This window comes from Mesorhizobium sp. M0778, from assembly GCF_040320105.1.
In the GTDB taxonomy this organism is placed as follows: Bacteria; Pseudomonadota; Alphaproteobacteria; order Rhizobiales; family Rhizobiaceae; genus Mesorhizobium.
In genome coordinates this window covers 54591-112261 of sequence record NZ_JAMYPA010000004.1, presented here as the reverse complement: position 1 = coordinate 112261, position 57671 = coordinate 54591, and the positions used below count along the sequence as shown (strand labels likewise).

Annotated in this window: 51 protein-coding genes and 2 pseudogenes (1 of these 53 only partly in view); 31 read left to right on the top strand and 22 right to left on the bottom strand. The window is 61.6% G+C overall.

Going from position 1 to position 57671, the window contains the following annotated elements:
* Both oiaX and NKI22_RS07960 read left to right on the top strand, forming a co-directional pair.
* Positions 1–456: the end of a 3-oxo-isoapionate-4-phosphate decarboxylase OiaX gene (gene oiaX, locus NKI22_RS07965; RefSeq protein ID WP_352815629.1), read on the top strand. The gene continues 807 nt to the left of window position 1, outside the view; 456 of the gene's 1263 nt are visible here — the last part of the coding sequence; its start codon lies off the left edge, out of view; its stop codon occupies positions 454–456.
* Between the two features lie 4 nt (positions 457–460).
* Positions 461–1795 (top strand): four-carbon acid sugar kinase family protein, encoded by a 1335-nt coding sequence (locus NKI22_RS07960; RefSeq protein WP_352482002.1) that lies wholly within the window; start codon positions 461–463, stop codon positions 1793–1795.
* Between the two features lie 92 nt (positions 1796–1887).
* On the opposite strand, the gene NKI22_RS07955 is transcribed toward NKI22_RS07960, so the two are convergent.
* Positions 1888–2391: a hypothetical protein gene (locus NKI22_RS07955; RefSeq protein WP_023720270.1), complete on the bottom strand. Its 504-nt coding sequence runs from the start codon at positions 2389–2391 to the stop codon at positions 1888–1890.
* A 245-nt stretch (positions 2392–2636) separates the two neighbouring features.
* On the opposite strand from NKI22_RS07955, the gene NKI22_RS07950 reads away from it, so the two are divergent.
* From NKI22_RS07950 to NKI22_RS07940, 3 genes are all read left to right on the top strand, one after another.
* Entirely contained in the window at positions 2637–4154 is a 1518-nt protein-coding gene (locus NKI22_RS07950) for a S10 family peptidase (protein ID WP_352482006.1), read from the top strand.
* Between the two features lie 147 nt (positions 4155–4301).
* On the top strand, positions 4302–5744 hold the full coding sequence (locus NKI22_RS07945) for a sensor histidine kinase (protein ID WP_352482096.1): 1443 nt from the start codon (positions 4302–4304) through the stop codon (positions 5742–5744).
* On the top strand, positions 5741–6415 hold the full coding sequence (locus tag NKI22_RS07940; RefSeq protein ID WP_023720273.1) for a LuxR C-terminal-related transcriptional regulator: 675 nt from the start codon (positions 5741–5743) through the stop codon (positions 6413–6415). The genes NKI22_RS07945 and NKI22_RS07940 overlap by 4 nt, the downstream gene beginning before the upstream one ends.
* Before the next feature lie 39 nt (positions 6416–6454).
* Here the strand turns inward: NKI22_RS07940 and NKI22_RS07935 are convergent, their stop codons facing one another.
* Positions 6455–6907: a hypothetical protein gene (locus NKI22_RS07935; protein ID WP_051409701.1), complete on the bottom strand. Its 453-nt coding sequence runs from the start codon at positions 6905–6907 to the stop codon at positions 6455–6457.
* Between the two features lie 909 nt (positions 6908–7816).
* On the opposite strand from NKI22_RS07935, the gene NKI22_RS07930 reads away from it, so the two are divergent.
* The 5 genes from NKI22_RS07930 (at position 7817) to NKI22_RS07910 (ending at position 13238) form a co-directional block, all read left to right on the top strand.
* On the top strand, positions 7817–8821 hold the full coding sequence (locus NKI22_RS07930; protein WP_352494753.1) for a LacI family DNA-binding transcriptional regulator: 1005 nt from the start codon (positions 7817–7819) through the stop codon (positions 8819–8821).
* Between the two features lie 71 nt (positions 8822–8892).
* Positions 8893–10227 carry an ABC transporter substrate-binding protein gene (locus NKI22_RS07925; RefSeq protein ID WP_352958349.1) on the top strand — a complete coding sequence of 445 codons (1335 nt, stop codon included), beginning with the start codon at positions 8893–8895 and terminating at the stop codon, positions 10225–10227.
* A gap of 28 nt (positions 10228–10255) precedes the next feature.
* The gene (locus tag NKI22_RS07920; protein WP_352958347.1) at positions 10256–11182 is read left to right on the top strand and encodes a carbohydrate ABC transporter permease; all 927 of its coding nucleotides are present in this window, start codon (positions 10256–10258) and stop codon (positions 11180–11182) included.
* Positions 11175–12017, top strand: coding sequence for a carbohydrate ABC transporter permease (locus tag NKI22_RS07915; RefSeq protein WP_023720278.1), 843 nt, complete (start codon positions 11175–11177; stop codon positions 12015–12017). Before NKI22_RS07920 ends, NKI22_RS07915 begins: the two co-directional genes overlap by 8 nt.
* A gap of 24 nt (positions 12018–12041) precedes the next feature.
* A complete protein-coding gene (locus NKI22_RS07910; RefSeq protein ID WP_023720279.1) occupies positions 12042–13238 on the top strand; it encodes a glycoside hydrolase family 172 protein in 1197 nt (398 codons plus the stop codon).
* Positions 13239–13314: 76 nt separating this feature from the next.
* Here NKI22_RS07910 and NKI22_RS07905 read toward each other — a convergent pair whose 3' ends face one another.
* On the bottom strand, positions 13315–13686 hold the full coding sequence (locus NKI22_RS07905) for a VOC family protein (RefSeq protein ID WP_352494756.1): 372 nt from the start codon (positions 13684–13686) through the stop codon (positions 13315–13317).
* A gap of 514 nt (positions 13687–14200) precedes the next feature.
* Here NKI22_RS07905 and NKI22_RS07900 point away from each other — a divergent pair.
* Positions 14201–14641 (top strand): DUF2267 domain-containing protein, encoded by a 441-nt coding sequence (locus NKI22_RS07900; RefSeq protein ID WP_023720283.1) that lies wholly within the window; start codon positions 14201–14203, stop codon positions 14639–14641.
* Between the two features lie 12 nt (positions 14642–14653).
* On the opposite strand, the gene NKI22_RS07895 is transcribed toward NKI22_RS07900, so the two are convergent.
* The 9 genes from NKI22_RS07895 to NKI22_RS07855 form a co-directional block, all read right to left on the bottom strand.
* Positions 14654–15145 carry a substrate-binding domain-containing protein gene (locus NKI22_RS07895; RefSeq protein ID WP_198030514.1) on the bottom strand — a complete coding sequence of 164 codons (492 nt, stop codon included), beginning with the start codon at positions 15143–15145 and terminating at the stop codon, positions 14654–14656.
* A complete protein-coding gene (locus tag NKI22_RS07890; protein WP_352482017.1) occupies positions 15117–16361 on the bottom strand; it encodes a flavin-containing monooxygenase in 1245 nt (414 codons plus the stop codon). Before NKI22_RS07890 ends, NKI22_RS07895 begins: the two co-directional genes overlap by 29 nt.
* Before the next feature lie 223 nt (positions 16362–16584).
* A complete protein-coding gene (locus NKI22_RS07885) occupies positions 16585–17397 on the bottom strand; it encodes an SDR family NAD(P)-dependent oxidoreductase (protein WP_023720285.1) in 813 nt (270 codons plus the stop codon).
* Entirely contained in the window at positions 17394–18395 is a 1002-nt protein-coding gene (locus NKI22_RS07880) for a sugar phosphate isomerase/epimerase family protein (protein WP_352640242.1), read from the bottom strand. Before NKI22_RS07880 ends, NKI22_RS07885 begins: the two co-directional genes overlap by 4 nt.
* A 37-nt stretch (positions 18396–18432) precedes the next feature.
* Entirely contained in the window at positions 18433–19206 is a 774-nt protein-coding gene (locus NKI22_RS07875) for an SDR family NAD(P)-dependent oxidoreductase (protein WP_352494758.1), read from the bottom strand.
* Between the two features lie 4 nt (positions 19207–19210).
* A complete protein-coding gene (locus NKI22_RS07870; protein WP_023720288.1) occupies positions 19211–20308 on the bottom strand; it encodes an ABC transporter ATP-binding protein in 1098 nt (365 codons plus the stop codon).
* A gap of 10 nt (positions 20309–20318) precedes the next feature.
* A complete protein-coding gene (locus NKI22_RS07865; protein WP_023720289.1) occupies positions 20319–21251 on the bottom strand; it encodes a carbohydrate ABC transporter permease in 933 nt (310 codons plus the stop codon).
* Positions 21244–22182 carry a carbohydrate ABC transporter permease gene (locus NKI22_RS07860; protein ID WP_352515695.1) on the bottom strand — a complete coding sequence of 313 codons (939 nt, stop codon included), beginning with the start codon at positions 22180–22182 and terminating at the stop codon, positions 21244–21246. Before NKI22_RS07860 ends, NKI22_RS07865 begins: the two co-directional genes overlap by 8 nt.
* A gap of 57 nt (positions 22183–22239) precedes the next feature.
* Positions 22240–23505, bottom strand: a complete 1266-nt coding sequence (locus tag NKI22_RS07855; protein WP_352640243.1) for an ABC transporter substrate-binding protein — start codon at positions 23503–23505, stop codon at positions 22240–22242.
* A gap of 143 nt (positions 23506–23648) precedes the next feature.
* Here NKI22_RS07855 and NKI22_RS07850 point away from each other — a divergent pair, with 143 nt between their 5' ends.
* Positions 23649–24845 (top strand): ROK family transcriptional regulator, encoded by a 1197-nt coding sequence (locus NKI22_RS07850; RefSeq protein WP_352851009.1) that lies wholly within the window; start codon positions 23649–23651, stop codon positions 24843–24845.
* Between the two features lie 294 nt (positions 24846–25139).
* Here NKI22_RS07850 and NKI22_RS07845 read toward each other — a convergent pair whose 3' ends face one another.
* On the bottom strand, positions 25140–26060 hold the full coding sequence (locus NKI22_RS07845) for a LysR substrate-binding domain-containing protein (protein ID WP_352715384.1): 921 nt from the start codon (positions 26058–26060) through the stop codon (positions 25140–25142).
* Between the two features lie 139 nt (positions 26061–26199).
* On the opposite strand from NKI22_RS07845, the gene NKI22_RS07840 reads away from it, so the two are divergent.
* Positions 26200–27078 carry an NAD(P)-dependent oxidoreductase gene (locus NKI22_RS07840; protein ID WP_352642728.1) on the top strand — a complete coding sequence of 293 codons (879 nt, stop codon included), beginning with the start codon at positions 26200–26202 and terminating at the stop codon, positions 27076–27078.
* Between the two features lie 214 nt (positions 27079–27292).
* On the opposite strand, the gene NKI22_RS07835 is transcribed toward NKI22_RS07840, so the two are convergent.
* Together NKI22_RS07835 and NKI22_RS07830 are read right to left on the bottom strand one after the other, a co-directional pair.
* Positions 27293–27625 carry an antibiotic biosynthesis monooxygenase family protein gene (locus tag NKI22_RS07835; protein WP_352482021.1) on the bottom strand — a complete coding sequence of 111 codons (333 nt, stop codon included), beginning with the start codon at positions 27623–27625 and terminating at the stop codon, positions 27293–27295.
* A 353-nt stretch (positions 27626–27978) separates the two neighbouring features.
* Positions 27979–29415: an MFS transporter gene (locus NKI22_RS07830; RefSeq protein ID WP_352494764.1), complete on the bottom strand. Its 1437-nt coding sequence runs from the start codon at positions 29413–29415 to the stop codon at positions 27979–27981.
* Positions 29416–29535: 120 nt separating this feature from the next.
* On the opposite strand from NKI22_RS07830, the gene NKI22_RS07825 reads away from it, so the two are divergent.
* From NKI22_RS07825 to NKI22_RS07785, 9 genes are all read left to right on the top strand, one after another.
* On the top strand, positions 29536–29889 hold the full coding sequence (locus tag NKI22_RS07825; RefSeq protein ID WP_023720297.1) for a winged helix-turn-helix transcriptional regulator: 354 nt from the start codon (positions 29536–29538) through the stop codon (positions 29887–29889).
* A gap of 45 nt (positions 29890–29934) precedes the next feature.
* A complete protein-coding gene (locus tag NKI22_RS07820; protein WP_352958345.1) occupies positions 29935–30096 on the top strand; it encodes a hypothetical protein in 162 nt (53 codons plus the stop codon).
* Positions 30093–30443 (top strand): ROK family protein, encoded by a 351-nt coding sequence (locus NKI22_RS07815; RefSeq protein ID WP_352715395.1) that lies wholly within the window; start codon positions 30093–30095, stop codon positions 30441–30443. Before NKI22_RS07820 ends, NKI22_RS07815 begins: the two co-directional genes overlap by 4 nt.
* Positions 30346–30579 carry a hypothetical protein gene (locus tag NKI22_RS07810; RefSeq protein WP_352642732.1) on the top strand — a complete coding sequence of 78 codons (234 nt, stop codon included), beginning with the start codon at positions 30346–30348 and terminating at the stop codon, positions 30577–30579. The genes NKI22_RS07815 and NKI22_RS07810 overlap by 98 nt, the downstream gene beginning before the upstream one ends.
* A gap of 257 nt (positions 30580–30836) precedes the next feature.
* Positions 30837–31574, top strand: coding sequence for a 4'-phosphopantetheinyl transferase family protein (locus tag NKI22_RS07805; RefSeq protein WP_352642734.1), 738 nt, complete (start codon positions 30837–30839; stop codon positions 31572–31574).
* 221 nt (positions 31575–31795) lie between these two features.
* Complete coding sequence (locus NKI22_RS07800; protein WP_352958343.1) at positions 31796–41014, top strand: SDR family NAD(P)-dependent oxidoreductase; 9219 nt, start codon at positions 31796–31798, stop codon at positions 41012–41014.
* A 56-nt stretch (positions 41015–41070) separates the two neighbouring features.
* Positions 41071–42207: an efflux RND transporter periplasmic adaptor subunit gene (locus NKI22_RS07795; protein WP_352642738.1), complete on the top strand. Its 1137-nt coding sequence runs from the start codon at positions 41071–41073 to the stop codon at positions 42205–42207.
* Entirely contained in the window at positions 42204–43352 is a 1149-nt protein-coding gene (locus NKI22_RS07790; protein ID WP_352642740.1) for an ABC transporter permease, read from the top strand. The genes NKI22_RS07795 and NKI22_RS07790 overlap by 4 nt, the downstream gene beginning before the upstream one ends.
* 101 nt (positions 43353–43453) lie before the next feature.
* Positions 43454–44077: an ABC transporter ATP-binding protein gene (locus NKI22_RS07785; RefSeq protein ID WP_352958341.1), complete on the top strand. Its 624-nt coding sequence runs from the start codon at positions 43454–43456 to the stop codon at positions 44075–44077.
* A 116-nt stretch (positions 44078–44193) separates the two neighbouring features.
* Here the strand turns inward: NKI22_RS07785 and NKI22_RS07780 are convergent, their stop codons facing one another.
* Complete coding sequence (locus tag NKI22_RS07780; protein ID WP_352515704.1) at positions 44194–45153, bottom strand: DMT family transporter; 960 nt, start codon at positions 45151–45153, stop codon at positions 44194–44196.
* A gap of 401 nt (positions 45154–45554) precedes the next feature.
* On the opposite strand from NKI22_RS07780, the gene NKI22_RS07775 reads away from it, so the two are divergent.
* The 5 genes and pseudogenes from NKI22_RS07775 (at position 45555) to NKI22_RS07760 (ending at position 48771) form a co-directional block, all read left to right on the top strand.
* The gene (locus NKI22_RS07775; RefSeq protein WP_352918991.1) at positions 45555–46886 is read left to right on the top strand and encodes a PQQ-dependent sugar dehydrogenase; all 1332 of its coding nucleotides are present in this window, start codon (positions 45555–45557) and stop codon (positions 46884–46886) included.
* Between the two features lie 168 nt (positions 46887–47054).
* Positions 47055–47168, top strand: a pseudogene (locus tag NKI22_RS31445) (transposase); the annotation flags it as partial.
* 826 nt (positions 47169–47994) lie between these two features.
* Positions 47995–48180, top strand: a complete 186-nt coding sequence (locus NKI22_RS07770; protein WP_023720306.1) for a hypothetical protein — start codon at positions 47995–47997, stop codon at positions 48178–48180.
* Between the two features lie 49 nt (positions 48181–48229).
* On the top strand, positions 48230–48481 hold the full coding sequence (locus tag NKI22_RS07765) for a hypothetical protein (RefSeq protein WP_352482027.1): 252 nt from the start codon (positions 48230–48232) through the stop codon (positions 48479–48481).
* Positions 48478–48771 (top strand): hypothetical protein, encoded by a 294-nt coding sequence (locus NKI22_RS07760; protein WP_352482028.1) that lies wholly within the window; start codon positions 48478–48480, stop codon positions 48769–48771. The genes NKI22_RS07765 and NKI22_RS07760 overlap by 4 nt, the downstream gene beginning before the upstream one ends.
* Positions 48772–48848: 77 nt before the next feature.
* On the opposite strand, the gene NKI22_RS07755 is transcribed toward NKI22_RS07760, so the two are convergent.
* Positions 48849–49316 carry a DUF995 domain-containing protein gene (locus NKI22_RS07755; RefSeq protein WP_156948081.1) on the bottom strand — a complete coding sequence of 156 codons (468 nt, stop codon included), beginning with the start codon at positions 49314–49316 and terminating at the stop codon, positions 48849–48851.
* A gap of 79 nt (positions 49317–49395) precedes the next feature.
* On the opposite strand from NKI22_RS07755, the pseudogene NKI22_RS07750 reads away from it, so the two are divergent.
* Positions 49396–49569, top strand: a pseudogene (locus NKI22_RS07750) (recombinase zinc ribbon domain-containing protein); the annotation flags it as partial.
* A 61-nt stretch (positions 49570–49630) separates the two neighbouring features.
* A complete protein-coding gene (locus NKI22_RS07745; RefSeq protein ID WP_023719289.1) occupies positions 49631–50092 on the top strand; it encodes a hypothetical protein in 462 nt (153 codons plus the stop codon).
* Between the two features lie 45 nt (positions 50093–50137).
* On the opposite strand, the gene NKI22_RS07740 is transcribed toward NKI22_RS07745, so the two are convergent.
* The 4 genes from NKI22_RS07740 to NKI22_RS07725 all read right to left on the bottom strand — a co-directional run bounded on the left by NKI22_RS07740 (position 50138) and on the right by NKI22_RS07725 (position 55358).
* Positions 50138–50296 (bottom strand): hypothetical protein, encoded by a 159-nt coding sequence (locus tag NKI22_RS07740; RefSeq protein WP_352482029.1) that lies wholly within the window; start codon positions 50294–50296, stop codon positions 50138–50140.
* 143 nt (positions 50297–50439) lie between these two features.
* Positions 50440–53643 carry an efflux RND transporter permease subunit gene (locus NKI22_RS07735; protein ID WP_352591652.1) on the bottom strand — a complete coding sequence of 1068 codons (3204 nt, stop codon included), beginning with the start codon at positions 53641–53643 and terminating at the stop codon, positions 50440–50442.
* Complete coding sequence (locus tag NKI22_RS07730) at positions 53640–54770, bottom strand: efflux RND transporter periplasmic adaptor subunit (protein WP_352482102.1); 1131 nt, start codon at positions 54768–54770, stop codon at positions 53640–53642. The genes NKI22_RS07735 and NKI22_RS07730 overlap by 4 nt, the downstream gene beginning before the upstream one ends.
* 324 nt (positions 54771–55094) lie before the next feature.
* A complete protein-coding gene (locus NKI22_RS07725) occupies positions 55095–55358 on the bottom strand; it encodes a DUF1194 domain-containing protein (RefSeq protein ID WP_352482031.1) in 264 nt (87 codons plus the stop codon).
* Between the two features lie 672 nt (positions 55359–56030).
* Here NKI22_RS07725 and NKI22_RS07720 point away from each other — a divergent pair.
* Positions 56031–56195, top strand: coding sequence for a hypothetical protein (locus NKI22_RS07720; RefSeq protein WP_023719283.1), 165 nt, complete (start codon positions 56031–56033; stop codon positions 56193–56195).
* A 79-nt stretch (positions 56196–56274) separates the two neighbouring features.
* On the top strand, positions 56275–56463 hold the full coding sequence (locus tag NKI22_RS07715) for a hypothetical protein (RefSeq protein WP_352482032.1): 189 nt from the start codon (positions 56275–56277) through the stop codon (positions 56461–56463).
* Positions 56464–56862: 399 nt separating this feature from the next.
* Here the strand turns inward: NKI22_RS07715 and NKI22_RS07710 are convergent, their stop codons facing one another.
* Positions 56863–57378, bottom strand: coding sequence for a hypothetical protein (locus NKI22_RS07710; protein ID WP_023719281.1), 516 nt, complete (start codon positions 57376–57378; stop codon positions 56863–56865).
* Positions 57379–57671: the final 293 nt, after the last annotated feature.

The following is a 57671-nucleotide window of genomic DNA, read 5'->3' as shown; positions in this document are numbered from 1 at the left end:
CACCGCAATGGCTGGGACATTCTCACCCGTCATCCTGGCCTCGGCATGGACTTCAAGGTCTGGCAGCAGTTCTGGCGGCTGCTCGGCGTCGACCAATTCCAGATCAATGGCATCGCCTCGAAATACTGGGAACCCGACTGGTCCTTCGTCGAATCCTTCAAGGCGGTGACCACGCCGATCTTTTCGCCGGCCGATTGCGCATTGCCGGTCGCCGGCTCCGGCCAGTGGGGCGGGCAGGCGCCTGAAACCTTCCAGCGAACCGGCCGGACGGTCGATCTTCTCTATCTCTGCGGCGGCGGCATCGTCAGCCACCCGGACGGGCCGGGCGCCGGCGTGCGCGCCGTGCAGCAGGCCTGGAAGGCGGCGGTCCAAGACATCCCGTTGGCGGATTATGCCTTGAGCCATGTCGATCTGGCGCGGTCGATCGAGAAGTTCGGCGACGGCAAGGCGGCCTGACGCCATGCAAAACCTGCTTCTGAGTTATTATGGCGACGACCTGACCGGCTCGACCGATGTGATGGAGGCGCTCGAGCTCGGCGGCGTGCCGACCGTGCTGTTCATGCGGCAGCCGGACGAGGCGCTGCTTTCGCAATTTGCGCATTGCCGCGCCATCGGGCTGGCCGGCACCAGCAGAAGCGAGACGCCGCAGTGGATGGACACGCATCTGCGAGATGCCTTCGCCTGGCTGAAGACCCTCAACGCCGAGATCTGCCACTACAAGGTCTGCTCGACCTTCGATTCCAGCCCGGCAATCGGCAGCATCGGCCGGGCGATCGAGATCGGCCGCTCGGTTTTCCGGCAAGGCGGCGTGCCGCTGGTGGTCGGCGCGCCGCAGCTGAAGCGCTACACCGCCTTCGGTCATCTCTTCGCGGCCTACCGCGACAAATATTTCCGTATCGATCGCCATCCCGTGATGAGCCGCCATCCGACCACGCCGATGGACGAATCCGACCTGCTGATCCATCTGTCGCGCCAGACAGACCTCAGCTCGGGGCTGGTCGACCTGGCGACGCTGCAATCGGCGTCGCGGTCGGAAGCATTCGACCGGCTTGTGGAGAATGGCACAGACATCGTGCTCTTCGATGCCGACAGCCTGGAAACCCAGGCGCTTGCCGGCAAGGAGATATGGCGCGCTCGCAGGCCGGGCGGTTATTTCGTCGTCGGCTCTTCAGGCATCGAATATGCCTTGCTGGCCGAATGGGCATCGAACCGGATCGTGGATGCCAAACTCGCGTTTTCGCCGCCGGGAGCTGCCGACAGGATCGCCGTGGTCTCGGGGAGCTGCTCGCCGACGACGGAACGGCAGATCCGGCATGCTCTAGCCGATGGCTTCGACGGGATCGAGATCGACCCGGTCGAACTGGTTTCTGAGGCTTCGAACGACGCTATTGCGCGCGCGGTTGCAACCGGCCGCTCCAGCCTGAAGGCCGGGCGCAGCGTCATCCTCTACACCGCGCTCGGACCGGCGGCCGACCGCGGTGCTGAAATCGATCTCCAGGAAGGCGCCCGCCATAAGCTTGGCCGCGGCCTTGGCGAGCTTCTCCGCGAATTGACGCTTCAAGAGAAGCTACTGCGCGTGGTCATCGCCGGCGGCGATACGTCGAGCCACGCACTTGGCCAGATAGGCGTCGATGCGCTGACGGTGCGAATGCCGCTGCCGGCATCGCCGGGCTCGCCGCTTTGTCTCGCGCATTCGCGCATCGAGGCGATTGACGGGCTGGAAATTGCCCTCAAGGGCGGACAGGTCGGAACCGACCGCTATTTCTGCGCCATTCGTGATGGGATCGGCGGTTGAGAGCAGAAATTTAGGTAAGTCGTTGGTGCTCAAATCGAGATCCGGCAGCATCCATTAGCCGGCAAATCAATCAGAGGCGCGTCTGATCCCGGTTACCGCGTGCGACCCATCGCCTTGACTGGATGGCGCTGACGGGCATAGGCGACACAGGCGTCCACCGTGCTGACACAGAGTCCGTCGCGGTTGTTCGGCAGGTTGTTGTCGCCGGCGTAGGCGACCTCGGCAACATGGCCGTCAACCATTCGAATTTGCGTATTGCAATAGCCGCCGGGGGCGACGTTGACGGAACCTCCGAGCGCCGGGACGGGGCCAATGGCCACGGTCGGAACCACAATGTTGAGATTGCCGCGTTGAACGACGCGCTGATAGGTCCAGATCTGGCCGGATCTGCCAACATCGGCGGTGGCTGTCGGAAAGCCGGCACACATTCGAACATCCGCTTCGCTAAGGCCGACCATCTCCTTGCGGGCTGCTGCCGCCGTGGCGTCCTCCTTCGCAGTGCTCGACGTGTCGTCGGGCATGACGCAGGAGGACAGGATGGCGGCGCTTACGGATAGAACGAGAAGGGCAAGCTTTCGTGTGTGGAAAGATGTCATACCAACTTCGGATTGCATGGGAGCCCCGAATGCCAACCTAGGAAGTGAGCCAGTCGAGTCAACCGGCAGAAATTCACGAAGTCGTTTGGTGCGCCACCGCCGCGCATCTGCTGCAAGGGGTTGACGCTGCTGCCATGACCCTCGCACCCTGTCTTCCGCCTGGACGCCGAGTACTGGCGCACGGTGCTGTGACTTTGGTTCGGCCGACGGTGTGCTAGTTTCCAGCCAATTGCTCCGGAGACGTCATGCTTATCAAGCTGCAAGAAATCGCCCTCGCTCTTCTGCTGTTGGCCGCCGGCGCTGGGGCCAGTCATGCGGAGGCGGCCCAGCGGCCGCCGCCCACAGGCGGGGTTCTCTCGCTCCTGCCGCCGCCGCAGACTTCCGATCATTCGATCGTCATCGCCGGACGCACGCTCGATTACGAGGCCAAGGCCGGCACGCTGTCATTGCCGTCCGGCAAAGGCGATATCACCGCCGAGATTTTCTATGTCGCCTATGCACTGCATCCCGGAAAAGAAACGGGACCGGATCCGCGGCGTCCGATCACCTTCGTGTTTAATGGCGGTCCGGGAGCAGCTTCCGCCTATCTGCACCTCGGCGCGCTCGGTCCGCGGGTCCTGGCGACGGCGGCCGATGGAAGTTTCCTGCCGCCGCCACAGAGGCTGTTCGATAACCCCGACACTTGGCTCGACATGACCGACTTGGTCTTTGTGGACCCTGTCGGAACCGGTTACAGCCGTGAAGCGCCCGGCACGGAGGCACACAGCTTCTGGGGCGTCAGTCAGGACGCCGCGTCGATAGGCGCGTTCATCCGGCTCTATCTGGCGCAGACCAACCGCACGGCATCGCCGGTGTTTCTTGCCGGCGAAAGCTATGGCGGGTTTCGGGCGGCATTGCTCGCCAGGAAGCTTCAGGAAGACATCGGCATCAGCCCGAGCGGCGTCGTGCTGATTTCGCCGGCGCTCGAATTCACGCTGGTGCGCCCGGACGAGTTCCAGCCGCTCCACTGGGCGCTGGAACTGCCGTCGCTGGCGGCAGTGCGCCTGCACAGCGAAGGCGTTTCCGGCCCGGCTCTGCAGGAGCGGCTGGCGGAAGTCGAACGCTATGCGCTCGGCGATTATCTGGCCGCGCTAGCCGGTGGACTGGAGCAAGGTGGACGGCTGGCGAGCCAGCGTGTCGCCGAAATCACCGGTCTGCCGCTCAACCTTGTCCAGCGGCACTTTGCACGCATTCCCATAGGGCTCTTTGCCAAGGAGTTTGCACGGGCAAAGGGCAATGTTCTCAGCGCCTATGACGGCAACATCGCGACGGCGGACGTGGCGCCAGAGAGCCTTGGAGTCGAGGGTCCCGATCCGGTGCTCGACCGAAGCGTGCCGGCGCTCACCTCTGCTTTCGTCGGCTACGTGCGTGATGAATTGAACTTCCGTACGGATATCAGCTATCGGCTTCTCAACCGCGAAGTTAGCGGCAATTGGGACTATGGAACGAGCCCGACGCGTCAGGGCTATGCGGGTGTCATGGACGACCTTCAGCAGGCGCGCACGCTGAACCCCAATCTCGGCGTGCTGATCGTCAACGGCTACAGCGACCTGGTGACGCCGTACATGGGCTCGCGCTACCTGCTTGGTCAAATTCCTTCACTTGCCGGCGCAAAGCCCATTCGCGCCGAGGTGCTGGAAGGCGGGCACATGATGTATCTGAGGCCGGATGGACGGGCGGCACTGAAGCAGGCCGCGTCCGAGCTTTACCGAACGACGCAATGAGACAGTTGCGCAAAAAAGCGCCGGATGCGCTGTTCGCCCTCTCATCAGGCCCTAGTTCCATCGCAATTGATCGGTTACACACCAAGGATGGCGTCTTTTAGCGACGTTCGACAGCAAATTAGCCGGTTCTCCAGAATCGCGCCACTGATGCGGCGTGTTGCCGAGCGGGCCACTCGGAACACTAGGCCACACTGGGTGACAAGCCTTGTCGGCCGCTGGAACGCGTTGTCGCTGGCCACGCAGTTCCTGCTCGCGGGTGGTCTATTCTCCCTGTCGGCCATGGTGGTGGTGGGGATTTCAGTCACGAGCCACATAGAAGCCGTGGTCACGCAGAATTCGGCATCCGCTACGGCTCTTTACGTGGACAGCGTTATCGCGCCGCTGCTTCCGGATATGCGCAAGAGCGAAGTCCTCGACGAGAGCGTCGCCCACGCGCTCGATGAAACGCTGGGACAAGGGGCACTCGGCACAAGGCTCGAATCCTTCAAGCTCTGGCGTCGCGACGGAACCATCCTGTATTCGACCGACAAGACATTGATCGGCAAGCGCTTTGAACCCAGCGGCAATCTCCGCGCGGCGTTTGCAGGCCAAATGGTTTCGGAGTTCGACAAGCTCGACGATCCGGACAGCGAGGCCGAAAGAGCCAGCGGCTTGCATCTCCTCGAGATCTACAACCCGGTGCTGCAGCCATGGTCGGGGGAAGTGGTGGCCGTTTCGGAATTCTACGAGGTCGCCACTGATTTCGAAAGAAACCTGCATCAGGCACTTATTCGAACCTGGCTGGACGTTGCCGCCGTCACAACGGCCTTCTTTCTCGGGCTGTCGGCAATCGTGTTCCGTGGCAGCCGCACGATCAGTTCGCAGAGCCGCTCGTTGAAGCAGCGCATTGCTGAACTCTCCGACCTGCTTGCTCAAAACAGACTGTTGAGGCTGAAGGTGCAGCGTGCCTCGCAGCGCGCCACCGCACTCAACGAACGCTATCTCAGGCGCATCGGTGCGGACTTGCACGATGGGCCCGCGCAACTGGTTGCTCTCGCAGCGCTGGGGATCGACAGCCCCGTCATTGCCGATCCCGCTACGCCGTCAGCCGAACGTGCACAGGAATTGCTAGCCGTCAAAGCACATCTGGACGAAGCCATGCGCGAGATCAGGAGTATCAGCAAGGGCCTTGTCCTGCCGCATATCGAGCATGCCGAGTTGGCCGAAATTCTCGAGCTTGCCGTGCAAGCGCACGAAGAACGAACCGGAGCCAAAGTGGCGCTATCGATGACCGGCGGCCATGCGACGTTGTCGCCGGCGGCCAAGATCTGCATCTTCCGCTTCGTCCAGGAGGCGCTGAACAATGGATTTCGCCATGCCGGAGGTGAAGGTCAGTCGGTCGAGAAACATTTCGACGGCGAGCGCGTTTGTATCGAAGTGTCCGACGCCGGCCCTGGCTTTGACCCACAAATCGTGCGTCCCGAGAGGCTGGGGCTCGTTGGGCTGCGCGAGCGGGTGGAAAGCCTCGGGGGCCAGTTTACCGTGACTTCCTCACAAAGTGGCACGATCGTGAAAATGGCTCTCAACATCGTTGAAATGGGGCAGACATGACCGCAGCCATCAAGCTTGCCATCGTCGACGACCACCCTCTGTTCAGGGAAGGCGTTGTGCGCACGCTCGATCAGATCGGCGGATTCGAGATAGTCGGTGAAGGAAGCAGCAGAGATGACGCCCTGCGGATAATCGAAGACCAGCGGCCCGACATTCTGCTGATGGACATCTCGGTTCCCGGAGGTGGCCTTGGTGTGATCGGACCGGCCCTGGAGCGGCAGCCGGCATTGAAAATCGTGATGCTGACCGTTTCGGAAGAAAACCAGCACGTGATGACCGCGTTGCAGAGCGGGGCAAGGGGCTATGTTTTGAAGGGGGTCGGGTCGAGGACGTTGGCTGCGATCCTGCGCACGGTAGCGTCGGGCGAACGATATGTCTGTCCACAATTATCGGCGCGCCTGTTGGCCGATCTGTCGGCTCAATCAAAAGAGCCGGCGAAAGCTGACGGACTTGCCGAACTCACCAGCCGCGAAAGGGAGATCCTGACGCTGGTTGCCGCGGGACTGAGCAACAAGCGGATCGGGCTTCGGCTGAACCTGCATGAGAAAACGATAAAGCACCACATGACGCGAATCCTGGCCAAGCTCAACGTCAGCAACAGGACCGAAGCCGCAATGACGTTGCGCGACGCGACTGAGCGCCGGCATCCGACTGTTCGCGATCATGCTTGAGCCAAAATTGCCGCACAGCGCAGCTATGTGAACTGGCCCTCAGTTGATCATTTCAAGCAATCTGTCCCGATCGGAACGCGTCGCCAGGCGCCGAATGATGGTGCGGCCCTTGGCATCCCGCATTTCATATTGGCCGCTGTCGATGCGTTCGCTGAGGCCGTTCGAATGCACCACGCCAATGCTCGGCCCACGCACCTCGACCCGGTCTCCTGTGGTCGCGTTGACAAAGAGTTTTGGCTTGCTGTCGGGGTTTACCGCAGGGGCGGGATCAGGGGGATTGTCGTCCTGCGACTTTGCTTTGCCCTTGCCGGCTCCAGCGTTCGAGTTTGAATTGCCGGAGTTTCCACCCGAATTGCCTGAATTCCCGTTCCCGTTTCCGCCATTGCCGTTGCCGTTCCCGCCGTCTTTGGCACAGGCGGCCTGCGGGCCGAGCGTCGGCGACGGTCCGTCGAACATGACGCGATACGGGCCTACGACGAGAATGAAGGTCAACACGATTACGGAAATACCGACACGACGTCCTCGTGAAGATCTGGTCCTTCGTCTCCGGGTCGTCATCAATGAACTTGCCAGTCGCATGTCGTAAATCCCCTTAATCATACGGACCTGTCGTGCTGCCTCCTGTTCGACTTCGTGTCATGCTTAAAACAATGGTTTGTATCCGGGACGTCAAGACCCACCAGTCCCACGATGGTAACTGGTGGGTCTCGCTGGCGCAGGAAGGGACTATTTACTGCGCAAGTCTTTTGCCTTCCGTTGGTTGCGTCTCTCGGTGATAGCGCCGACTTCCCACCGTCAGCCAACAATAAATCCAATGGCCGCGATCCCGAAACACAGGCCAAACAACGGAAAAAGCAGCCAACGTGCCTGATGAATGCTCGGGTCCATAGCGGCCTCCTGTACCAGTCGGCATCGCAACGGGGTTCTTTGGAACTCAGTTCCTGAAACTCTCGCATTTCGGGCTTTTGCGATAGCAGCCTCGGACCAAAGTTTGGCCGTGCAGGTCCTTGGTCGACAGTCTTACAGACTGAAGTCCCTATGCCAGGAGCAATGGACCCCGCCTTGCATTCGGCAACCTTTGTATCCGACTGGCAGCTGCGATCCACCGCTCCCTTTGAATGCTTTGCGTTCCTGGCACTATGGCAACAGCGACGTTGGTCCACTGCCATGTCGTTGAAACGTCACCAATACAGACCCATATCTAAGTTGCGTCGGATGTCTCCTCCCATTGCGTCCGGCGCGTTCCCCTCTGGAGGTTATAGACCTTCACGCTTGGCCGGACTTAACAGTCCGGCCTTTTTCTTTTGGTCATTTGTGCAGCAATCCGCCGGACAACTCGAATCTGCGAGGCGTCGGTAAAATCGATTTGCAAATGCATTCATGTGCTCATAACCTGTCACCATGAGCACGATTTCCAAGGTTGCCACGCGAGCGGGCGTGTCGCGCACGACCGTGTCGCATGTCATCAACCATGCCGACCGGGTGTCGAAATCGCTGCGTGAACGCGTGCAAGCGGCGATCGACGAACTCGGCTACACGCCGAACCCGCAGGCGCAAAGTCTGCGCACCGGCCGCACCAACATCATCGCGATGCTGATCCCCGACATCCGCAACCCGTTCTACCCGGAGCTGGTGAAGACGGCGCAGTCGACGCTCGAAGTGGTCGGCCTCGACATGCTGATCTTCAACACCGACGTACCGGGCGGACATTCACAGGATCACGGCCGCGAGTATTTGCGCCAGATCGGGCGCAAGCGGGTCGACGGCGTCATCGTTGCCGACTTCGCGCTGCACGGCATGCACAGCGAGCTGCTCAACCTCGATCTGCCCGCCGTCTTCATCGGCAATCTCCCCAATCAAGCCGTCGACAGCGTCCAGCTGGACGATTTCGGCGGCGGCTATCTGATGGGCGAGTATCTGGCGAAGAGGGGCCATCGCCGCGTCGCCCATGTCACCGGGCCATCCTTTTTCAAGGAGGCGATGGCGCGTGCCGCGGGCTTCGAGAAAGGGCTTGCCGACAATGGCGTGCCAATCGCCGCCGATCTTCGGTTCGAGGGAAGCTATCTTGCCCCGTCAGGACGGGAGGCGGTCGCTTGGCTCCTGGACAAGCACGGCGGAAACCTGCCGTCGGCGATGTTCTTCGCCAATTATCTGATGGCCTCCGGTGCGCTGACTGAATTCTACGACCATGCGATTAATATCCCTCAGGATATCGCCATCGCGGTCTTCGATGACCTGCCTCAACTGGAATATGTCAGGCCGAAGCTGACCCGTGTCGGCAACAGCCCGACAATGCTCGCCAAGCGCGCCACGGAAATGCTGCTCGAGCGCCTGGGCGGCAAAGTCGAGGGCGCGCCGCGCACCGAAGTGATCCCATGCGCGTTGAGCCCATCCGACAGCGCATGACGCCAAATGCCGGCAGAGGGAACGGAGGTCCTTCGCCAACGTTCGACCGAACAACACCCAGGGAGGAAATGATGACTGACAAAACGACCCTCAACCGCCGTCGGCTGATCCAGGGCGGCGCCACTTTCGCCGCCGCCGGCCTTACAGGCTTCCCGTTCATCAATAGGATGGCCTTGCGCGCTCAGGAAGCGCCGCTGAAATTCTGGCAGTTCTATGCGCCGGGCGGAGACGTGAAGCCACAGGTCCAGTGGTTCGAAAAGCTGGTGGCCGACTGGAACGACGGCCACGACCAGAAGGTCGAGCTCGAATATGTCGTCAACAGCGAATACATCTCCGGCTCCAAGCTGGCGACGGCCTTCGCGTCGGGCGAGGGCCCCGACATCTTCCTCATCAGCCCCGGCGATTTCCTGCGTTATTACAATGGCGGCGTACTGGCCGACCTGACGCCGCATATCGAGGATGCCGCCAAAGCCGATTTCCCGGAAAGCGTCATCGCCAACCGCATGGTCGACGGCAAGATCTACGGCGTGCCGATGGAGGTCGAGCCGATGGCCTTCTATTATTCGGTCAAAGCGTTCGAGGAAGCAAAGCTCAACGAAAACGACGTGCCGAAGACCTGGGACGAGTTGTTGGCGGTTGCCAAGAAGCTGACGACGCCCAACCGTTATGGCGTGCTGTTCGAAACGACGCCTGGCTATTACCAGAACTTCACCTGGTATCCGTTTCTGTGGCAGGGCGGCGGCGAATTCCAGGGTAAGGACGGCAAGAGCGCCTTCGATTCGGCGGCCACGGTCCAGGCGCTTAAACTCTGGGAGGATGCTATCAATACCGGTGTGGCGCCGCGTCAGGTGGTCGGCGGCGGCTTCGACATCGTCGCCAATCTCGGGGCAGGGCTGTGCGCCATGCAGAACTGCGGCATCTGGGGCATTTCGGCGATGGACAACAACGCCAAGGACGTGCCCTACGGCATCTTCAAATTGCCGACACCTGCCAATGGCAAATATGTCACCGTCGGCGGTGGCTGGGCCTTCGTCGCCAATGCCGGGGGCAAGAACCCGGATGCTTCCGCCCAGTTCTGCGCCTGGGCGCTGGCCTCGATGGATCAGGGATCGATCGACCGGGTCGTCAACTGGTGCACGGTCGCCAAAAGCGACATGCCGCCGCGCAACAGCGCACTGAAGGCCGGCGCCGATGTCTTCGGCACGGGTAAGTTCGGCACCTTCGCCAAGGAAATCCACCCGGGAACGCGTGCCGAACCGCGGGTTCCGCCTGAAGCCTACAAGATCATCTCGGATGCCATCCAGTCGGCACAGCTTGGCGGGGTCGATGCCCAGCAGGCCGCGACGGCAGCCAGTCAGCAACTCGACGCGTTCCTCGCTTCCTATTCCGGCGCGCCGATCCTTTAGGTCCCCTTCCAGCATGCACGCAGACGAGATGAAATCGCCGGCCGCGGGCGCCAAATCCGCTCGCTGCCTTACCGCCAAGCAAAGGGAACGCTACGCCGCATGGCTGTTCGTCCTGCCCGATGCGCTCGGACTGCTGGTGTTCGTCGGCGTGCCGATGCTGCTGTCGCTCGCCGTCGGGTTTTTCGAGGTCAACGGCTTCGGCGGCTATAGATTCGTCGGGCTCGGCAATTATCGGCGCATGTGGAGCGATCCGCTGTTCTGGTCGTCGGTGAAGGTGACCGTGGCCTATGCCTTCATGCTGGTGCCGGCGCTCTACGCCGCCGGGCTGGGGCTGGCGCTTCTGGTGCAGAAGACCAACCGCTTCAACGCGGTCATGCGCTCGATGTTCTTTGCGCCGCAGATGGTCAGCCTGGTCGTCGTGGCGCTCGTCTGGCAACTCATGCTGGTCGAGAAGGTCGGCATCGTCAGCCGGCTGGCGCCGCTCGTCGGCCTCAGCGGAATTTCGCTGCTCGGCGATCCAAATCTGGCGCTGTTCACGCTGGTGCTGGTCAGCGTCTGGTTCCTGATGGGCTTTTACATGCTGATCTTCCTCGGCGGGCTCCAGGACATCCCGGCAGAGTATTACGAGGCCGCAAAGATCGACGGCGCCGGGCCGGTGACAAGCTTCTGGTACATTACCTTGCCCTTGCTCAAACCGACCAGCTTCTTCGTCCTCCTGGTCTCGCTGGTCGCGGCTGTCGCCGGCGGCCAGGTCTTCGACCTGATCTATGTGATGACCAAGGGCGGGCCCGTCAATTCGACCTCGGTGCTGATCATCTACATCTACAAGCAGGCGTTCCAGTTCGGCGCCTTCGGCTATGCATCGGCAATGGCATCGCTGCTGGTGCTGGCGCTGATGCTGGTCACGGTGTTCTTCTTCCTGCTGACGCGCGGCGGACGTTTCGAGCATGACTGACAGCCGAACTCCTTCCACGCGTTCGCAGATACGAGCGGCGAGGCTTGCCTGGATGCTGGCGACCGCGGCGCTTGGCCTGATGACGGTGTTCCCGCTTGTCTGGATGCTGGTCATCTCGCTCAAGCCGGCGAGCGACGTCTTCACGCCGAGCCTCATTCCGGAACAGCCGACGCTCGGCAATTTCCTCTATGTGCTGACCGAGGTGCCGTTCCTGCGCTACCTTTTCAACTCGTTCTTCGTGTCGGCGACGGTGACCGTCGCTGCGCTGTTCTTCCATTCGATGGCCGGCTATTCGCTCGCACGGCTGCGTTTTCCGGGCCGCGACATCCTGTTCCTCGCCATGTTCTCGACGTTCCTGGTGTCGCTACCGGTGATCATCGTGCCGCTGTTCATTTTGACGCGGACGCTGCACATGCTGGACAGCTATGCCGGGCTGATCATTCCGGCGATCTTCAACGCATTCGGCATCTTCCTGCTCAGGCAATACTACCTGTCGCTGCCGAGGGAGCTGGAAGAAGCGGCGATCATGGATGGCGCCAGCTATTGGCGCATCTATTGGAGCATCATCCTGCCGCTCAGCCGGCCGATCCTGTCGGCGTTGGCGATCCTGTTCTTTCTCGCCAACTGGAACGCTTTCCTGTGGCCGTTGACGATCACATCGGACCTCAACCTCTGGGTGGTGCAGGTTGCCATCGCAAACTTCAAGAGCCAGTACGCCGCCGCCTGGAATTATGTCATGGCCGCCTCGACCATCGTCGCCGTGCCGATGCTGGTCCTCTTCGTGATCTTCCAGCGCCAGATCATGGAATCCATCAAGACAAGCGGCCTGAAATAACCGCTGAAGCAAGAGGAGAACCACATGGATAATGCCGGCCTGTCGCCGCTTCGCGGGCTCGCCAAATTGCGCGATGCCAAAACCCGCCGGTTCTCAAGCTACGACCGCACCGGCGGCAATGACGACCGGCTGCATATTGAACCTGGCCAGACGCTGGTGATTGCCGAGCATTATGGTGCCGGCATCATCACGCATATCTGGGCGACGCTCGCCTGCAAGAGCGAGGACTTCCTGCGCAAGATCGTATTGCGCGCCTATTGGGATGGTGAAGAACATCCGAGCATCGAAACACCGATCGGCGATTTCTTCGGCATGGGCCATGCCCGCACCCGCAATTTTGCCAGCCTGCCGGTGCAGGCAAGTCCAGAGGATGGCAAGGCCTTCAACTGCTATTTTCCGATGCCGTTTGCCAGCCATATGCGCTTCACCGTCACCAATGAAGCTGAGGACGACCTGCTTTTCTATTACTATGTCGATCTCGAACTGCATGAGGAACTCGAGGAAGGCCTGGGCCGCTTCCACGCCCAATACAGGCAGCAGCGACCCGATGGCATCGACGAGACGGGGCTGGCCAACGAGCAGGTCCTGTTTGGCGGGGAAAATACCGACGGGAACGGCAACTACACCATCCTGGAGGCGGAGGGTCACGGCCACTATGTCGGCCTGCTCTATTCGGTCTATTCGCGGCGCCGTTCCCCTCTATGGGACTGGTATGGCGAGGGCGACGACATGATCTTCGTCGATGGCGAGCCGGGCATTTCCGTGCCGGATGCGGTGCGCAAGCCCGATCCGCGTATCGGCCCGAAGGCCGAACTGGTCGGCGATCGTGGCGAGACCAGCCCCGGCGCCAACGACGCATGGCCGCCGACGCTGCACGGCACCGGCACGGAAGATTATTTCAATACGGCATGGTGCCCGACACAGGACTACAGTGCGTCCTATCACGGCATCATCGCCGCCGGCGGGCCGAACTGGACCGAGCCGGTTACGCTCTATCGCTGGCACATAGAAGACCCGGTCATCTTTCACAAACGCATCCGGGTGACCATCGAGCACGGTCACGCCAATCGCCGCTCTGACGACATCTCGTCGGTCGCTTTCTGGTATCAGGCGGAACCGCACAAGCCGTTCGAAGAGCTTGCCGATGTCGAGAACCGCATCCCCACCTTTCGCGCGCCTTATCACAATTGGAACGCCGCCTTCGACGAGAAGAGGCGTTAGGCCGGGATGCGTTCGAGTTGAAGCGTGCATCCCGCGCTATCTGCGTCGGGGCGCGACCCTGCCGTAGCGCGCCGCCTCAGCTGCGAGGTGGAAGTTGCTGGACAGACCAGGTGTTGCCGTCGGGATCCTCAAAGAAGACAAATCTGCCCCAGGGAAAATCCTTGATATCGCTGACCACGATACCTTGAGCTGCCAGGTGCCGGTGTGCCTCATCAATATCGGGCACGACCAGTTGCAGGCCTCTTATGGATCCCGGGGGGCTGTCGACGAGGCCCTTGCCCATGGCAATCGAACAGGCCGAACCGGGCGGCGTCAATTGCACGAAACGTATCTCGTCGCTTACGGTGTGGTCGTGATCGAGATGAAAGCCGACCTTGCCGACATAAAAGGCGATTGCTCTATCGACATCCGATACGGGGACCGGGACCAGTTCCAGCTTCCAATCCATGACAGGCCTTTCGCAGCTTGATCGGCAAGTGGTGCCGAACACCGTGGACGACATCCCGCCATCTTCCCAATGCCATTGTCGGCGCGGGCCGCTCATTCAGTCAAGAGATGTCCGGCAAGAGATATCCGGTTCGGGCAACGTGAGGACTGGTCTCATTGCCGGCCTAGACGGCGAGGCGTTCGGAACCGATGAGCGCAAGCCCAGTTAGGGGGACAAAGACGCATTTCGGATCAGCAGAGACGGCTTTCATGATCGGAACGCAGATGGCCGGATACGACCATGGGAAGGTTGCGCGCGCCGTTGACGTTCGAAGAGCTGCGCGCCTCGAGACGGCGCTCACCGAAGCTGGCGAAGCTCGTCGGCAGCGAAGCCGAAGCGCCAAGAGCAGACCTGACGCAAAGAGGCTCTCCGACCTAAACCGGCTTCCATCGCTTTGCCAGGCTATTTTCACAGGACCACGAAACAATTGTCTCCGGTCGCCGTTTCGCCCGCAGAACCTTTCGAGGAGGCGACGATGAGCACAACCGGCTTGGACGTTTTTGACAAAACGCTGCAACTAACAAACATCTGGCTCGACGAGATCATGGCGGATCTTGGTCCAGATCGCCACGTCGCCTGGCACACATTGGGCGCCGTTCTGCGAACCCTGCGGGACAGGCTACAGATCGGACTGGCGGCCAAATTGGGAGCCGAACTGCCGCTGCTCGTGCGCGGCGCCTACTATGATCGCTATCGGCCCGCCGACATGCCCGACAAGACACGCTCGCTCGAGGAGTTCCTGCAACACATCGCCGATGAATTGAAATCGACCCGTCCTGTCGATCCCGAGGATGCAGTACGCTCGGTATTTCGCGTGCTTGCACGGCATATCGACCTTGGCCAGTCGGCAAAGGTGCGAGATGCGCTGCCAAAGGAAATCCAGGCGCTCTGGCCTGAAAGCGTAGGCGTCAAATAGCGGCGATCCTGCTCATGCGGACGTGCGACGGACCAACTGCCACGAAACGCTGAAAAGGGTAGGTATTGCGCCCGGTGTTGCCGAAATCAATGAGATCAGATGATCGGCAAAATGGTCGTAGTGGGCCGTTTCAGGACCGATCGTCGTCAATGCCGTATGACTGAATTCGCCCTCGTCGATATTGCCACACCCGATGACCGCTATGTCGCCCGGCACGGAGAGCCCGGCCTCCTCGAATGCGTGCAGGGCGGTCACGGCGGCAAGATCGGATTCGACGAAAAGCGCGGTCGGCCGGTCCATGCGGGCGGCCAGCGCCGTGACATTGGCAAACGCAGCCTTGCGCGCCTCTGCACCGCCGATCACAAGGTCATCTCGCAGCGGAAGGCCGCGTGCTTGCAGGAAGCTGTGATAGGCGGCGTGACGGCTTCCGTTCACCGCTTGGGGGTTTAGAAACCTGCCGACGGTGTCCAGGTCGTCACGAACGCCGCACGATGTGTTCCGCAAGGCGATGGGCCTCCTCGGCAATCGCCAATATTATGCCTGATTTGCGCGTGGAGGCGAAATCCAACCCGGCGAAGTAGATGCCTGGCAGGGCGGCCACGCCATCCTCGTGAACAGGCTGTCCTTCCGGGTCGAGCAGACCGGAAAGCCTCACCCAACTGAAATCGCCCTTGAATCCGGTGCACCACACCACGGTCGTGATGCCGGACTCGGCAGCATCAAGAGAACGGACAGCCGGATTCGGCAGCTGCGCTGCGACAGTCTCCGCTGGGTCGGGTTCCGAAACGGGGGCATCGATTCCGGAGCGGCTGATGTATTCGTCGATATAGCGTTTGACGTTGGCGGAGGCCTCATCCGCAAAACGAACATGCTCTTCGAGATCGTCGGCGAATGACAGACGGCCGTCATCTTCGACGCCTGCGAACCGCCCCAGCAGCACGACACCTTGGGCGCCGAGCCCTTGCAGGCTTATCGTGTGTTCTACCCCAAGCAGACCACGAGGTGGAATGCGCCCCGCAAGTCGAATGATCTCGTCTCGACGCACGTCGAGAAATCCGCTTTCGACGAGCCAGAGCATGATGTCGCGACCTCGGTAGTGCCGCGAGAGCCGCCCGACCCGGCTGGTGGCAAGGAAGACTGTTCGGCCTGCTTCCGCCAGTTCTTCCGCGATCTGGGCACCGGACTGGCCGCTTCCGACCACCAGCACCGCTCCAGCCGGGAGATCAGCGGCGCTGCGATAATCAGAAGCATCGATCTGGCGCAGGCCCGGCGGCAACGCAGCGGCCCAAACTGGGCGCACCGGACAATTCAAGTTGCCGCTGGCGATCACCACGTTGCGTGCCAAAAGTGTTCCGCGCGAGGTGATCAGCCGATAGCCGCCATTCTCGTGCCCGCCGGCGAGCTCGGTCACCACAGTGTCCGGTTCGACCGGCAATTCGTTTCGCCTGGCGAAATCCTCAAGCAGGGCGACGAACTGGTTGCGCGTCAGGGCACCGAACGGATCCGAACCGTCATAGCAGTCGCCGGGCATGACGGTCTGCACGTTGGGCGTATTCATCCGGAAGGAATCCCACCGCTGGGTGCGCCAGGTCTCTCCGATGCGGCCGCGCTCCAATACGGCATGGCGCAAGCCTTGCCGAGCCAGCGAATAGCTGACGCCCAGACCGGCCCAGCCGGCCCCGACTACTACTGCATCAAGGACGTTGGCATTATCCGTCATTTGCCGCGGATCCGGAGGCTAGCGCCGTTGCAGCGCTGTGAGGCGGCACTGGCGCCATCAGCGTAACGCCTCTGCCAACGGACAACCGCCAAACAGCGGCCGATGCTGCCCGAACCCATCCCCTCGATCTGCATGGTTTCGCCCCCGACGCGAGGGCACGATAACAGTTTTATCGGGTCACGGCACGATCAAATACTCATCCGAAACCGGCAATGGTTGCGGCTTAACCTGGAAAGATTGTGAAACCGCCATCGACACGGATTACCTGCCCGTTGATGAAGCGCGCGCGCGGACCGGCGAGGAAGGCCACCGCTTCGGCGATCTCTTCAGGCTCCGCATACCGGTTCAGCGATTTCTTGCTCGAATCCATGCGCTGCGGATCGACCACGCGACTCGCCTGGAACCGTGCCGTCTTGGTGGCGCCAGGGCTTACCGCATTGACGCGTACGCCATCGTCGATCAATTCCTTGGCGAGGCAGCGCGTATAATGGACGACGGCCGCCTTAAGCGTTGAGTAGACCACCTCGGGTGAGCAGCCGATATGCGCTGCCGCCGAGGCGATGTTGATCACCGAGCCCGAGCCCCGCTTGACCATCGGCGGAACGAACGCCTGGCAAACCAACATCGTGCCGATGAGATTGTTCTCGGTTAGAACCTTGATGTCGTCGTAGTCGATGTCGAGTGCGTTGTTGGGACTGGGCTTTACGCCCTTGGCGCCGATGTCGCCGCCGGCGCAGTTGACCAGAATGTGCACGTCGCCGAGGTCCGCCTCGATCTTCCTCTTCATTTCGGCGACAGCTTGCTTGTCGCCTATATTGCCGGTGACCGCGGTCACCCGTGTCCCATGCTTCTCCAAGCCCCGGGCAGAGTCGCCGAGGTCCGCGAATTCACCATATTGAGATGGCCGGGCCCAATCGAGGTCGTGGACCGCGACGTTTGCGCCAAGTTCGGCCAAGCGGTCGGCCATCACGCGGCCGAGGCCGCGTCCCGAGCCGGTGACGAAGGCGGTCAGGCCGCTGAGGTCTCGGGTGGTCATGCTGATCTCTCCATTGCAATGAAACCGAACTTCTTCATATTGGCGGCGCTGCGGCGGATCATGTCGAGCTCATACGAAACGAGCGCGCCGTCATCGTCGCGCTCCCATGGCGTGCGGTAGTCGGCGTCGTCCGCAAGACGGTTCGCGCGCGCAGCACTCAGGCAGGCCGCGAACTCGCGTGCGGTCTTCGGCGCATATCCGTTCCACCAGTCGTCCGTGAGACAGCGAACGTGACGGGCCTCCAGCGCGCCCGGTTCGAGCACCGCCGTCAGCGTGTCGTGGTGCTCGCCAAGGATGGCTGCCAGTTCGCCAAAAGGCACGGCGCCGTCGCCGATCGCGCAGCGGACCAGACGGTAGCCCTCATCCGTGAACTGCACGCGATAGTCCTTGAGGTGAACGTGGCGGACATAGGGTGCGATCCGCTGCGTGAAGGCAAGCGGCGCCTCGCCGACAGGAAAAGTGTTGCCGGTGTCGTAGGTGATGCCGACGCCCGGTCCGCCGAGCTCGCAGAACGCGACCAGTTCGTCGCTGCCGAAGTCCTGATGGTTCTCGATGCCGAGTACCCGGCCCTCGGCCGCCGCACGCGGTCCCCAATCTGTCAACGCAGCGCGGATCGTCGTATTGAACTCACTCCATTTCCGGCCCCAGGCGTTGCGGTCGCCGCACAGGACAGGCGTCAGTGCGATACGGATCGTCGTCGCCTCGAGCAGGCGCGCAGCCCGAAATGCGTTGTCCAGCGGACCTGCCACCAGCAGCCCGCCGCTCACCACGGGGACAATATCGAGCGCACTCATACGCTTGCGCAGCGCGACGATTTCGGCATCCGGCAAGTCGGTCAACCAGGGTTCGTAGATCTCGAGCGTGCGTGCGCCCAGTTCCTGCGCCAGCGCGATGAAGCCTTCCAGTCCCACGCCGTCCGGATTGTGCCGCGGCGTGCCACGGCCCTGCAGTCCGAGATAGTAGGTCAGTCCGTAGGGGTTGAGGCCGAGACGAAGCATCAGCTTGGCGGTTCCAATGGAGGGCGGAGAGGGGTCACTAGCGCAGGCCGGCATCGACGGTGATGGACTGCTTCGTGATCATGCGGCTGTCATCCGCTGCCAGGAAGAGCACGGTCCGTGCAATCTCCTCGCCCAGGAGGACGCGACGGATCAATTGCCGCTGCACCGTCTGGTCGACTGCCTCCTGCGTCTTGAACCACAGCTCGCGCTGCCGCTCGGTCATGACGGCGCCGGGTTCGACTGCATTGACGCGGATGTTGTCGGGTCCGAACGACCGCGCCAACGCACGCGTCAGCGCCACCACAGCCCCTTTGGCGGTGGCGTAGGCCACCATCTGGTCCGCTCCGAAACGCCAGGCAATGGAGGAGAAGTTTATGATCGAGCCGAAGCCGAGTTCCTGCATATGCGGATGCACAGCTTGAGCGGCGAAGAAGTGATGCCGGAGATTGATGTCGAAGCTGCGGTCCCAATATTCGGCCGTCACTGCGTCGATGGGATGGCGCTGATCATTGGCAGCGTTATTCACCAGGACGGCGACCGGACCAAGCCGCGCGCGCACGCCTTCTACCGACGCCTTTAACGCATCGACGTCGGTCACGTCGCAATGGAGATATAAGGGAGCCCGCCCGGCGGTACCGCCGAGCTCGCGCAGCAACGCCTCCGCTGGTTCGTCCTGCACATCGAGAAAGGCTACCCGGGCGCCATTCGAGGCGAAGGCGCAGACCATATCGGCGCCGATGCCGGAGGCGCCGCCGGAGATCAGCACGACCCGATCGGCCAAGCTCGGATAGGTTGCGAATTGTACGGACATCAAATTACAGAAGCGCCTTGGTTGTTGGATCGAACAGGCAGGCGCGCGACATATCGATGCCCAGCGTTATCGTCTCGCCCATGACGGGAGCGTCGTCCGGCTCGAAGCGGCCGGTGATCTCCAGGTCACCCAGCCTGAGCACGGCAAGCGTCTCGGCCCCGGTCGGCTCGACCAGCTCGACCGGCGCCTGCATGGACGCCACAGCAGGTTTGCGCGACTTCAGGTCGGTCGTGAAACGGTAGATGTGTTCCGGCCGGATACCGAGCACGACGTCCTTTGGCGCACCGGCGGGCATCGGCGCAGCAAGGGCAAGGCTGGCGTCGCTGCCGTCAGCGGCGCGTACCGAGATGCTGGTCGAGCCGGTAAGCCGCGCCGGGATGAAATTCATCGCCGGCGATCCCATGAAACCGGCAACGAACATGTTTGTCGGCCGGTCGTAGATCCGCTTCGGCGTGTCGAACTGCTGTACCGAGCCCTGGTTCATCACCGCAATGCGGGATGCAAGCGTCATCGCCTCGACCTGATCGTGGGTGACATACACCGTGGTCTTGCCGACGCGATGGTGGAGCTTCTTGATTTCGGTACGCATGTCGACGCGCAGCTTGGCGTCGAGATTGGACAGGGGCTCGTCGAACAAAAACAGCTTCGGGTCGCGGACGAGGGCACGCCCCATCGCAACGCGCTGCCGCTGGCCGCCCGAGAGCTGGCCAGGCTTGCGTTTAAGCAGCTGTTCGATCTGCAGGAGTGCGGCAACGCGCTGGACAGCTTCCGCTTGCACCGCTTTGGGCACGCCGCGGCTTTCCATGCCGAAGGTGATGTTCTGGCGCACCGTCATCGTGGGATAGAGGGCGTATGACTGGAACACCATCGCAATGTCGCGGTCCTTGGGTTGCACCGAGTTCACCAGCCGGTCGCCGATCCAAATCTCTCCCGACGTGACGGTTTCCAGGCCGGCAATCATGGCGAGCAAGGTTGACTTGCCGCAACCCGACGGACCGACAAGCGCGACGAATTCTCCGGTCTTAGCCTCGAGATTGATGCCGGAAAGTATCTCGAGCGAGCCGTAGCTCTTGTGAAGGTTGCGGATCATCAACGCGGACATGGGCGACGCCTCATTTGATGGCGCCCTGCGTGAGGCCGCGCACGAAGTATTTGCCACCGAACAGATAGATCAGCAGCGGTGGCAACGCGCCGATCAGCACGGCTGCGCTCATCACATCGTAAGCACGTGCGGTCGTGCCGCCGGCCGTGAGCGCGACCAACGCCGCCGTAATCGGCTGCTGCTGGCCCGACGTGAAGACGACGCCGAACAGATACTCGTTCCAGATGCCGGTGAACTGCCAGATGACGGTGACAATCAGAATGGGCGGCGACAGGGGCAGGATGATCTTGCGGAAGATTCGCCAGAAGCCGGCGCCGTCAATGCGCGCCGCCTTGATAAGGTCGTCCGGTATGCTGACGTAGAAATTGCGGCAGAACAGGGTGGTGAACGAGATGCCCTGGACGACGTGGATCAACACCAGCCCATATGTGGAATTGGTCAGGCCGAGCTTGCCGAGCAGGAACGCCCACGGCATCAGCGAAATCTGGCCGGGCATGAATACGCCGAGCAGCATCAGATTGAAGATCAGTTCGGAACCCCTGAAGCGCCATTTGGAGAGGATGTAGCCGTTCATGGCGCCGAGAATGGTCGAGATGATTGTGGCGGGGATCGTCATCGCCAGCGAGTTGAAGAAATTGCGCTTCATGCCCTCGCAGGTACCGCTGACACAGTAGGATCCCCAGGCCTGCGCCCACGCATCGAACCGGAAGCTGCGAGGTACGGAGATGAGGCCGTTGCGGGCAATCTCCGACTGCTCGCGCAATGAGTTGAAGATCACCACCAGCAACGGCACGAGATAGACCATCGCGAAAAGCGCCAGCACGGCATAAACAAGGAAGCGGCTCCAGAAATGCCGGCGCGTGGCTGCGGCAGCTTCCGGATCAAAGCCGGTCGGATTGGGGCGGGCCGGGTCAAAGCTGGCATTGGGGGCAATTTCAGCCATTGCGGCCCTCCGCCCGCCGGCGCCAGACGATCCACAACGAGTACGGCACCAGCACCACCGCGACTGCCGCGAGCATCATCATCGCCGCGGCGGCACCCTCGCCGATTTGCCCGCGCTGGAACATCAGGTCGTAGACATAGATGGCGGGGAAGGTGGTGGACACGCCTGGCCCACCCCGCGTCAACGCCGCCACCAGGTCGAAGGTCTTGATGGCGAATTGTATCTGAATGACCGCCACCGCCAGGAATATCGGAGCGATGGTGGGCAGGATGACCCTGCGATAGGTCCGGAAAACCGACGCGCCGTCGATTTGCGCGGCTTTGACGAGATCCGGATCGACCGACCGCAGACCGGCCAGGAAAAGTGCCATCGCGAAGCCGGACGACTGCCAGATACCGGTTATGATCACCGCATAGATCGCCGTGTTGCGGTTGGCCGTCAGGGCGAAGCTGAAGTCGGTCCAGCCAAGCCCGCGAACGAAGGCCTGGATACCGTCGACAGGGTTATAGAGCCAGCTCCACACCGTACCGGTGACGATGAAGGACACCGCCAACGGATAGAGGAAGATAGTGCGCCAAACCGCCTCGCCGCGGACGCGTTGGTCGATGGCGATCGCGAGCAGCAGGCCAACCGCCATCGAGCCAACGATATAGAAGCCGCTGAACAGGAAGAGATTCGTATAGGCGATGTTCCAGCGCCGGTTTGCCCAGAGTGAAGCGTAATTGTCCAGGCCGACGAACCCATAGGTCGGCAACAGTGACGAATTGGACAGCGAGATGTAGAGCGTCCAGAGCGTGAAGACGAAAACATAGACGAAGCTCGCCGCTATCGACGGCGCCAGCACCAGAATGGGCACCATCGTGCCGAGGCGCTCGCGCCATGGCCGGGTCGTAGCGGCTGCTCCTGGCACAATCAGGTCATGGGTGGACATCGGGCTGCTCCGGCGAAGTCAGGCCGGGCGCTTCGCCCCCGGCCATCATCGGCAGCTTCACTTCTGCGCTTCGGCCGCATCCGCCATCGCATTGGCCGCGTCCTGCGCACTCATATCCGGCGTTGCTACAAACTCGGTGATTGTATCCATGATTGCGCCGCGGACTTTTTGCGGCACCGTCATGTTGTGCGCCATCGAACGCACGAGCGTGCCGGCGGCGATCGAGGCTTGCAGATCCTTTTGCGAGAGTTGCTGGCAGGGATTGAAGCCGTTCGAAAGATCGACGTCGAGGCGGGCCGGGATGGAGCCTTTGGTCTGATTGAAAATGGTCTGGAACTCGGGCGACAGGATAGTGCTGGCAAGCAGCTTCTGTCCTTCGATGTAGTCCGGATCCTTCTGCTTGAAGAACACGACCGAGTCCGAATTCAGGATGAAGCCCGGCTTGCCCCAATCGGTCGGCGCCTGGGCGCAGACATAGTCGGTGCCCTCCTTGAAGCCGCCGGCCGTTAGCAGGCCGAGCGTCCAGTCGCCCATGATGTGGAAGGCGGCCTCGCCACGGCCGACCAGGTGCGACATGGTATCCCAGTCGCGCCCGTTCATGCCGGGGTCCATGTACTTCGAGGTCATGGTGCGGAACTGCTCGAAGGCCTTGACCATGCCGTCGCTGCGCATGGCATCGACGTCGCCCTCGACGAAAGCTTTCTTGTAGAGATCGAGATCCTGACCGTACACGACCACTTCGAAAACCGTCGAGTCGGTCCAGTCGGCGGTCGAGTGCGAAATGCAGATCTTGCCGCTGGCCACGATCTTGTCGCAGGCGGCGTTGAACTCCGCCCATGTCTTCGGCATCTCGGTGACGCCCGCATCCTTCATGACCTTCGGCGATGCCCACAGCCAGTTGATGCGGTGGATGTTCATCGGCGCCGCCACCCAATTCCCCGTCGGCTTCATCACCGGCAGCAATTCGGGAGCGACGACCTTCTCCCAATTTTCCGCCTTCGCCAGGTCGTCGAGATTGGCTGTCATGCCCGTCTCGTTCCATTCGGCGATCTCGGGGCCTTTGAGCTGCACAGCGGGAGGTGCGTTGCCGGCGATCACATCGGCACGCAGTTTGGCCAATGTGTTGGCCGTATGGCCTGCGATGGAGGTCTGCTGCCAGGTGCCACCCTTGGCGGTAAACATCTCGCCGAGCTTGGCGATAGCCTGGGCGTCCGAACCGGTTGCCCATTGATGCAAGAGGTTAGTCTTAGGCTCCGCGAGCGCTGTTCCGGTAACCAAGGTGAAGGCGGTAGCGGCTGCAAAGGCCGTCCTCAGATATTTCATCGTTTCACTCCCATATGTGATGCACGGTTCGTATCGACCGCTTGTGGCCCGCGATTTGAGGTCGTGGCCGGTGAGATGCAGTAATCTCCGTTCTTTCCAAGATGACATATTTGGGCTATCAGTCAACGTGCTTTGTGCTCATCATGAACAAACCTTCGCTTAGAAATTGGCTGATCGACAGGCCGTCCGCGTCGCCGGAGAGCCTGATCGTCCGATGCCTGCGCGAGCGCGGCGTGCTTTCTGCGTCGCAAATTACCCGCATTACCGGTTTGGCGCGGTCGACGGTTTCAACCGCGCTCAATGGCTTGAGAAAGTCGGGGATGGTGATCGAATCCTCGGTCCATCATGACGCGGCCAGGGGTATCGGCAGGCCTGCCACGACATTGACGCTCAATCCCGCTGCGGGCACCTGCGTCGGCATCCATCTGGGCCTCGACGAGATGCGCTGCGTCGTCGCCGACGTCTCGCATTCTTTCGTTGCCGAACAAACTATCCCCATGGGTCTGGACTACCAGCCGCAACAGGCGGCCCAGCTCGCCAAGTCAGTAATTGCCCGATGCTACGAAGAGAACGGTCTGCCGATGGCGGGGCTCCTGGGGGTTGGGGTCTCCGTCTCGGGCCCAGTCAGCCGCGAAGGAGTGGTGCTGCGCGCGAGTATCGTTCCGACCTGGGCCGGGGTCAACATCCGCGATGTGTTCGGGCCGGTCCTCGAACAGCCGATCTTCGCCGACAATGAGAGCAACTGCTCGGCCATTGCGGAGCTGATGTGGGGGGCTGCCGTAGGCCAGGACGATTTCGTGCTGTTCAAGGTCGATCTGGGGGTCGGCGGGGCCATTGTCCAGCATGGCCGGCTGGTGAGCGGCATCGCCGGCGGCGCCGGCGAATTCGGGCATATCAGCATCGATCCCGGCGGTGACCTTTGCCGGTGCGGCAATCGCGGATGCCTGGAGCTCTATGCCAGCTTTGCCCGGCCGCTCGAGCAGATTTCGCGCATCGTGCGGCGGCCGGTCACGATGGACGACGTGATCATGATGGCCGAGCAGGGCGACGTAAGGGCGCTGCGGATGATCGAGGACACCGCCGAGTTCGCCGGCCGTGGGCTCGGCTTGATCGGTTCGGTGCTCAATCCGCCGCTCATTATCATCGGCGGCCGCATGGCCTTGGCGGGTGACATTCTCCTGGCGCCACTGATCGCGTCATATGAACGCCACACGCTCATCAAGTCCCGCGATGTGGCGCCCGCGCTGCGCACGCGGATAATCGTTGGCAAGCACACGGAGAACGATGCATTGCTCGGCGCGGTCGGCCTCGTGCTGCGCCACAATAGCCGACTGCGATGATATGGCTACGTTCCAGGTAAACCTTGCCGTCCGAAGGCAGAGGTCATGAGTTCGAATCCCTTCGGGTGCACCAAACACCGCCATTTGCCGCCGCCTACGGCGCACGCGCCGGCCAGAGCACGCCAGCCTAGCAGCGGCGGCGACTGATTGAGTTCGAATCCGTTGAGGCGATGACGGCTCAGCCCTCATTTTGCGACATTTGGGGTCTGGTCGCACGTAAGCGGACATCACACTTCGGCGCCCACGACACCCCAGCGATCGGCCCAGGATTCCAACGTGCCCGCCCAACGACTATCAGCCTGCATTGATTAGGTCTGCACCTTGTGGCCGTTGCGAGAGTTCAGCGATCAGATGGTCGGCAACGACCCTAACGGAGGGAAGCTGCCCGCGACGATGCGGCATCAGCAGAGTCGTCGCCACGCCACGCGCTGTCCAGTCCGGTAAGATGCGGACAAGCGCGCCGGACTCGATCAGCGGCGCACAGAAGCTACCTGCCAGGCAAGCCACGCCGAGCCCGGCCCTTGCGGCTTCCCGCAAGGAGACGGTTTCGTTGGCGATATAGCGCGGAGATGGCGTGACCTCCGCAACGACGCCTTGCCCATCGTGAAGCGTCCAGACCCTCTCCGACGACGATGCCATAACCCCATCGAGCCCGTTCGCTTCCTCGGGTCGAGAAGGCATGCCGTTCTTCCGAATATAGTCGAGCGAGGCGACGAGCCAGGCGGGGTCGTAATCGATGCGACGTTGCACGAGTTCGGTATCCGGCAACGGGGCGAAGTGGTTGCGGATGGCGATGTCGAAACCTTCCTGCACGATGTCCACGAACCTGTCGGAGACGTCGAGCATGATGCGGACCTTCGGATAGCTCGCCGCGAGACGCGGAAGGATCGGCGCTAGACGGAACTGGGCGATCGGCAGCGATGCCGTGATCCGCACCGTTCCGCTCGGTTCCGCAAGGCGACCCTTGATCACATGCTCGGCCGCCTCCGCTTCGATCAGCATGGCGGCGGCATGACGATGAAAATCTCGGCCGATCTCGGTCACGGTGAAGCTGCGCGAGGTCCGCTGGACCAGACGCACGCCGATCGCCTTTTCCAGCTCGGAGAGCCGCTTGCTGAGAGTGGACTTGGGGATGCCCAGGGCACGCCCCGCCGCAGCGAAGCCGCCATGATCAACTACTTGAACGAAAACGAGGAGGTCGTTGAGATTCAGCATCCGGAGCTCTCATCGTTCCTAAATGTGGATGATAGGTCTACAGATAACCCACTACTGCTTCTGCGTCCAATATTGCATCTCTTTGTAGCCGCCGCCGTGGGGCGGGGCTGCAATTCGGAACGTAGAAGGACGCACGTACATGGCCAATATCTCGATCCTCGGCCTCGGGGCTATGGGGCAGGCGCTGACCGCCCGATTTCTTTCGCAGGGCCACACGGTCACGGTCTGGAACCGCACGCCCGGCAAGGCCGCATCACTGCTTGCCAAAGGCGCGCGCGAGGTGAAGTCCGCCGCCGACGCGACCGCCGCAAGCGACGTCACCGTGATGTGCGTGCTGGACTATGCCGCGTCGGATTCGGTGATCGATGATGCGGCATCGGCGCTCTCCGGGCGTTCGCTGGTCAATCTGACCAACGGCACGCCGGCACAGGCGCGCGCCACGGCCGAGCGGATTGCCAAGCTGGGCGCCGCCTATCTCGACGGCGGCATCATGGCGACGCCTCCGATGATCGGCGGCGAACATGCGCTTATCCTCTACAGCGGCTCCAAAGCGGCCTTCGATGCGCACGCCCGAACGCTCGAGGCGCTTGGCGCCGCGAACTATCTCGGCGGGGATGCCGGGCTGGCATCGCTGCACGACTTGGCCCTTCTTAGCGGCATGTATGGCCTTTTCGCCGGCTTCTTCCACGCTACCGCGCTCGTAGATTCCGAAGGCATTGGCGCGGGCGCTTTCCTCAAGCTCCTTGGCCCATGGATGACCGCGATGATGGGCGAGCTGCCGGGATATGCGGAGAAGATCGACAGCGGCAGGCATGGCGTGAATGTGGTGTCGAACCTCGGGATGCAGGCCGCCTCACTGGACAACATCCTCACAGCTACCCGGGAGCAGGGCGTCGCCACCGATCTGCTCGACCCCATGCTGGACCTGTTCCGCAAACGGGTGGGAGGCGGATTCGGAGATGAGGATATTTCAGGTGTTTTCGAGCTGATCCGGCGAAAGAGCGGGAAAGGCGGGTGAAGCCGTCGTGGATGGCGCCATATCCCTCGCCGCTGCCGACATTCTCGGCCTCCCGGGGAGGCGGTGCACCAGCGTCCAAAATGAACCCAGCTTCGGGGTTCGCTGCCCGCCGGCAAGCGGTTCGTCATCCTCTCCTCGCGCGGCGATGCGGGATACACTCCCGGCGGTCGGCTGGAATTCGAGTTTTGCACGGGATGATGGCTGGAACACTCGGTCAGGCTCCGCTTGATCCGGACGACTTCCCTGCGTCCTCAATGACGTCGTAGTGGCATACACGCGGATCGAAGGAGAGCAGCTCGGCGACAGCGCCCGGTTCGACGACCGCCTTTTCGACATCTGACCCGGCAAATCTGCCGATGGCCTCCATCGATTGCCACCGGGTCTGCACCTGAAATTCGATTTCGGCATCAACTTTGCGCACGCTCAACTGCGCTCCGAGAAATCCGGCCGTCTGGAGCAATGCCGGAAGGACACTGGTTCTGAAGTGGTTGGGATAACCGTGCGGATTGGACGCCGCGGCGCGAGCGCGCCATTGACGAATAACCATCTTGCTCTCCTCGATGCGTTGCCGCCAAGCAGCGGCATGTGGACCTCAAATATCTAATGCACAACTCTGGCCGCGCTGAGCCAGGCTGGGCAACCACGTCGGCGACGTCAGCCAGCGTATCGTCGTCGACGCGGGGCAACTACAACTCGATTCGCTGTCGGCCCAAGGCGTCGCGGAACTCGATCGGGCCGGGGCGCGCGCTGCTGAGCAGTTCTGGTTTCGTAGACGCGTCTAAGCATCGGCACAGCCTACATATTGACTTGTATGATGCAACCCATATGGCCCGTCGCAGGCTGTGCCGCCTCGCGTTTGCGCATCTGGTAGGGGAGCCGCGACGGCGGCTCCCCAATTCCTCATACCCCGACGTGCACCGGCGCAGGGGCCGGCGTTCTGTCCCGCGAAAGAAGGAGCAGCGCAAGCGTTGCACCGGTGGCGGCGATGATCACACAGGCCCAAAAGCCCGCCGCATACCCTGCGGTCAGTGCTGCGGGGGTATCCGACGTCCCCGTCATCGAGACAGCGACGGTGGCGGTGATAGCTACCCCCAGAGCAGCGCCAATCTGGAACATCGCGCTGTTTATCCCGGACGCGAGGCCTGCGTCGGCTTCCTTGACCTTCGAGAGAGCTGCAACGGAACCGGCAACGGCAGCCATTCCGATACCAGGCCCGAAGGCGATCAAGCCCGGAAGCAGATGCGCGAGGTAGGTGCCTTCGGGAACAATGAAGGTGAAGAGTGCGCACCCAGCGCCCATCAAGAGCATGGCGATCACGGCAATCGCACGCGCCCCGGCCCGGCCGATCCATTTACCCGTCAGTGTTGAGGAGACGATCGACAGGATTGCATAGATCATCGTGCCAAGGCCAACGACAAGCGGCGAGTAACCCAGGACCTTCTGGGCATAAAGCGACACCAAAAGTGCCATGCCGAATACGAGCGCCCCGGCGAAGAGCATGGTCAGGTTCCCGCCGACAAATGAGCGAGACCGAAAGATGGCAAGGGGAACAAGCGGGTTATTCACCCGCCTTTCGATCAACACGAATGCGCCGAGCAGTCCGAGCGTTGCACCCAACAGGCCCAGGGTTTGCGGATGGGCCCAGCCAACGCTGGGAACCTCGGTGATCGCCAGTACGAATGCCACGAGCGCCGCGGTAATCGTCACGGCGCCGCCGAGATCGAAGCCACCGCGGCTGCCGATAGCACGGCTCTCGCGCAGCGTGAACGGGCTGAGCCCCAGGATCATGGCGCAGATGGGGACATTAATGAAGAACACCCAGCGCCAACCGAGCCAATCGGCAAGCGGTCCACCCACCAGCAGCGCGGCGGTGGCCCCGCCGGCTCCCATCGCGGACCATAGCCCCAGGGCTCGATTCCGTTCATTTCCCTCGAAGGTGGTCATGAGGATCGATAGGGCGCTGGGGGTCAATACGGCAGCGGCAATTCCTTGAACAACCCGGGCACCGATGAGAAATCCTGGATTGCCGGAAAGCCCGCACGCCAGCGAGGCGACAAGGAAAGCAGCTGTGCTCGCCATAAACAGGCGCCGCCGACCCAACAGATCCGATACTCGACCCCCGAGAAGAAGAAGCCCGCCCAGAGCCAGCATGTAGGCGCTCATCACCCACTGCACCGCGGATGGGGTGAAACCGAGTTGTGCCTCGATCGAGGGTAAGGCGAGGAGGACGATCTGTCCGTCAAGGCAAACCATAAAGAAGGCTACGCAAAGTACCGCCAATGCAATCCAGCGTCGTGGATCGGGTGCGGCGGAAAAATTCTTGGATGGGATATCCATGGGAAAGTCCTTTTGCTTGCCTGCGGCGCGATAACGCCACGAGGGAGGCGCAAGGTGATTGACTTACCGCCGGTTTGGCAAGTACCTACTATTTTGTAGGTACCCTATCGGAGCGATGTGATGGCAACGAACTTACCTGAAGCCTGCGGCCTGGGGCCGGCATTCCTTGTGATCAGCGGCAAGTGGAAAGGCACGATCCTCTGGCTTTGCCGGAAGCAGCCGCGGCGGTTTGGCGAGTTGCGTCGCCTTATTCCCGACATGAGCGAGAAGATGCTCATCCAGCATTTGCGAGAGATGGTGGCGGACGGACTCCTTGACCGACACGATTTTGGGGAGGTTCCGCCTCGCGTCGCATACTCGTTGACTGACCTAGGTCTGGAGCTGGACGACGCTCTTGCTCCGCTTGCGCACTGGGGTCTCAAGCATTCGGATCGACTGACACGGGATCGACCAATGTCGCTGGTCAAGGCGTAGCGCCTTAGGTGCGGCGGTGTGCTGTGCGCGAGTATCGTTCCGACCTTGTTTGGGCCGACCCTCGAACAGCCGATCTTCGCCGAAAATGAGAGCAACTGCTCGGCCATTGCGGAGTTGATGTGGGGTGCGGCCGTCGGCCACGACTTCGTGCTGTTCAAGGTCGATCTGGGCGTCGGCGGGCCATTGTCCAGCACGGCCGGCTGGTGAGCGGCATCGCCGGCGGCGCCGGCGAATTCGGGCACATCAGCATCGATCCCGGCGGTGACCTTTGCCGGTGCGGCAATCGCGGATGCCTGGAGCTCTATGCCAGCTTTGCCCGGCCGCTCGAGCAGATTTCGCGCATCGTGCGGCGGCCGGTCACGATGGACGACGTGATCATGATGGCCGAGCAGGGCGACGTAAGGGCGCTGCGGATGATCGAGGGACACCGCCGAGTTCGCCGGCCGTGGGCTCGGCTTGATCGGTTCGGTGCTCAATCCGCCGCTCATTATCATCGGCGGCCGCATGGCCTTGGCGGGCGACATTCTCCTCACGCCACTGATCGCGTCATATGAACGCCACACGCTCATCAAGTCCCGCGATGTGGCGCCCGCGCTGCGCACGCGGATAATCGTTGGCAAGCACACGGAGAACGATGCATTGCTCGGCGCGGTCGGCCTCGTGCTGCGCCATAACAGCCGACTGCGATGATCCGGCTTCGCATCGATCGGTGCTTTGAGACTCGTTGTTTCACATCGGTGCGCACCCGCAACACGGCCAAGTCCCTCCGGCCGTTGGACTGGTTCACTCTGGCGCGTTAGAGCGTGGCTGATGATGAGCGTGCCGAGAGGTGTTATAAGGGTCGCGTGCGTTTATGGTGTTAACGGGCAAGCTTGGGAGCGGTTGTCAATGCCATATTGCTGCAGCAGGCCAAGCCCCACCCCTCGCCCGGCCGAGAAAACTGCAAGATGAAGCAGAGCGGAGTTGTCTTGCCGCACGGTGGTGGGCGGGTGGTGCCGGCTCTCGGGATCGACGTCCATGTGTGGCGGGTCGCCCTCGATGCTCCCCTTTCGCAGTCGGACCTGGCCGTGCTCAATCCAGCTGAATTGACCAGGGGCGGCCGGTTTGTTTTCGAGCAGGATCAGCGGCGCCATCTGGCAGCTCATGCCGGCTTACGCGGGGTGCTGTCCATTTACACCGGTCGGGCGCCGGGAGAGCTCGATCTGCGGCAGACCCCGCAGGGAAAGCCGTTCCTTGCTGACGGGCGCCTCTCCTTCAATCTTTCGCATTCGGGGGAGCTTGCCCTTGTGGCCGTGGCTGCCGCCGGGCAAGTCGGCGTGGATGTCGAACGCGTCGCCTCGAGGAGCGGGGAGATGTCCATTGCCCGTTCTCTGTTCGCGCCTGGCGAGATCGCACAACTTGAGTCGCTGGCGCCAGAGGCCCGCCGCCTCATGTTCTGCCGGCTTTGGACTTGTCGCGAAGCCGCGCTCAAGGCTGTCGGCGTCGGCCTCTCCGGAGAGGGACTCGAGATAGGGATGGACGGGAGCGGCGAAGCCTATATCCTCTCGCCGCCGCTGGAATTGGTTGAACCCCTCAGGCTCATTGAGTTCCGCCCAAGCGGGCACCACGTGGCCGCTGTCGCCTGGAGTGCACGCGGTCCTCAGGCCGTCGCACGCCGCTTCGATTTCGACTTGGGATTGCCTTGACGCTCCGGAACCGGATCTCGGTGACCCCTGTTGTTGGCGACGAGGATCGAGCGGACGGGTCCTCTTCAAAAGCAATCAGATCGGCTTAATAACTAGTCAAATTAGCCTAAAAAGTAGTCAGATCGGCTTAAATGACACATTTTGCGACAAAAATGCCAGGCTGGTGAATTTTGCTCTTGGACCTTCCGTTGGGACATGCACTTAAATACGCCGTGACTTAAATGCGCCGGGGGTTGGGCAATCCACGGTGTATACTAGGCGGGGGTCTGGGCATGAACATTCATCGTGGGGGCGATGCCCCTCAGCAGGTCATTGAGTCAACACAGCCAATCGCAGTTATCGGGATTGGCTGTCGGTTCCCCGGAGGGATCCAGGACGCGGACTCGTATTGGAACTTTCTCCTGGAGAAGAACTGCGGCATCGTCGATATCCCGGCAGATCGCTGGAATGTCGATGCTTTCTATGATCCGGAGCCCGATGCCCGGGGAAAGATGCGGACGCGCTGGGGTGGTTTTCTTGCCAGCGACGTTTTCGGCTTCGACCCGAGTTTCTTCGACATGTCGCCCCGCGAGGTGACAACGATGGACCCGCAGCAGCGCCTGGCGTTGCAAGTGGCCTTCGAGGCCGTGCAGGATTCCGATCTCACATTGGCCGATCTGCGCCGTGGACGCACCGGCGTGTTCATCGGCATCTCGACCAACGATTTCGCGCAGAACCTGCGCCGCGGACGTGTTGGCGGCGGCGACATCTTTGCCGGCACCGGTTCGGCGTTCTCGATCGCGGCCAACCGAATATCCCACCGTTTCGATCTGAAGGGGCCGAGTATCGCCGTCGACACGGCGTGCTCGTCGGCGCTCGTTGCCATCGACCAGGCAGTGCGCCACCTGAGCACCGGCACCTGTGAAACGGCGCTCGCCGGCGGCGTCAACTGCATGCTCGATCCAGGGCCGTTCATCGCATTCTCCAGCGCCAACATGCTCTCGCCGACCGGCGGTATCTACACCTTCGACGAAAGGGCGGACGGGTTCGTGCGCGGCGAAGGCTGCGGGTTCGTGTTGCTGAAGCTTCTCGACCGGGCAATTGCCGACGGCGACCGGATCTATGGCGTGATCCGTCATTCGATGGTCAATCAGGACGGGTATACGCCGACCCTGACGTCTCCGAGCGGGGAAGCACAGCAAGCAATGCTGGAGGCGCTGGTGGAAGGCGCCTCCATCGATCCGGCCGATGTCGACTATGTCGAGGCCCATGGAACCGGCACGCCGGTCGGCGATCCAATCGAGGCGGCTGCTATCGGCCGCGTATTCGGGGTGAATTCACGCCCAAAACCGGCCTATGTCGGATCGTTCAAGCCCAATCTCGGCCACCTCGAATCGGCGTCCGGCATTGCGGGTTTCATCAAGACGGTGCTGACGGCGGGAAAGGGCATCGTGCTGCCGAACCGGAATTTCGAGCGCCCGAATCCGAGCATTCCGTTCGACGCGCTCAACATCGCTGTGGCAACGAAGCCGACGCCGATCGACCACCACGGCCGGCCGATCCTGGCCGTCGTCAACTCCTTCGGCTTTGGCGGTACCAATGCCTCCATCGCCGTGGAAGGATGGCGGGGGTTGTCCGCCAACGCCAACCGTGCGCCAAGGCCGGTGATAGCCGGCCATCCGATAGCCGTCCCGATCTCGGCCGGCAGCACGGCGGGACTGGAACTGTGGGCCGGCCGTCTAGCCGATGCGCTGGAGCAGGGAGGCTCCCTTGCGGAGACGCCGGTCGAAGACATCACCGCCCATTTGAGCAGCGCGCGCGATAACTTCGCCCAACGGGCTGCGCTCATCGTCGAGCCGGAGCGCGCCGCGCTCCAGACCCAACTGCGCGCATTGGCTAAGGGAGCCATCGAGCAAAGCGCGGAAGGGCCAACCATCATCACCGGCAGGGCATCCAACCGTCGGCTCGCCATCGCCTTCTCGGGCCAGGGCGGCCAGTGGTGGGCCATGGCGCGCCGCCTGTTGAAGGAAGACCGTGCGTTTCGCCGAACCGCCGAGATGTTCGACGAAGTGCTGCGTCCGATGGTCGGCTGGTCGACCGTCGAGGAGATGCTGCGGGACGAGAAAAAGACCCGCATCAACGATGCCGACGTCACCCAGGCATCCATCTTCACTACGCAGATATCCCTCTACGAACGCTGGATAAAGGCCGGCGTACGGCCTGAGCTTCTGATCGGCCACAGCTTCGGCGAGGTCGCGGCCACTTACGTTTCAGGTATCATCGATATCGAGACGGCGGCTCGCATCATCGCCAAACGCGGCCTCATACCGCTGAAGAGCGAGCGGCGCGGTGCAATGGCCACGATAGGGCTGACGGTTCAGCAACTCGAACCTTTGCTCCCCGGTGACGAAAGCGTCGTCATTGCCGCCTACAACGGCCCGATCGCGCAAACGATTTCCGGCATGGAGGACGCGGTGCTTGGCGTACTGGCCAAGGTCGCGGAAGCCTATCCCGATGCGACGGCCCGCCGGATGACCATGGATTTCGGATGGCACAGCGCGCATCTGGAAGACTGCAAGGAATGGTTCCTCGGCGAACTGGGTCCGGTCGGCTGGAAAGAAGGCCGTCTGCCGATCATCTCGACCGTCACCGGCATATTCGAGACGAAATTCGACGCCGACTACTGGTGGGCCAATTTGCGCCAACCCGTCAGCTTTACCAAGGCATTGGATTTCACCCTCGATTTCGGCATCAATACTTTCCTGGAAATCGGTCCGCACCGCACGCTAACGCCGCTCATCCGAGGCATCTCGCAGGAGCGCGGCGCAGACGCCGCCGCGGTGAACTCGCTCGATCGCAAAACTGACGATTTCTGGACGCTGGCGCGGGCCGAGGGCAGCCTGCATGTTGCCGGCGTCGAATTCGACCGGCCGAAATCGTCGAGTGGCCACGTGGCCGTTCCCAAGTTACCCTGGAACAACCAGCGCCTGCTGAATACATCCGAGGAAACCAAGAGCTTCCTGTTCGAGGCACCCCGGCACGCACTGCTTGGATGGCGCGACTTCACCGCGGGGCCGTCCTGGACGAACGAAATCACGCTTAGAGGCTTCAAATTCCTGGCTGACCATCGCGTCAGCGGCGATTGCCTGTTCCCGGCCGTCGGTTACATCGAAATCATGGGGGCCGCGCTGCGCGACCATTTCGGATCTGACTCCGTGGAGCTGCGTGATTTCAAACTGTACGAAGCGCTTTCCATCGCAGAGGACGACGTCATATTGTTTACGACGACGTTCGATCCGGTCGGTAGCAGGCTGCGCATCTCCACGCTCCATCGGGGTTCGGACGACGGCTGGAGGACTCGTGCCGAAGCTTATGGCTTCAGCCACAAATATGAACTTGCACCAGCTCCCGCCGACCTCCTGCTGGATCGCCCGAACCTTGTCGAAAAGACGGAATTCTACCGTCTCGCCGAACGGCACGGGCTTGAATACGGTCCCTATTTCCAGTCGGTGAACGCACTCGACATTGTCGGCGACCGCCTAGTTGCCAAGCTGTCGAGCAAGGACCCCAACTTGTCGAAGCAGTATTTCGCCTTCCCCGGATTGCTCGACGCGGTGCTCCAGGCCGGCATCGGCCTGGCTTCGCATCGAGACGGCGTGTGGGTTCCAGGTGAATCGCTGCCGCCGGCTAATGAAGACAAGGCCCAGTATCAGTTGCGCCTGCCAACCGGCGCGCGCAAGATCCTGCTGGGCGCTCCGATGACGCCCGAGGTGATCGTCGACATCCGGCCGGGTCTCGACCCGTACTCAATGCGGTTCAGCGTATTCTCGCCGGAAGGGCAGCCGCTCATCGTTCTCGACAACCTTCAGACAAAGGCGCTGGGCAAGGTCAGGGGCAGCAGGGCCAAGCAGGGTGCCGGCTCGGGCTCCAGTGTTTTTGAGGAGCATTTCGAGAAGCAGGAACCCAAACCCGCAGCGCCCTCATTGCGTTGCGCCCACTGGTTGGTGGTGGGTGATGGAACGCAGCGCCTCGAAACGACATTGGCTGAGTTGGTTAGCCGTGGAGCGACGGTCGAGGTCGCAAACCCGGCGCCGTTCCTGAACCTCGATGCGGATGAAGCGCTCGCCACGATCCGGGCATTCATGACCAAATCGGGTGGGAAAGGCGGCATCCTGTTCAGCGCCGCCGCCCCCGAAAAACTCGACGACAAAGCAGGCGGGGACGAGCTTCTCGCCAGGATCACGCCTATCGTCCACCAATTAATCACGCTTGGAAAAGTCATCGACCGGCTGCACAGTTCGTCCGAACCGCGGCCCGAACTGGTTGTCGTCACGTCCGGCAGCCGGCTTGTGCAAGGTGACCAGCCGATGAGCCTTTCAGGCCTGAGTGAGAGCGCCTTAATCGGCATTGCTCGCACAATGGCAAACGAGTTCAAAGGTTTGGGCATCCGTCTTATCGATGCGGATCCCACATCGCTGCACTCGGGGGTGAGCATTTCAGGTGCCGTGCTGGAGGAAACCGCAGAGACGGAATTCGTCCTGCGCGGCGCCGAACGCTACGTCCCGCGGTTGGAGCAACTGGCTTTGCACGAAGTGGCGCCGTTGCGGCGGACGCTGGAGACGGCGCGGGATTCTTCCAACTTCGCCGTCACCATGACGGGGCCCGGTACCATCGACAACATCGTACTGCGCGAAATCGCTGATCCCGAATTGGCTTCGGACGAGGTCATGGTCGAGGTCGCCGCGGTCGGACTGAACTTCCGCGACATTATGGCGGCCACCAGCATCTTGCCGGACGAGTTGGAGAGCGACGAGGCATATTGGCGCAATCTCGGGCTGGAGTTCGCCGGCACCGTCCGCAGGGTCGGCGAACGGGTGACCAACCTCAAGCCCGGCGATCGCATCATGGGTATGGGCAAGGGCTACCTCAGGCGCTTCGCCAAGCTCCGGGCGGATCTCGCCATGCGCGTACCCGACGGCATCGATCTGATCGAGGCCGCGACCCTCCCGACAGCGTTCCTTACCGCTCACTACGCACTCAAACATATCGGCCGATTGGCACAGGACGAAATCGCGCTGATCCATCTGGCTTCGGGTGGTGTCGGCCTCGCCGCCATCCAGGTCGCGCATGATGTGGGGGCTCGAGTCTTCGGCACTGCAGGTAGCGACACAAAACGCGCCTTCCTGAAGAAATGGGGCGTGGACGAGGTCATGAATTCGCGCGCTCTCGATTTCGCCGACGAGGTGCGGTCCCTGACGCGTGGCCGCGGCGTGGACGTGGTGCTGAACGCGCTGTCTGGCAACGGCATCGACAAGAGCCTGGAGTGCCTGGCGCCCTTCGGCCGGATGGTCGAAATCGGCAAGCGCGATCTCGCCGACGACAAGCCGATCGGGCTTCGCTCGCTTTATCGCAACAACGCCTATTCGGTCATCGACCTCTCGACGCTCCCCGTGGAGAGGGAGAGCCTCTTCAGGCAATTGCTGGCGGAGGTCGAGGCAAAGGTTGCCGCCGGCGTCTACAAGCCGCTGGAGGCGACTCGCTTCCCGGCATCGCGCACGGCGGAAGCCATGCGCATGCTTTCGCGAGCGCTGCACATCGGCAAGGTGATCGTCACTTTCGACGAACCTTCCGTGGACATCGAACTTGACCTCGGCGCACAGTTCGCCGTCTCCGCTCGGGCCTCCTACCTCGTCACGGGTGGGCTCAAAGGCTTTGGCGTTGCGATCGCCGATTGGCTCAGTCAGAAAGGCGCGGGGACTATCATCCTTGCCAATCGAAGCGGTGTTCCAGATGCCGAAGCGGCTGTGGCTATCGAGATCATGGAGCAACGCGGCACGCGCATCGTTCGCGCGGCGCTGGACGTGACCGATGCTACCGCCGTTGCCAGGCTGATCGGCGAATATGCTGGGGGTGACGCTCCTCTGCGCGGCATCGTGCATGGCGCCGCGGTGATCGAGGACGCTTTCGTCTCGCAGCTCGATGCAGGCAAGATCGACCGCGTGCTGAGGCCGAAGATAGCCGGCGGGTGGAACTTGCATGTCGCCGTCGTCGAACACGATATCCCACTGGATTTCTTCGTGAATTTCTCTTCGATCGCGCAGGTTATCGGTTCGTCTGGGCAGGCCAACTACACAGCGGCCAACTCTGTTTTGAACGCAATCGCTACGTACCGCAGGGGTCGCAACCTGGCCGGCTCGTCGACCGCTTGGGGCATGATCGCCGGCAGTGGATTCGTTGCCAGGTCGGAAGCAATGACCAACTATCTCGATAGTGTCGGCATCAAGCCGGTTCAGGATTCTGAAGCGGCGGCGGCCCTGTCCTATCTCGTGCGCGCCAGATCGGAGAATCTCGGCTTTGCCAATATCGACTGGGCTGCGATCGCGCGCACGAACCCCGGCGCAGCGACGAATCCGAGGATTTCGCCGCTGCTTGGAGACAGAACCGGAGGGCGCTCTCGCATTCAGGCCGAGCTTGCAGCCGCGCCACGCGAGGCGTGGGACGACCTGCTCGCCGACATGATCCGGCGCGAAGTGGCGAAAGTCCTCAAGGTCGAGGCAAGCGCCTTGGCGGATGACCGCAAGCTCAGTGAGCTAGGTCTCGACTCCCTCTCATCATTCGAGCTGAAAAACCGCGTCGAGGCTCAGGTCGAAGTCGACATCCCTGTCGCCAAGTTCCTGCAAGCGCCGACGATCGCGGGACTATCGCGCCTCGTCGCTTCCGCTTTCGAGGCGAAGCTGAAGGCGTCCGCCTTGCAGGTCCTGGCCGCACAATCGAGTTCCGATGGCGTTACAGCGCAGGAAGCCTTCCGGCCTCTGGGCCGCCAGGTCGATGCGATGATGCTGGATGGACGGCCGATGTCGTCGGCCGTCGCAAAGGCCGACAATCAGATCCTGGTCGAGACGAGTATTGAGCCCGGCGTGTCGCTGGCTGCGCTTGCGACAAGATTGGCGCGACTGGTCGAGAGACACGATGCGCTCCGGATGACGGGTGCGATATCGGCGTCCGGCGCCGTAGAGATCGGCTTCGAGGCTCAACCTATTGTTGAAGTGCTTTCGCCGGGCGGTCGTTTGGGCGATGTGGCACTGCCTGGTCCGCTATGGCGGATCGGCGCGTGGCAGCGGCAGGATGGCGGTCACGACCTGCAAATCCGGGCTCATCGCGCGGCTGCCGACATGTTGTCGGTTCACCTTTTGCTCGCGCAGCTTGTGCAAGACGAAGCGGAAGCGGTCGAAGCAGCGCCTAGTTTTGCCGACTATGCGCGCGCAGTTCATCCAGTGCCCGGATCGAGCGAGTATCGTCGCGATTTCGCCTACTGGAAGGAGATCCTTCACCACGCGCCTGCGATCACACCGATCCCCGGCCGCAGTCGTGCCTCGTCTCCCGCCGGTATGGGAACGAACAGGGGCCGTGTCGGGTTGCTGGAAATTACGCTTCCCGCAGCAGCATTCGCGTCGAGATCGGAGTTGCCGGCCGCGCGCTTTCTGACCGCCTATGCCAAGGCCTTGGCAAACCGCCTCTCGCTCCAATCAATCGTCGTCGACCGCTGGTATAGCGAGCGCGGGGAGGGAGCACCAAGCGGATTGATGGGCCCCTTGGATGGGTCCTATCCGATTGTCCTGCGAGCCATGAATGAACTCGGTTACGATCTGCTGAGGAAGGTCGAGCGTGCCGACGCAAACGGCCACGCGCATCGGTCAATGGATACGTCGTCCCTGGAACTGGCGCTCGAAGAGGATCTGCGCATCCGCCATGTTTCGCTGCGCCAATTCGGCTTCGCTTTTCTCGACGGCAGCCAAGTTACGGCGCTCGCCGCCTTGGACCATCCTCTCGATGCGATCCCCGCATCCGCGCACGAGATTCAATTGTCCGCAGCGGCAAGCGACGCCGGTGTTGTCTGCCGGCTGAGCGTGGATCTCGACGTCGTCGAAGAAGCAACAGCGCGGTTGCTACTCGATCAGTTTCTGGACGAGCTTTCCTCCGAGTTCGAAACGTCAGGCCGCCTGCTGCCCACCGCAACGGGCTGGAGGCTGCGCGAGTGGTCTGGTCAGCCGAGTGGAAGCCAGGACGTCGAGCGCTCGCCGCTCGACGGCGTGCCCAACGTCGAAAGAGAGATTGCTGTGACCAGCACACAACTGGGGTTACTGCGTTTCCAGGAACATCCAGACGCGACTTCGCATGCGCGTGCCGCATTCATTGTAAGCAAGGAGTTCAAGATCCGGCCGCAGATGGACGCCGATCGTCTCAGACGAGCGATCGAAACGGTCATGGCGCGCCACGAGGTGATGCGTACCCGGTTCTTCCGCAAGGGGGCTAGATACGGCGCGTATCTGGAAAGGACGCCGACCGATTTCTTCAGGGTCGAGCAAGTCGCCGACGAGGCCGAAGCGATGGAGCGCGCAACCGAACTCGCGCAGGAAGGCATAGATATCGAGGCGCCGATGTTCCGTGTCACGATCATCCGGTTCGGCTCCGAGAGCGACCTTATCGTCGCCAAGGCACATCATCTCGTCGTTGACGGCTATTCCCTCGGCCTCATCGTCGAGGAGACAGTCAAGGCTTATCTCGGGCTGCCTCTTGATCCGGTGGAAATGAGTATCGACCGGTTCATCCGGGATTTCGACCATGTCGGAAAACCCGGTTCGTTCGAGCGGCGCGACGCATTCCTGCGCAAGGTATTCGTCGAGCCCTTGCCGCAGGTTCCCAATCTCGGGCGCAAGGCGAAAGGCTGGCGGACGAATGTCAATCTGATCGATTGCAGCCTCAGCGAGGACGTGACGCTCTCGATAGCCAGCGACCAGCAGGATGCGCTGCGCAAGCGTGCCAGGGCAGCCGGCACGACGGAAACGGCCATGATCATCGCGGCCTTTGCGCAGACCATCGGGGCGCGCGGCGGCGTGGACGACATGGTGATGCAGGTTCCAGCAGCCTTGCGCCACGACCGGCGGCTGGAGAACTATGTCAATTTCGTCGCCTCGGACGTGCCCGTGCGCGTGCGGCTGTCGCGGTTCGAGACGATCGAAGCGTTAGCCGGTTCGCTCGGAGAAGGGATCGAAGAGGCTATCCATTTCGCGCCCTTCATGGATTCGAACTACTTCGGAGACGTGCATGACGATGTCGTAGCCATGGGGTCCTATACCTCCCTCTTCGTCGCCGGCACCCAAACAGTCGACAGATGGACACGCGCCACGCAGTCGGCCCCGCTTCAAAGGGCCCATGCCAGTGGCGAGCTTGATCTCGGCATGTTCAAAGTGACGCCCCTGCCTGACATGCGACGAGAAAAACCACGTACCAGCGAGATGGATCTGTGTACCTTTCCGACCGCGAACGGTCTCGGTCTGACCTTGATATTCGACCAATTAGGCTATGACCATGCGGAAGCAGAAGATATCCTAAGGGAAGTCATCGAACGGCTGTTGGCTGGGCAACCGGCGGTCGACGCCGCCGAGCAGGCGGCGATATAGCGATGCGTCGATCCAGGATCAGCGGGGCCGGTGGAAGCCGGTGCAGGTAAAGATACGTGATTCGCTTCATCTTAATTTTGTTTGCCGTTCTGGCGGCAGTCGGGCTCTTTTCTGGTTGGTATATCTGGCCTGCTCAGGTGGAGTCCTATGTCGCCCAGCGAAGGCTGATCGCGCGTGAAATCGCCGGACCCGGCCTCCTTGGTGCAACCAACCAGGTCATCGTGACGGCACGGATCCAGGCATTCCTGGCCGACGTTCGCGTCGACCGGAATGACGAGGTGAAGACCGGCGATATCCTCGCCACGCTAAACGCGACTGAAATCGAGTATCAGCTTGCCGCCGCGGTCGCCAACGACCGGGCTGCGGCGGAGAGCGTGCGCGAGGCCGAATTGGAGCGTGACCGGCTGGCTATCGCCGCCCGTACTGCAAAGGCAGATCTGGATCGCAGGAAGAGCCTGCTCGCCAGCAAATCGATTTCTCAGGCCGAGTTCGACCTCTTCGAAGGTACCCAGAAGCAAGCCGAGGCCGCATTGGCGCGAGCGACCGCTAGCATCGAGCGCGCAAAGGCCCAGGTCGCGGCCGCCTCCGCCGAGGTCGAGCAGATACGAAGCCGTTTCGGCGAAACCTCCATACGCTCGCCTGTCAACGGGGTGGTGGTTTCCCGCAGCCGCACGGTGGGGGACCTGCTTTCTCCGGGCGTCGAACTGATGCAGATTGTCGACCCGACGTCATTGCTGGTCATGGCACGCTTCGACGAATCCGCAATGGGGTCGCTTCGGCCGGGGCAAGTAGCCAAAGTCACCTTCTCATCGGATCCGCAACGACCCTACGCTGCTTCCATTGCGCGGATCGGCCGGCAGGTCGATCAAGAGACCCGCGAGTTTACGGTCGATCTTAAATTGCGTGAGGTGCCGGCGAACTGGGCTGTGGGTCAGCGTGCAAGCGTCACCATCCAAGCGGAATCGCCGTCACCAGGCATTGCGGTGCCACAGCGGTTCCTGGCGAGAAACCAGGGACGGGTGGGTCTATGGATTGCACATGACGGGCGGGCCTATTGGGCTCCTGTTTCACTGGGCTACTCCAGCGGCACCGATATCGAGATCACGCGCGGCCTAAAGGTAGGTGATGTCGTGCTCAGTCCGACAGGCCGCTTCCAGTACCAGGCGGTTAACCTCCAGGCATTGGGCAGGTGAATCTCGCGGTCAAAGATATCAGGCATAACCTGCTGAGGTTCATCCTGACCGTTTTCGGCGTCGGCCTGCTGATGGCGGCGACGATCGGCATGCTGGGCATGTATCGCGGCATCGTCTACGAAGCCTTGATCGTGATCGACGGCATTGGTGCCGACCTCTGGGTCGTCGAAGGGGGAAAGTCCGGACCGTTCGCCGAATCTTCCGCCGTTCCGGCCAATCTCGATCGCCGCGTGGCCGGTGTGGCCGGTGTGGCGGCAACGCGGCGGTTCATCCAATACAACCAGCAGTTCGAAATTGACGGGCTTCCGCTGCGCATGTCGGTCACTGGTGTGGACTATCCAAGCGACAGTGGCAGCTGGATACCGTTGATCGCCGGCCGGTACTTCCAATCAAATCGCTATGAGGCCATCGCCGACAAGACTCTCGGCCTGGTTGTGGGTGACGAGATCCGGCTTGGACGAGATAGCTATACGATTGTCGGCGTGTCGACCGGGCAGGTCGACATGGGTGGCGACGGATTGTTGTTCGTCACCATCCCGGACGCGCAGGTCATCAACCAACTGCTGCCCAGCGAGGCGATCCTCCTCAACCGTGCGGCCAAGGGCAAGACGCGCATGGGTCTCGGCGACGAGACCGGAAGTGTCGCTGCCGTCATCGTCGAAACTCTCCCGGGCGCGGACAAGGAGGTCGTGCGTGACTCGATCAAACGCTGGGGCGACGTCGAGGTCCTCACGCAGCAGGACCAGGAAACGCTTCTACTGGACGGCCGCCTCGGCAAGCTCCGCGTCCAGATCCTGGCTTTCACGACGATGACGCTGCTGATCTGCTGCGCCGTCATAGCACTGACCATCTATACGATGACGATCGAGAAGGTCGCGCAGATAGCACTTCTGAAGCTGATCGGCGCGCGTGACCGGGTGATCATCGGCATGATTGCGCAGCAGGCGGGGTTGATCGGCTTTTGCAGCCTCGTTCTGGCCATAGCCATCTCGTTTACGATCTATCCGAGGTTTCCAAGAACTGTGCTGATCACCGAATCCGATCTTAGCGTGTTGTCGTTCGTGCTGATGGCACTCAGCCTTGCGGCCAGCTGGTTTGCGATTCGTCGCGCGCTCGCGGTCCGTGCCCAGGAAGTGTTGGCCTGATGTCGAAGCGCCGCCTCGCCACGCTGGAGGTTCGGAACGCCAGCAAGGTCTACCAGAGCGGGGGCTCGCCGGTCACCGCGCTGGCGGCAGGTTCGCTGACCTTGAGCCCCGGCAGCGTTACCGGCATCGTCGGGCCCAGCGGCTCCGGCAAGACGACGCTGCTGATGATCGCCGGTCAGCTGGAGACACCGACCACGGGAGAGGTCCTGTTCGACGGCAAGGTGATTTCGCGTCCCGGTGCGAAGCTCAACGAGCTACGAGCCTTCAGGCGGAGCCATCTTGGGTTTGTGTTCCAGAAAGCGAACTTGATCCCCTTTCTCACGGCCGCCGAAAACATTGCCATCGCCATGCAGGTCAACGATGTCGGTCGCCAGCAGGCGCAGGCGCGAGCCAGCCGGCTTCTCGCCGCATTGGGCATTGAACATCGCGGCTCCAATTATCCTTCCCAACTTTCCGGCGGCGAGCAGCAGCGCGTTTCAATCGCCAGGGCCTTGGCAAACGATCCCACCGTTATTCTGGCCGACGAACCTACCGCCGCACTGGATGGTACACGGGCGGAGATGGTGATGAAGGTTTTCAGGCATCTGGCGGACAGCCGCAATGTCGCGATCTGCGTTGTGACTCACGATACGCGCTGGAAAACTTATTTCGATTCGATGCTCGAGCTCGAGGATGGGCGGGAACGAGCGCCGTCTCCCTTTGGCTTGATGGCTGAACGGCATTAATCAACGGGCGGCGTGGGCCAAGGCGCGGTACAGAGCCGGCTTCAATGATCCGGCTTCGCTTCGGGTGGTGCTTTGATTCTACGAATTGCTGGCCGAAGCGACGGTGCTGAGGTTCGCTATGCGACACGCACCGTGCGCTGCCTCGGCTTGATCGCGGTGGCGAGCAGCAGGCCGGCGACGATGAAGGCGGCGCCGGCGAGATCGTAGTCGTGCAAGCTTTCGCCAAGGAACAGATAAGCGAGCACGGCGACGAAGGCGGTCTGCAGATAGAGCAGCATGCTGGCGCGCCCGGCGCCAAGCGTCTCGACGCTGCGGTTGTAGAGATAGTACATCAGAGCGCCGCCCGGGCCGGCAACATAGGCGAGGGCCAGAAGGCCGTTCGCATGCAGCGCCGAACGATCCCCGGAAAACAGTTCCCAGAGATAGAGAGGCAGTGCGGCCAGCGCGCCGGCTCCCAGCAGCAGGACCACCATCGGCAGAAGCTCAATGCCGAATTTCGCGCGACGCAGCAGCACGGTGTAGAGGCCCCAGCAAAGCGCGCTGCCGACGATCCACAACTCGCCGGGATTGAACCGTAGCTGCATCAGCGCGGCAAGGTCGCCGCGCGCCACGATCACCACCATCCCAGCCAGAGCGACCAGCGCTCCAAGCGCTTTCCAGACACCGAGGGGCTCGCCAAGCACGAAGCGGGCAAGCACCATGGTCATGATCGGCGACAGCGCCATGATGATGCCGGCGGTTGTCGCGTTGGTGTAGTTGAGGCCCGTGTAGATCATGCCCTGACACAAGGTCAGCCCGATGGCGCCGATGGCCAGCACCTCGATCACCCGGGATTGGATCAGCACGAGCATCGCCCCGTGATGACGATGGACGATAGGCAGCAGGATCGCGCAGGCGAGCGTCAGCCGCCAGAAGCAGAGCGCCCAAGGCGGCATCTCGGGGGCAACCCACTTGGCGGCAATATAGACGCCGGCGGACAGGAGCCAGCAGAGCGTCGCGAGGGAATAGGCGAGCGGAAGTGATGCGCCGGGTGTCGCCTTAGCTACATTTGGCTGTGCTATCGGCAGTGATTGGATATCCGTCTCCTCCCATCGCAGACTTTAGCAGATTTGCAGCGTCTTGCTAAGCAGCAACAACAGCTGGTTCACCGGCTGGTGCAATCGGTGGGTCATTGTGGGTCCCGCCGTTCACGGTCTCGTTCCATTCGAACGCATGTTGGCCCATGAGCAACTCGATACCGAAAAGCGCAAGCCGTATCGATTTCGCGCGATACGAATCTGAGATTCATATTGCGCGACAGATATTCGCGCGGTTGCCACAATCTTCTCGCGCCATATTTCTGCCGAGAGCAGATCTGTCGCGAATTCCTGGCCCTCGGATCCGAGCGCCGCTGTTTTTTTCGAAGCAATTGGAAGAATAAGCCACTGACTTCCGTTTGCACAAAGAGCGCGACACATATCCATGCGGAGGACGTCCGATGCATGCCGGCTTCCGAGGGAGCGTACTCGTAGCGGTGTTGGGCGCCGTCATGGCAAGCTGCGCCGGCATCCCGGCGCAAAAAACCGGGGCAATAACCGGCTATGGCCCCAACCCCACTTTACCGAAACCAAGACCGACGCTGATCCCGACTGTTAACATCGCCGAGGCGAAAGGCTGGCAGAAAGGAGGTATGCCGACCCCGGCGAAGGGGCTGACAGTGAACGCCTTCGCCACCGGCCTCGACCATCCGCGCTGGCTGCATGTGCTTCCGAACGGCGACGTTCTGGTTGCTGAAACCAATGCCCCTGCCAAGCATGACGAAGGCTTCAGTCTTAGAAAGGTCTTCATGGACCTGGCTATGAAGCGGGCTGGCGCCGCGACCAAAAGCGCCAATCGCATCACGCTGCTGCGCGACACCGATGGCGACGGCATTGCGGATGTGGGCACGACGTTCGCGGAAGGCCTCAATTCGCCCTTCGGCATGACGCTGTCCAAAGGCAAGCTCTTTGTCGCGAACACCGACGCGCTCGTCGCTTTCCCCTACTCCAATGGCCAGACCCGAGTCAGCACGTCGCCGGAAAAGATCATCGACTTGCCGGCCGGGGACCTCAACCATCATTGGACCAAGGACGTGATCGCAAGTCCGGATGGACGCAAGCTCTATGTCACCGTTGGTTCCAACAGCAACGTTGGAGAAAACGGCATAGCCGCGGAGAAGAACCGCGCCACTGTCCTTGAAGTGGATCGGTCGACCCGCCGCACGCGGGTCTTCGCCTCGGGCCTGCGCAACCCGAACGGGCTCTCCTGGAATCCTGAAACTGGCGAGCTTTGGGTCGCCGTGAACGAGCGTGACGAGATCGGCGACGATCTCGTGCCGGATTACATGACCTCGGTTCGTGACGGCGCTTTCTACGGCTGGCCCTACAGCTACTACGGACAGAACGTCGACGAACGCGCTAAGCCGCAGCGCCCCGATCTCGTGGCGACGGCGGTCAAGCCCGATTACGCCCTGGGCTCTCATACCGCCTCGCTGGGACTGACCTTCTCCAAAGGCGCCCGGCTCGGTCCGACCTACGGCAACGGCGCCTTCGTCGGCCAGCACGGCTCGTGGAATAGAAGCGTGCACAGCGGCTACAAGGTGATCTTCGTGCCGTTCCATGGCGGCAAACCGAGCGGTCCTCCGAAAGATGTGCTCACTGGCTTCATCGGGCGTAATGGCGAGGCGATGGGCCGTCCGGTCGGCGTTGCTATCGATCAGACTGGCGCACTGCTCGTCGCCGACGACGTCGGTAACGTCATCTGGCGGGTCCGCCGGGCGAATGGCCGTTGAGCGCAGGTGCCTTTCTGATTCCGACCTCACCAGCCTTCGGCTACAGCGCCACGCCCGATATGGCTGCATTCGGCTACGATCTCGATGCATATGGCAGGCTGAGCGACCCGAGACATAGGTGACATTTTGTACCGGACACATGGGTAACACTTTTGGCTTTTGGCCGGAGGCATTTGGCTCGTCAGCTTCATGCACTATGATCTGGGATATCTCGACCTGGAACAGAGGACGTTGCAGACCATCGGCAATCCGTTCGGCACGAGATTGTCACCCATGTCTTAGGTACAAACTGTTACCCATGTCTCCGGGCTGGACAAATATCTGAATTTGGTAGCGGGAGACCGCTACATCGCAATACCCACTATCGAAGACGCGTCTTCCATTTTCGCCGGCATGCGGCGTAGCTGCAAACTACGAATCTGGGGTCAGGAGTTCGAATCTCTCCGGGCGCGCCAACATTTCAATGACTTAGAAGGACATCGCAGACTAGAGAGAGAAATTAGTCTGCGATTTAGTCTGCGGAGTTCATCGTCTTTCTCTGGTCTCGACATGTGAACGACGGAGAGTTCCTAGCCAAGGGTCCAGTCGCTAGGCTGATGCGCTCACCTCTCGACGTGAACGGTGCGCTGAGGCTTCTAACCAGGATTACACCTGCCGTAGCAGTAGGGAAGCTGAACGTCCGAAGTTGGCGCAATCGCGCAGTTCCCGAAACGAAAAGTCTGACCCGCAGACGACGAACGTCTGCCGCGACGTCAATGTCGGCTTTGCGGGGGCCTCGCCCTACGCCGGAATCCGTTTCGGCAACAAGGCACGAGCCCGGGATCCCAAACAACAACTGCAGAGGAGAGCGCTTTGATCCGGCGTTGCGTACAGGATCGAATGACGCAACGGATCGACAGCCGCACACTTGTGCCAGGAAGCGGATCGCCAGATTTGGCTCGAGAGCAGGCATTTCGGACTTTTGGGATAAGTCCGGTTCGGGGCATAGTTCATGCCGATGCTCGCGGGGCGCTTGAAGGTCTGGCTCTGACCTTCCGAGCCACGGAGCCGCAACTCCACTTTCGGCTACAGAACTGCTGGCCAACTCCAAGTTCAGATTCTGCCCAAAATGAGCGCCGCCAAGGAGAAGATGACCTTCGCCGATCTGGAGCCGCTGATCTGTGACGCGGACAACGTGGCCGACGTCTTGCTGACCATGCTGGAGGTCTTTTCCACAGTACCTGACGGGAATTTCGTTCTGACCCAAGCGAGGGGGAGCGCCTTTTCTTCATTGCCACCATTGCAGAGCAGATGACGCGGAAGGTTAAGAACGCCTACTACGAAACCCTCGGGGGCGCCGCCTCATGACCGCGCCTTCAGATGACCTCGACGACCTGCAATTCGATACTGGGAACCTGCACCACTTGCTCGAAGTGCTCTATGGCCAGACCATGGAACAGGAGTTCGAGCGCGACGGGAAGAGGGTCGCTTTGGCGGACCAAATAAGCGCGCTGGCCATGATCGCCCGCGACCTCGCCGAACGTCTGAACGAAGCGGCTGGAGCGTGTATCGACAACGCGATGGCCGACGCCAAGGCCAGAAAGGCGGCATCATGAGCGCCGTCCCGACCGTCGAACCGTTCTGCGTCTCTGACACGTTCGTCACTGGTGCCGGCCCACTCCAATTTATGGGCGACAATCTCAGGCTGACGCTGCATGTCCTGCAGCGCTCGACTTATGACGGCGGCACAGAAAATGCCGTGGTATCAAAGATTGTTGGAAGTCGCACCGATATGCTGAAAATCGCCGCCGCCATTCTCAGTGCTTGCAACTCCCGGTCAACGCCAGCGGACAGAGCGGTGGAAAACTTCATGGAGTTCCTTGAAGGGCCCGCTGGGCGCCACTGAACCGGCACCCAGACGGAACTGCTAAGCCGCCGCCTCACGGTGGCGGGCTTTTTCCTTGCGTGTTCCTGTCGCTTTTGTCACTCCCCGCCTGCAGCAGCGTATTTTTTCGCCACTAAATCTCCGTCCTTAAGCTTCTTAACGGTAGTGGTAACATACCCGCTCTTTAGATCCGGCTTTGATCCATCATAGTGGACAGACCAAAGGTCATATATCCTTTTTCCAGAACGCCAAAATTTGTTGCAGTCCCTGTAGATTTTTGGATCACCCTTTGGCTTATTCTTGGCGCACATCTCATTGCCACTTACGCTCCAAGTGCCCTTAAAAGTTGCCGTTACCTTAGGTTTGCCAAAGATTCCTTTGGTTGTGCCGTCAGATGCATAGTAAATGCTAGAGACGTCATAAATACCGGTCTTGCCTGAATATATCGCCTTGACCTCGGCTGCGGTTAATTCGACCGCGTCCTTCGGCAGCTTGCCGGCCCATGCGGACGCACACACAAAACTAGTCAAAGCGCCGCCTAACAGAAAAATTGCAAATGCACGCATAAAGACCTCCCTCTCTTTGCCCAAGCAATGACTAATTTAGCATTTCCTCAGAGGAGAATCGAGGCAGGAAATCGCCGACGTGAGGCACTTGCGCTGGCACACCCCGCTGCGCTGCGGCGCCTGCGGGTCGGGCATGTCGGTCAAGGACAGGATGGGTCGCCTGACGCGCATCATGTGCACGCGCGCCAAGGAATCGCGCTCATGCACCAATGTCAGGCCCTATGCGCTCGATCATATCGAAGCGACGGTCATCGACGGGTTGCGCGCCAGGTTGAACGACAAGGCGCTGATCGACCACTATGTCGCTGCCTACAATGACGAGCATCAAAAGCTCTATTCGGGGCAGGGCGCCTCGCGAAAAGGCCGCCCAGCGGCTCGACGCCGCCAGGCGCGAATACGACCGCGTGCTGAACGCCTATGTCAAAGGCATGATTTCGGAAGCCGAAGCCGAGCAGCGCTTGCCAGTGCTACGCGAGGAGCGCCAGCACCTCGAGGCCGAGCTCGCCGTGCTGCCGCAGCCGCCGAAGGTCGTGACGCTGAAGCCGGCGCTTGTCGCCCGCTACATCCGCGATCTGGAAGCGCTCGCCGCCGCGATCGGAGAGAATGGCTTCGTCTCGGAAGAAGCCAAGAAGATCGTCCGCGACGTCGTGTCGACCGTGACAGTCTACCCGCCGAAGGCAGGCGAGCAGCCGTCGATCCTGATTGATGGATACCTGTCAAACATGGTCGACCAAGGCCTTGGCCACCTCGTCTCCGTTCGGGGGGAGCGATGGTAGCGGGAGAGCGCTACCGCCTTTCCCCAGACCCTATAATCTACCAGTTCAGGCTTCGTTACTGCGGTTGAGTAGAGCCGTCTGCTGGGAATCAAATTCGGGGGTCAGCAGTCTAATCTCTTCGGTCGTGCCAGATATCTTAAACGAATCAAAATCCAGCGCTTTGGTCCGGTGTTGAAAGGCAGCTTCGCGCCTGATTTCGGTCATAGAGATCAGCTTCGCCGCGTCCTGAAAGCAGACATCGCAAGCGAGGACTCCAGAGGTCGCGGTTGTCGCGCAGATCGTGGCCGTTACCGCGCCGCCGATTTTCTGGAGTGATAAGCCGCGCCCGACGCGGCGAATTCGTAACCCTACTCGGCGGCCGTCTCCGATGGCGCCTCTGCCGGCCCCGAAGGCTCGGCCTCGGCACGGGGCTTGCGCCGTGAAAACAGCGACCTGAGCGTGACGTAGAACACCGGCGTCAGGAACAGGCCGACGAAGGTGACGCCGAGCATGCCGGAGAACACCGCGGTGCCCAGCGACTGGCGCATTTCTGCGCCCGGGCCCGTTGCGATCATCAGCGGCACGACGCCCAGGATGAACGAGAAAGCGGTCATCAGGATCGGCCGCAGCCTGAGCCGGCAGGCTTCGACGGCAGCCTCGGCGGCCGACAGGCCGCGTTCCTGCGCCTGGCGCGCGAATTCGACGATCAGGATCGCGTTCTTGGCGGCAAGCCCTATCAGCACGATGAGGCCGATCTGCACGAGGATGTTGTTGTCCAGCCCTCGGAAAGACACGCCGAGCAACGCCGCGAGCACGCCGAGCGGCACCACCAGCACAATCGCGAACGGCAGCACCCAGCTTTCATATTGCGCCGCCAGCGCCAGGAACACGAACAGCACCGACAGTCCGAAGATATAGACAGCGGCATTGCCGGTGTTGCGCTCCTGATAGGCGAGCTCGGTCCATTCATAGGAGGTACCGGCCGGCAGCGTCTTTGCCGTGATCCCTTCCATCAATGCCAGCGCGTCGCCCGTGGAAACGCCGGGCGCGGCGTTGCCCTGCAGCGGCACCGAGACGTACATGTTGTAGCGCTGGACCAGCGCCGGGCCGGTGACGTCGCGGATCTCGATCAACGTGCCGAGCGGAACCAGCGCGCCGGTCGCCGAGCGCACCTTCAGTTTCAAGATGTCGGCGCGATCGAGGCGGAACGCCTGGTCGGCCTGCGCCCGCACCTGGTAGACGCGCCCGAAAGCGTTGAAGTCGTTGACGTAGGCGGTGCCCAAATTGATCGACAGCGTCTCGAAGATGTTGGGGATCGGCACGTTCAGGATGCGCGCCTTGTCGCGATCGATCGCCAGGAAGAATTGCGGGCTCGACGCGGAGAACGTGGTGAACACGCCCGTCAGCCCCGGCGTCTTGTTGGCCATGCCGGCGATTTCGTTGGCAAGCGCCAGGATCTGCCGCATGTCGGCGCTGTTGCGCTCCTGGATCTGCAGCTTGAAGCCGCCGGCATTGCCGACGCCGCGGATCGGCGGCGGCGGCAGTGCGATAATGAAGGCTTCCTTGATGCTTTGCAGGCTGCCGAACAGATTGCCGATGACCTGGGTCGCCGACTGGCCGGCTTTCAGTCGCTCGTCAAACGGCTTGAACCTGGCGAAGATCACGCCCGCGTTGCTGGCGTTGGTGAAGGTCGCGCCGGAGAAGCCGGCGAAGGCGACTGCGTAGTCGACGCCTGGCGTTTTCTGGATGATCTGCGACGCCTGCTGGATGACCGCATCGGTCCTCGACAGCGAGGCGCCGTCCGGCAACTGGACGACGACGATCGCATAGCCCTGGTCGAGCGACGGAATGAAACCGCGCGGCACCGCCTGCACCATGTAGACCGTGGCGTAGATGAGGGCCGCGAAAACGGTCAGCATGGCGGCGATCGTTATCCACGACCCGACTAGCACGCGGATGATGCTCGAATACCAGTGGGCGACCCTGTCGAAGCCGCGATTGAAGCCGTCGGCGAGCGCCCGTCCGAACCGCGCCAGGAAAAAGCGCGGCGGCGCCGCCGCAGCGTGATGCGGCTTGAACAGCAGTGCCGCCAGCGCCGGCGAAAGCGTCAGCGAATTGAATGCCGAGATCGCCGTCGACACCGCGATGGTGATCGCAAACTGCAGGTAGAACTGCCCAGAAATGCCGGGGATGAAGGCTGTCGGTACGAACACGGCTATCAGCACCAGCGAGATCGCGATGACCGCCGTTCCGACTTCGTCCATGGTCAGGTGCGACGCCGGATTGGGCGCCAGCCCTCTGGCGATATTGCGCTCGACGTTCTCGACCACGACGATCGCATCGTCGACGACGATGCCGATCGCCAGAACGAGGCCGAACAGCGTCAGCATGTTGAGCGAGAAGCCGGCGGCGTAAAGCACCGCCAGCGTGCCGATCAGCGACACGGGGATCGCCACGATCGGCACGATCGCCATGCGCCACGATTGCAGGAAGACGATGATGACGATGATGACCAGCAGCATCGCCTCGAGGATTGTCTTGTATACCTCCTGGATCGACTCGGCGACGAACTCGGTCGGATTGTAGACGATGTCGTAGCTCAACCCCTTCGGGAAGTCGCGGGAAAGCTCCTTCATCTTGTCCTGGATCTCCGCGGCTGCGGCGAGCGCATTGGTGCTCGGCCGCTGGAAGATGGCGAGCGCCACGGCCGGTTTGCCGTTGAGATAGGAGTTGGTGACGTAATCCTTGGCGCCGAGCTCGATGCGCGCCACGTCCTGCAGCGAGATCAGACGGCCGTCGTCGGTCGATTTGACGATCACGTATCGGAAGTCGCGTGCGTCGTTGAAGCGGCCTTGCGTGGTGACCGTGTACTGGAACGCCGTGCCGGTGCTGGTCGGCGGCGCGCCGATCGAGCCACCCGACACCTGGACGTTCTGGTCGCGCAGCGCCTGCACCACATCGCCCGAGGTCATCCCCAGGGCGGACAGTTTTTCCGGATCGAGCCAGATGCGCAGCGAATATTCGCGTTCGCCGAAGATGATGAGGTCGCCGACGCCGTCGAGTCTGAGCAGTATGTCGCGCACCCGCGAGCGGGCGTAGTTCGAGACGTAGAGCTGGTCGTAGGTATTGTCGGGCGACAGCATGTGCACGACCATCATCAGGTCGGGCGAGGTCTTGGTGGTGGTGATGCCGAGGCGGCGGACTTCTTCGGGCAGGCGCGGCTCGGCGACCGACACGCGGTTCTGCACCAGCACCTGCGCCTGGTCGAGATCGGTGCCCAGCTTGAAGGTGATGGTCAGCGCCATCGCCCCGTCGCCCGATGAATAGGACGACATGTAGAGCATGCCCTCGACGCCGTTGATCTCCTGCTCGATCGGCGTTGCCACCGTCGCTGCGACCGTCTCGGCGTCGGCGCCCGGATACTGCGCGCGAACGACGATGGTCGGCGGCGCGATCTCGGGATATTGCGCGACCGGGAGCTGGGTATAAGCAATCCCGCCGAGGATCAGCAGGACGATCGAAACGACCGATGCGAAGATCGGACGGTCGACGAAGAAATGTGCGAACCTCATTGCTGCAACTCGGCGGTCTCGGCCTTGGGCGGCAACGTCACCATCTCGACCTTCACCTTGGTGCCGGGCCTGGCGTGCATCAGCCCGTTGACGATGATCGTCTCGTCGCCGGTCAGGCCCGCGCGGATCACCCGGTAGCCGTCGAGAAGCGGGCCGGTGCGCACAGGCTTGGCCGACACCATCCCGGCCTCATCCACCAGGAACACGATGCGGCGATCCTGATCGGCGCCGATCGCCTTGTCGGGCACCAGCACGCCGCTATGCGGCAGCGACCCCGGCACGTTGATGCGCCCAAACATGCCTGGCTGGAGAATGCCGTCGGCGTTGGGAAAACTTGCACGCACCCGCATGGTGCCGGTCGCGTTGTCGATCCGGTTCTCGGCAAAATCGAGCTTGCCTTTGAATACCGCCTCCGCGCGGTCGGCGACGCGAACCACCACCTCGAGCCCGCCGGCGCCTTCCTGCATGCTGCCGCCACGCTCCTTCGCGTCGCGGGCGTAGCTGAAATACAGGCGCTCATCGACGTCGAAATAGAAGTCGATCGGATCGCGCGTAACGATGGTCGTCAGCAAGGTAGAATCCGGCTGCACGAGGTTGCCGACCGACACCAGCCGGCGGTCGATGCGGCCGGACAAGGGCGCCTTGATCTCGGTGAATTCCATGTTCAGGCTGGCCGTCGTCAGCGCAGCCGTCGCGCCCTGCATCTGCGCCTGCGCCGAAAGGTATTCCCGCCGGCGGTCGTCGACCGTCGCGGTTGAGATATTGCCGGTCTTGGCGAGTTCGTCGGCGCGATCCAGCTGCATCTTGGAGAATTCGAGCAGACTCTTGGCGACGTCCACTTGCGATTTGGCGGCATCATAAGCCGCCTGGTACGGACGCTGGTCGATGGTGAAGAGCAGGTCGCCCTTGTTGACCAGTGCGCCGTCCTGGAAGCTGACCTTGTCCAGATAGCCGCTGACGCGCGAACGGATGGCGACCTGGTCGACGGCTTCGAAGCGCCCGACGAACTCGTCGTCCTCGACGATTTCACGGACCACCGGCTTGGCCGCCGTCACCGCGGGAAGCTGCTGGTCCTGCGCAAACGCAGTGCTGCTGAAAGCCATGCCGAGCAGGAATGCCGTCGACATGGCGGCGCGGGCAAGCCAGCCGGCCGATCGACGGGGTCGCCCGCCCGCGTCGCGATGCAATTGCCCATTCTCTGGGGTGTCCATTTGCGTCCTCGCTCGCTGGACCGGAGGTCGGTTGATCCGCTTCTACGCTCAGGCTTCTCGTCGAGATCAGAGCACTGCAGTGTTGTGCATGGCAACATGATCATTTTCCATGTGGGCTGAAATGTCCACCCTGTGGCTGCCCCGCCACCGGGCTAAAAGTCAGTCGCGAATTAAGGGATTCAGGATTCCTTTGATGGACGGCCTATGATTCATATTGGTCGAAGGAGACCGATATGGGCATTACCACGCCGGCCGGATTCTAATGGACTGCAACACTTCGGCATCGAGCAGTGCGTTGACATATCCCTCCCGCTGCAGCCGTTGTTCCGTCTCGCTCGTTGAAGACGATACATCGACACAAAGAACCAGTTCGAGATCCACCGAGGAAACCTGCTCCGCCGTGGCCGACAGCGACGTTGTCAGGCTCACCGCCACAGCGAATAGCACGCCTCGTGCCCGTTCGGGTTTTCTCCGACCAGCGAAGCGTGGAATGAAGGACATCATCTCGGCGCGTCCATCCGGTTGGTCAAACGGGAGGATGCTGCGGCGGCAATTGCACGCGGCGTCAGCCGCGAAACCGCGCGCACCCAACTCGGCGACGGAAATGAAAAACCCGCCAAGGGGCGGGTCTAAATTACGTTTATGGTAGCGAGAGCCCGTTTTGCTGCTTCCCCCCCCGAATGTTCCAATACCATTCGGCTGGCAGGACTCGGTCAGGAAGTAAGACCTCCATGCGCCTTCAGAATCCTGGCTTCTTGCAGCAGCGATGCACGATCGGTGCCAACCATGTCGATCAGGTCTCGAGCAAATCAGTTATGTGCGCGGCCGTCTCAACATCGTGCCGATGCGGAGGCGGACATGAGCGTGGCCCTACTGATGCCGCGCGAGCCGGTCCATGGGTGCGTTTGCTTCGGCCAACCTAGCCAGCGCTTGCTCGACTTTTTGAGCCGAGGCGTCTGTGCGCTGGATATGCCTCACCATTTCCCGCCTCAGCTGCGCGAGCCTTGCTGCGCGAAATACGTCGCCGTATCTCGCAGTTTCAAGGTGGAGGGTCGCGAGCCTCATGGGCGACGATTCCAATTATCTCGCAGTAGAATTCGCGGAGCCGACTTTCGTTCCGATGTCCGACCTTACGCTCGCAAAGGGCTGGCCGGAAGGCCGGGACGAGATCGTCCGATGATGCTGCTCAGTCGACCTGCTCAATCTCCGGACCTGGTTCAGTCGGCAGACCTGCCCGCAAAAGGCAAAGACAAACCTTCCGACCAGTGGAAGACCGTGACGCGGGAACGTGTCGAGCGGCTCGTCAACGCCTATCGCTCGGCAGAAAAGTCAGGCAACTAGAAAGCGCGTTCTGGTCTGCGGTCCAAGTCGAGATGATCAGGCAGTCCTGTCGTGGCAGTCAGCCCGGAGGGACCGCTGCGTGACCCGTGCGAACTCTGTCAGCGCTGCAGGGATCGATCTTCGTCAGCCGCGATCTCGCCTCTACCACGCGCCGTTGCGCGGCCTGTATTCTTCTGCACATCGCGAGATTCTCGGCCAGCATTTCTTCAGTGCGTTGAAGCGCGAGCTCGGTCCGGTGAATGCGCTGCCTGGCGTTGGCAACTTCTGACGTCAAAATATCGGCCGCCATCCCGTGGCCGTGGGGTTCCATAGTGTCCATTGATTTCTAATACATGGGGGCCGATATCGTTCCCTGATTTCGGGCGAAACGGCGGGCCGCAGACGGGCGGCGACACATTTTGAATCATTACCGTTAGGAGCCCGGAAGAAGAAAGTAGACGACGAAGTGATTGTTCGCCTCATTGATAGGTTGTCCGTTTAGCCCGCACTAGGCTGTGTCAGAGCGGGGCGGTTAGAATGCCGGCGTGACAGGCCAGTGAAAAGGCCATTCTGATCAACGACAGTTTCGATTGTTCGTCAGGCCGAATTCGCACGAAAATGGACAAAAGTTGAAACCAGAACCCCCAGGCCATGGTCTATCAAAGACCGAGGCCAGTGTTAGCGGCAATCAATCTTCGACCATCTCAAAATTGGAGCCGGAGATGTTGCGAACTCGCCAGTTGTGGCCTGCATTAGCCAATTCTGTGTTTAGCCACTTGGCAGGAGGAAGCTCTAGTCCTGCCATCATACGAGAAGTTATGCCGTCGTGGCTTAGGACGTACAGTCCGGCAAATTGCCGGACGATTTCAACGCGATTGGCGATTAGGTCCTTTTGAGCAGCATCCTTATCAACGGCCTTCGTCGTCGCGCTCAATCTCTCTTCAACTTCGGCCTGCAGTTTCGCGGGCACAGTAAGAAGTTTCGACACAAAGAAAATCGCCGCCAGCACCGTTGTCATACCTACGGCCGCCACAAGCTTTACTAGCGCTCCGGACATATCGCCAAGGAAATACCAAGTGGCAAAAAACACAGCGAAAAGCGGAGCCAGAGTAACTAGAATGCGCTCCCAATTGTTCCATCTGACCGATGCGAGACTTTCCCGCCAGGCGCGCTTTGCAATGGTCTTCCAGTAGGTCTTGGTCATTGCCGGTTCATAGCAGAATCGAGTTTCCAATTCAAACTGAGGGCAGATAGGCGTTCAGCTTGGGAAGCTAGCCCTTTCGACCCGATTCCAAGGACTTGCCTGTAAAACAGGCGGAAAGTCGGTTGTATGATATCAACGGGTTACGGCGGGATTGTAAAACCGTCGCGGCATCAGCACCGGTACTTATCAGTCTCGGCGATGAAGCACGTGAACTCGCGCTCGACCTCGAAGGCCGCCTCGTCTCTTGTGGCGGCGGTTCCTCGTCTCTTGTGGCGGCGGTTCCTCGCTGCCCG

Excerpts from the sequence above, each read along its gene's own strand:
- NKI22_RS07960 (WP_352482002.1), top strand. The coding sequence starts at position 461 with ATGCAAAACCTGCTTCTGAGTTATTATGGCGACGACCTGACCGGCTCG.
- NKI22_RS07955 (WP_023720270.1), bottom strand. The coding sequence starts at position 2,391 with ATGACATCTTTCCACACACGAAAGCTTGCCCTTCTCGTTCTATCCGTA.
- NKI22_RS07950 (WP_352482006.1), top strand. The coding sequence starts at position 2,637 with ATGCTTATCAAGCTGCAAGAAATCGCCCTCGCTCTTCTGCTGTTGGCC.
- NKI22_RS07945 (WP_352482096.1), top strand. The coding sequence starts at position 4,302 with ATGCGGCGTGTTGCCGAGCGGGCCACTCGGAACACTAGGCCACACTGG.
- NKI22_RS07940 (WP_023720273.1), top strand. The coding sequence starts at position 5,741 with ATGACCGCAGCCATCAAGCTTGCCATCGTCGACGACCACCCTCTGTTC.
- NKI22_RS07930 (WP_352494753.1), top strand. The coding sequence starts at position 7,817 with ATGAGCACGATTTCCAAGGTTGCCACGCGAGCGGGCGTGTCGCGCACG.
- NKI22_RS07925 (WP_352958349.1), top strand. The coding sequence starts at position 8,893 with ATGACTGACAAAACGACCCTCAACCGCCGTCGGCTGATCCAGGGCGGC.
- NKI22_RS07920 (WP_352958347.1), top strand. The coding sequence starts at position 10,256 with ATGAAATCGCCGGCCGCGGGCGCCAAATCCGCTCGCTGCCTTACCGCC.
- NKI22_RS07915 (WP_023720278.1), top strand. The coding sequence starts at position 11,175 with ATGACTGACAGCCGAACTCCTTCCACGCGTTCGCAGATACGAGCGGCG.
- NKI22_RS07910 (WP_023720279.1), top strand. The coding sequence starts at position 12,042 with ATGGATAATGCCGGCCTGTCGCCGCTTCGCGGGCTCGCCAAATTGCGC.
- NKI22_RS07905 (WP_352494756.1), bottom strand. The coding sequence starts at position 13,686 with ATGGATTGGAAGCTGGAACTGGTCCCGGTCCCCGTATCGGATGTCGAT.
- NKI22_RS07900 (WP_023720283.1), top strand. The coding sequence starts at position 14,201 with ATGAGCACAACCGGCTTGGACGTTTTTGACAAAACGCTGCAACTAACA.
- NKI22_RS07890 (WP_352482017.1), bottom strand. The coding sequence starts at position 16,361 with ATGACGGATAATGCCAACGTCCTTGATGCAGTAGTAGTCGGGGCCGGC.
- NKI22_RS07885 (WP_023720285.1), bottom strand. The coding sequence starts at position 17,397 with ATGACCACCCGAGACCTCAGCGGCCTGACCGCCTTCGTCACCGGCTCG.
- NKI22_RS07880 (WP_352640242.1), bottom strand. The coding sequence starts at position 18,395 with ATGCTTCGTCTCGGCCTCAACCCCTACGGACTGACCTACTATCTCGGA.
- NKI22_RS07875 (WP_352494758.1), bottom strand. The coding sequence starts at position 19,206 with ATGTCCGTACAATTCGCAACCTATCCGAGCTTGGCCGATCGGGTCGTG.
- NKI22_RS07870 (WP_023720288.1), bottom strand. The coding sequence starts at position 20,308 with ATGTCCGCGTTGATGATCCGCAACCTTCACAAGAGCTACGGCTCGCTC.
- NKI22_RS07865 (WP_023720289.1), bottom strand. The coding sequence starts at position 21,251 with ATGGCTGAAATTGCCCCCAATGCCAGCTTTGACCCGGCCCGCCCCAAT.
- NKI22_RS07860 (WP_352515695.1), bottom strand. The coding sequence starts at position 22,182 with ATGTCCACCCATGACCTGATTGTGCCAGGAGCAGCCGCTACGACCCGG.
- NKI22_RS07855 (WP_352640243.1), bottom strand. The coding sequence starts at position 23,505 with ATGAAATATCTGAGGACGGCCTTTGCAGCCGCTACCGCCTTCACCTTG.
- NKI22_RS07850 (WP_352851009.1), top strand. The coding sequence starts at position 23,649 with ATGAACAAACCTTCGCTTAGAAATTGGCTGATCGACAGGCCGTCCGCG.
- NKI22_RS07845 (WP_352715384.1), bottom strand. The coding sequence starts at position 26,060 with ATGCTGAATCTCAACGACCTCCTCGTTTTCGTTCAAGTAGTTGATCAT.
- NKI22_RS07840 (WP_352642728.1), top strand. The coding sequence starts at position 26,200 with ATGGCCAATATCTCGATCCTCGGCCTCGGGGCTATGGGGCAGGCGCTG.
- NKI22_RS07835 (WP_352482021.1), bottom strand. The coding sequence starts at position 27,625 with ATGGTTATTCGTCAATGGCGCGCTCGCGCCGCGGCGTCCAATCCGCAC.
- NKI22_RS07830 (WP_352494764.1), bottom strand. The coding sequence starts at position 29,415 with ATGGATATCCCATCCAAGAATTTTTCCGCCGCACCCGATCCACGACGC.
- NKI22_RS07825 (WP_023720297.1), top strand. The coding sequence starts at position 29,536 with ATGGCAACGAACTTACCTGAAGCCTGCGGCCTGGGGCCGGCATTCCTT.
- NKI22_RS07805 (WP_352642734.1), top strand. The coding sequence starts at position 30,837 with ATGAAGCAGAGCGGAGTTGTCTTGCCGCACGGTGGTGGGCGGGTGGTG.
- NKI22_RS07800 (WP_352958343.1), top strand. The coding sequence starts at position 31,796 with ATGCGCCGGGGGTTGGGCAATCCACGGTGTATACTAGGCGGGGGTCTG.
- NKI22_RS07775 (WP_352918991.1), top strand. The coding sequence starts at position 45,555 with ATGCATGCCGGCTTCCGAGGGAGCGTACTCGTAGCGGTGTTGGGCGCC.
- NKI22_RS07770 (WP_023720306.1), top strand. The coding sequence starts at position 47,995 with ATGAGCGCCGCCAAGGAGAAGATGACCTTCGCCGATCTGGAGCCGCTG.
- NKI22_RS07765 (WP_352482027.1), top strand. The coding sequence starts at position 48,230 with ATGACCGCGCCTTCAGATGACCTCGACGACCTGCAATTCGATACTGGG.
- NKI22_RS07760 (WP_352482028.1), top strand. The coding sequence starts at position 48,478 with ATGAGCGCCGTCCCGACCGTCGAACCGTTCTGCGTCTCTGACACGTTC.
- NKI22_RS07755 (WP_156948081.1), bottom strand. The coding sequence starts at position 49,316 with ATGCGTGCATTTGCAATTTTTCTGTTAGGCGGCGCTTTGACTAGTTTT.
- NKI22_RS07745 (WP_023719289.1), top strand. The coding sequence starts at position 49,631 with ATGACGAGCATCAAAAGCTCTATTCGGGGCAGGGCGCCTCGCGAAAAG.
- NKI22_RS07740 (WP_352482029.1), bottom strand. The coding sequence starts at position 50,296 with ATGACCGAAATCAGGCGCGAAGCTGCCTTTCAACACCGGACCAAAGCG.
- NKI22_RS07735 (WP_352591652.1), bottom strand. The coding sequence starts at position 53,643 with ATGAGGTTCGCACATTTCTTCGTCGACCGTCCGATCTTCGCATCGGTC.
- NKI22_RS07730 (WP_352482102.1), bottom strand. The coding sequence starts at position 54,770 with ATGTCGACGGCATTCCTGCTCGGCATGGCTTTCAGCAGCACTGCGTTT.
- NKI22_RS07725 (WP_352482031.1), bottom strand. The coding sequence starts at position 55,358 with ATGATGTCCTTCATTCCACGCTTCGCTGGTCGGAGAAAACCCGAACGG.
- NKI22_RS07720 (WP_023719283.1), top strand. The coding sequence starts at position 56,031 with ATGATGCTGCTCAGTCGACCTGCTCAATCTCCGGACCTGGTTCAGTCG.
- NKI22_RS07710 (WP_023719281.1), bottom strand. The coding sequence starts at position 57,378 with ATGACCAAGACCTACTGGAAGACCATTGCAAAGCGCGCCTGGCGGGAA.